Raw genomic sequence first — 57671 nt, forward strand, 5'->3', positions numbered from 1 at the left:
CAATTGGTGGAAAAAACATCTGGTTTGTCTATCCTTTCTATCGTAGGGATGCCGTTGCGTATAGAGAATCGATTAGTAAACGCGGCTGTTGTTTTTCAGCAAGGAAAGATTCTGGGTGTAGTGCCTAAAACATTTATCCCCAATTACAAAGAGTTTCAAGAACAACGCTGGTTTTCTTCCGGAAACGAGATTTATGGAAACGAAATAACGATTGCCGGAGCCCGGTATCCGTTCGGCAAACAGTTGCTGTTTTCTGATAACGACATCACAATCGGAATAGAAATATGCGAAGACTTATGGGTTCCCATTCCGCCCAGTTCCGATCTTTGTATGCATGGAGCGAATCTGATTTTTAATCTTTCGGCAAGCAATGAGTTGATAGGGAAACATCGGTACAGACAATCATTGATAAAACAACAATCGGCCCGTTGTATTGCGGGATATGTATATTCGTCGGCCGGATTTGGAGAGTCGAGCACGGATCTTGTATTTTCGGGCAATGCGATTATCGCGGAAAATGGCACCCTACTCAAATCTTCCGAACGTTTTTGCTTAGAGGAGCAATTAGTGGTTAGTGAGATTGATATTGCCAATCTGCAAAACGACCGCATGGTGGATACAAGCTTTATGAAAGGTCTGCAATGCACCGAAAAAGAAATCCGCCGGATTCCATTCGAAACGAAGCAGCTCCCCTGCCCTATGCAACTTACCCGTTTTGTTGATCCCTACCCTTTTATTCCTTTTGGTGACGAGTTGAAAGAACGTTGTGAGGAAATTCTGAACATACAGGTGCACGGATTAGCGAAACGCTATGATCATACAAAATCAAACTCGGCGGTAATTGGAATATCCGGAGGACTGGATTCTACACTTGCTTTGCTTATTACCGTTATGGCTTTTGATTTACTGCATATTCCACGCAAACGGATTATTGGTATTACAATGCCCGGATTTGGCACTACAGACAGAACATACACCAACGCGGTTGGTTTGATACATTCGCTGGGCGTTACTTTCAGAGAAATATCAATCCAAAAAGCCTGCCTTCAACACTTCGCTGATATCGGTCATGATCCCTCCATACATGACGTAACGTATGAAAACACGCAGGCCCGCGAACGTACACAAATACTAATGAATGTTGCCAATAAGGAAAACGGTTTAGTGATTGGCACAGGCGATTTGTCAGAGTTGGCACTTGGCTGGGCAACCTATAATGGCGACCACATGTCGATGTATGGCGTGAATAACAGTATTCCCAAAACATTAGTGAAGCATCTGGTTGAATGGGTTGCACGTAATAAGATGGATAACGCCTCAAGAGATATTCTGCTCGATATTACCGACACCCCGATTAGTCCGGAGTTGATCCCTGCCGATAGCAACGGAAACATTACACAGATAACGGAAGATCTGGTAGGACCTTACGAACTGCATGACTTTTTCATTTATCATACACTTCGTTTCGGTGCTACACCTGCACGGATATATTATCTGGCTCAAAGCGCGTTTAAAGATAAATACGACAATGCCACATTAAAAAAATGGCTGCATACTTTCTTTCGCCGTTTCTTTGCCCAACAATTTAAACGGAGCTGTTTGCCGGATGGACCAAAGGTGGGTTCCGTTAGTTTTTCTCCACGCGGAGACTGGCGTATGCCAAGTGACGCAAGTGCAGCTATCTGGTTGAAAGAAGTCGAGGAGCTGATAGTTTAGCCTTAACAATAGCTTTTATTTCTATAAAAACATATCGAAATCACCCCGGTCTTGAGCATCGCTCTAAAAGATCAGGGTGATTTTTTATTGTCTTCATGTTGTAATTGCTCCTTATTTACTTTATGCGGAGTGGTACATCCTTTGTTTCTTTTTTAATAACCTTTATTTTCCTTTTTCTATATCTGTGGAAAAACTTTTCTATATCTGTGGTAAAGTTTTTCTATATATATAGAAAAAGGAAAATATCCTTTATAAATATTATAAACTCCTTTATAAAGGAAGATTCATACCTATCTGCCAACCGTGTTTATGCAACCCTTGCTTTAAATCGCTTTTCAAAAAAGAAGAAACTTACAATATTACACCTGAAAAAAACAATACAGTTTTAGATTGTAATAAGGAAAAGGCAGAATAAAACAAATTATCACAACAACTCATTTTATTTAAACAATAAACCACTTTTATTGTTTTATTTATATCAAAACGACATACATTTGCGTCGTCGATAGACAAAAAGATTATAACATTCTGTAAATTCAAACAAAATGACAAAGCTGATTGAGTTCACCAAGATGCATGGAGCCGGAAATGACTATATATATGTAAATACGTCACTCTATCCGCTTGAACATCCTGAAGATTTAGCCATCAAGTGGAGTGCTCCACACATCGGAATCGGAGCGGATGGCCTGGTTTTAATTGACCGGTCGGATATCGCGGATTTCAGTATGCGCATCTTTAACACAGATGGTTCCGAAGCGATGATGTGTGGCAATGCTTCCAGATGTATAGGAAAATATGTATATGAGTATGGGTTGACCAATGAGAAAAACATTACGCTCGAAACATTATCCGGAGTAAAAGAACTGGAATTAAATGTAGAAGGCAATAAAGTAAGCGATGTTACGGTAGATATGGGAAGCCCGGTTATCGAAAAAGAAAACTTAACACTTAGCATTAATAACAAAGAATATAGTGGAACTGTAATTTCAATGGGCAACCCTCACTTTGTAATTTTTGTGGATGATGTGGATAAAGTGGATTTGAAAACGATAGGCTCCTTACTAGAAAAACATCCAGCCTTTCCAGACAGAACAAACGTTGAGTTTGTGCAGGTTCACAGCCCCAATGAAGTTAAGATGCGTGTATGGGAAAGGGGTTCCGGAATCACGCTTGCGTGTGGAACAGGTGCTTGCGCTGCCGCAGTAGCAAGTATCATCAAACAGAAAACGACGAATAAACTAAAAGTATTGATGGATGGCGGAGCCCTTACCATTCAATGGAACAGACTTTTAGCAAACAAAGTATACATGACGGGCGAGGCTGTCACAGTTTTTGAGGGAAGCATTGAGGTTTAAAATCACAACAACAACACAACAACAAAACGAATAAAGAGTATGGCATTGATCAATGAACATTTTCTGAAGTTACCAAACAATTATTTATTCTCGGATATAGCGAAAAAAGTAAACAGTTTTAAGGTTACTCATCCGAAAGAAAAAATAATACGTTTAGGGATTGGTGATGTAACCCAGCCATTGCCACCTGCTGTTGTAGACGCGATGCATAAAGCAGTAGATGAAATGACGAGTAAAAGCACGTTTCATGGATATGGTCCTGAGCAAGGTTACTCTTTTTTAATAGACGCGATTATTAAGAACGATTACGCGCCCAGAGGCATAACGCTGGAGCAGAGTGAAATTTTTATAAGTGACGGTGCCAAGAGTGACACCGGAAATATAGGAGATATTTTAAGACACGATAATAGCATCGGAGTAACCGATCCGGTTTATCCGGTTTACATCGATTCAAATGTAATGAGTGGCCGGGCCGGCGTGTTGGATAGTGGAAAATGGAGCAATGTGGTATACATACCCTGTGTAGCGGAAAACGGATTCATTCCCGATCTTCCGGGTCGAAGAGTAGATATTCTCTATCTCTGTTATCCAAACAACCCAACCGGCACAACATTAAGTAAAGACGAGTTGAAAAAATGGGTAAACTACGCGTTGGCCAATGATGTGCTGATTATGTATGATGCGGCTTACGAAGCATACATCCAAAACCCGGAGATCCCCCACTCCATTTACGAAATCAAAGGTGCCAAAAAAGTGGCGATAGAATTTCGAAGCTTTTCTAAAACCGCCGGATTTACAGGTATGCGGTGCGGATATACCGTAGTTCCTAAAGAGCTGAACGGATTCACATTAGACGGCGAACGGGTTTTGTTGAACAAGCTTTGGAACAGACGACAATGCACCAAGTTTAACGGAGCCAGCTATATCACTCAACGCGGAGCTGAAGCCGTTTATTCGCCGGAAGGAAAAAAGCAAGTGCGGGAGATTATAGACTATTACATGACAAATGCCCGAATTATGAAAGAGGGTATCCTGAAATGTGGGCTGAATGCTTTTGGTGGTGAAGACGCTCCTTATTTATGGATTAAAACACCAAAAGGACTTACCTCCTGGAAGTTTTTTGAAAAGCTACTCTATGAAGTTTATATAGTAGGAACTCCGGGAGTAGGATTTGGTCCCAGCGGTGAAGGTTATTTACGACTCACCGCCTTTGGCAACCGGGACGATACGTTAGAAGCCATGGCCAGATTAAAGAAGTGGATGTTATAACGTGTCTTTACCAACTTACAATAAGCAATCATTAAAAAAAACATTTAAATAACTACAAGTATGGCTTTTATTATTCCACAAGACTATAAGCAAACACTTATGCCTGAAACAACAGAACAGGCTATTCAATTCCTAAAAGCAAGTTTTCAGGAAAAATTATCAAAAACACTTAATCTGCGTCGTGTTACTGCTCCCCTATTCGTTTTAAAAGGAACAGGTATCAATGATGATCTGAACGGTGTTGAACGCGCAGTTACTTTTCCTATCAAATGCATGGGTGATCGTCCGGCGGAAGTGGTTCACTCGTTAGCAAAATGGAAACGTATGAAATTAGGCGCGTACAGAATCCCGGCAGGGTATGGTTTGTACACCGATATGAACGCGATCAGAAGTGATGAAGAGCTGGACAACCTCCATTCTCTTTATGTTGATCAATGGGACTGGGAACGAACAATAAAGTTGGAAAACCAGAATCTGGATTATTTAAAAAAGACTGTTCGTCAAATATACAAGTTGTTGAAAGAAATTGAAGAATCAGTTTATGCACTTTATCCGCACATCACTCCTTCACTTCCGGATGACATCACATTTATCCATTCGGAAGAACTTTACTTAACTTATCCGGATCTGACTCCACGAGAACGTGAGGATAAAGCTGCTGAAAAATTCGGAGCCATCTTTATTATCGGCATCGGTGGTGAATTAAGTCATGGAGAGATACATGACGGGCGCGCTCCCGATTATGATGACTGGAGTAGTGTGAATTCGGATGGTTTCAAAGGTTTAAACGGCGATATCATTTTGTGGAATGAAGTGTTGCAATGTTCGTTCGAAATCTCGTCCATGGGTATTCGAGTAGATAAAGAAGCACTGATTCGGCAGTTAAAAATAAGAGGTTGCGAAGAACGGGCTGAACTGGAATTTCACAAAGCGCTTATCGACGGAAAGCTGCCTCTTTCAATCGGAGGAGGAATCGGACAAAGCCGTTTGTGTATGTTCTTTCTTAAAAAAGCGCACATCGGCGAAGTGCAAGCCTCCGTATGGCCTGTAGAACAGGTTGAACGATGCAAACAGCACAATATTTTTATACTATAAACAGCAACATACAATCATTATGTCAAAGTTAAGATTCAGAGTAGTAGAAACTGCCTTTAAGAAAAAAGCAGTAGAAGTTGCCTTACCTTCCGAACGTCCTTCCGAATATTTTGCATCCAAAGTATTCAACCGTTCTAAAATGTATAAATATTTGCCGGAAAAGGCCTATGCTAAAATAGTAGACGTAATTGATAACGGAGCTACATTGGATCGTACTACCGCGGATACGGTAGCAGAAGCACTAAGAAAATGGGCTTCAGAAATGGGCGCGACACATTACACACATTGGTTTCATCCTTTAACAGACGCAACAGCCGAAAAACACGATGCTTTTGTTGAACATGATGGCAAAGGTGGAATGATTGAAGAGTTTTCCGGCAAATTGCTTGTTCAGCAAGAACCAGATGCCTCCAGTTTTCCGAACGGCGGTATCAGAAACACATTTGAAGCACGTGGATACACTGCTTGGGATCCTTCATCGCCGGCATTTATTATAGGTGACACCTTGTGTATTCCTACAATTTTCATCTCATATACAGGTGAACCTCTTGACTACAAAGCCCCGCTGATAAAGGCATTGGAAGCTATTAACAAAGCGGCTGTAGATGTTTGCCATTATTTTAATAAAGATGTAAAGAAGGTTTACTCGTATCTTGGCTGGGAACAAGAATATTTCCTGATTGACGAAGGTTTGTATGCTGCTCGTCCGGATTTGTTACTTACAGGGCGCACGTTGATGGGACACGAAAGCAGTAAAAACCAACAATTGGAAGATCATTATTTCGGAGCTATCCCCACCCGTGTTCTTGAATTCATGAAGGATCTGGAAATAGAGGCGTTGAAATTAGGTATTCCTTTAAAAACAAGACACAATGAAGTTGCGCCAAATCAGTTCGAGTTAGCCCCGATCTTTGAAGAATGCAACCTGGCAAACGATCATAATCTTTTACTGATGGCACTGATGCGTAAAATCTCACGCAGACATGGTTTCCGCGTTCTTTTACACGAAAAGCCATTCAAGGGAGTTAACGGATCGGGGAAACATAACAACTGGTCATTAGGAACAGATACAGGGGTTTTGTTAATGGCGCCGGGGAAAACACCGGAAGAGAATCTTCGATTTATTACATTTGTTGTCAATGTTTTAAAGGCCGTACACAAACATAATGCTTTGCTTAAGGCGAGTATATCAAGTGCTACCAACGCACATCGTTTAGGAGCAAATGAAGCCCCTCCGGCCATTATTTCAAGTTTCCTTGGTTCTCAGGTTTCAGCGATACTTGAAAAACTGGAAAATAGTTCTTTAGAAGATCTTACAATTTCCGCTAAGCAGGGCGTAAAGTTAAACATCGGGCGTATTCCGGAAATTTTGGTTGACAATACGGATCGTAACCGAACATCAGCTTTTGCCTTCACGGGAAACCGTTTTGAGTTCCGTGCCGTAGGATCACAAGCCAACTGTGCCTCTGCCATGTTAGCGTTGAATGCTGCTGTTGCAGAACAATTACAGGAATTTAAAACAGAAGTAGATGCTAAAATAGCTGAAGGAAAAGACAAGTACACCGCAATTCTCGAAACCCTGCGTAAAGACATTAAAGAATCCAAAGCAATTCATTTTGATGGCAACGGATACTGCGATGAATGGAAAGCAGAAGCACGTCGCCGTGGCTTGGATTGCGAAACAAGTGTACCTGTTATTTTCGATGCCTACCTGAAAGAAAGCACAGTAAAAATGTTTGAAGCAACAGGCGTTATGACGGAAAAAGAACTGGAAGCCCGTAATGAAGTTAAATGGGAAACCTACACCAAGAAAATCCAGATTGAAGCCCGTGTGTTAGGAGATCTGGCGATGAACCATATAGTACCCGTTGCCACAAAATACCAAAGTTCATTGATCGACAATGTTTACAAGATGCGTGATTTATTTCCCACGGAAAAAGCAAAAAATCTATCCGTTAAGAATTTAGAACTAATCGAAGACATTGCCGGACATACGATTTTTATCAAGGAGAAAGTTGACGAAATGGTTAATACCCGCAAACAGCTGAATAGAATAGAATCGGAACGGGAAAAAGCAATCGGATACCACGATAAAATCACTCCGATGCTTGAAGAAATCCGTTACCATATTGATAAGCTGGAGTTGATTGTAGATAATGAACTTTGGACTCTACCTAAATACAGAGAATTATTATTTATCAGATAGTCTTATTCAGACGATCGTTTTTGTTGATTGTTTAGTGTTTACGAGGAGGAGTTACTGTGATAGTAGCTTCTCTTTCTTTATGATATAACAGGAAAAAGATATTAATCAATATTTTATCCCTATATTTGTCGCGCTATTTGCAGAATACATTTTTTAGAACTTTTATTTATCCTTTAGAATTTAGTGTTTTTAAAAAAATATGCCTAAAAAGGTATGAATTTGAACTTTATTTTACTGATTACTACGTTCCTTGTTATTTTCCCTGATCATTCTTCCGGATACAACAAGGAGCAAAATGATGAAATCTTAATTCATCAAAATAAGTACCCGTCTAACAAACCGGCTAATTTGTCTCCAAATGATAACCAATTTCATTTCATACGTCCTTTTGCGTTAAAGACCAATTTGCTTTTTGATTTGGCTACAATTATAAATATTGAAGCCGAAATTCCTGTTGGTTCTCGTTGGTCGGTGGCTGGCGAATGGATATTTCCATGGTGGGTATCGAAAAGCAAACAGCGTGCTTTGCAGGTACTCTCCGGAAATATTGAAGCTCGTTATTGGTTTAAACCAAACTATGGGAAACAAGATGCCTCACTAATCGCTCACAACCCAATGACCGGCTGGTTTACCGGCCTTTTCGGTGGCGGCGGATTGTATGATGTTGAATGGGATAAAAAGGGATATCAGGGCGAATTCTTTATTGCAACCGGTATAACAGCAGGATATGCGGCTCCGTTGTCTCGAAATTTAAATATGGAGTTTTCTTTGGGTGTTGGTTATCTCAAAACACGCTACCGTCATTATAACGCAATTCAGGATGAAAATAAGGAATGGCATCTAATTAAGCAATACCCCGGCAATTATACCTGGATAGGCCCTGTCAGGGCAAAAATATCGTTGGTGTGGTATCCTCACTTTAGGAAAAAGCGAGGCAAATAAAAAATGAAAAAAGGAATGCGCTATATAAGGTTAATGCTACTTATGACAATGGTACTAAACTTTTTGAGTTGTGAACGACGTTTTTTGGAAGAGGAAATAAAAACACCCGATGGAGCTAAAATTCCTGTTACAATATATTGGGAACGGGCCAATATTATACCTCAAAATGTCACCGTATTGGTCTATAAAGAAGATGGTGACTTATTTTTAGAAACTTTTTTCGAAAACGCAGGAGCTTCCGCCTATACGGAAATATACCTGCCGGTCGGTACTTACTCCATAATCAGCTTTAACGAAAAACGCGACCAGATAGATTATGTTCGCATTCGGGGATACGAAAACCTGTCCACATTAGAAGCATACGCTACAACAGCTTCTGCCGTTTATGACACACAGAGCAAATCGGGTGGTGAGTCGATCGTGGAGCAGCCCGGAAGGCTTGCCGTAGCTAAAACAACGGTTACAGTTAATGAAGATGACGTTGAACTGTGGCGCAAGCATGCGATAAATCAAACGCAGGGTATTGGGAAAGCCGCAGATGAAGAGTCTGCTTTGCAGGTTCAATTATGGCCTGTGCTGAAAATAGCTACAGTCAATATAACAGTACATGTTGCCGGTCTGAACAATGCACGTATGCCGGCCTTAACAGAATTAAAACACATGGCTGGTGGTTATCTTTTAGGGATGGACAAGAACACATCGACACCGGTAACCACCCAGTTCATGCTGAATAACAGATCGTATAATAGCGGATCGAAAACGGAAGGTACTATATCGACAGTTATCACCTCATTCGGAATACCGGGAAACCGGAACGAAATTGAAGAAAACGCGGACAAAATACAGCTTGACCTTGCATTTCAGCTTGTGGATAAGGAACGCACAATTGTCAGCTTTTCTTTAGATGTAACAAAAGCATTAAAAATAGCAATAAACGAAAACGGTGTAGTGACAATAGATTTGGATATCAATCAGCTATCATTTCCCGAAGTATGGCTTCCGGACGTAATACCGGAAGGCGGAAATAATAACGAAGGAGGCTCCGGAATAACATCCGACCTTATTGATTGGGATACAATCATTGTTCCTATCCCTTTATAACAAACAATTTAGAATAGAACTTGAATTAATTAACACTTCAAAAATTTCAAAAATGAAAAAAGTAATGTTAGGCTTTGTAGCATGTGCCTTTGTTTTAACAAGCTGCTCACAGAATGATATTTTAGAGAATACAAATGAAGCGAATGCAATCAGCTTCAGCAACCTGAATGACCGGGTAACGAAAGCAGCAAACGACAATACAGATGATTATGCTGTTTATGCTATCCGTTCAAACGCAACAGACGTATGGTTTATGAACAATATCAAGGTTTCAGGAGCAGACGATACATATTCTCCCTTGCAATATTGGCCTACCGGAGGAGCTACCGTTAATTTCTATGCATTTGCCCCATACCCCGGTGGAGCAGTTGTAAGCTCTGCAATCGCAGACTCTTTGGCCTTTACCTATACGGTTCCTACAAATGCTGATGAAGATTTCACAATTGCAACCCCGGTTAGGGGCGCTACATCTGGTGGAGCATCTACACCGGTTGCATTATCCTTCAATCACATGTTAACTAAAATAACAATCGAAGCTGATTTAAAACAAGAGTTGAAAGATGCCGGTTATAGCATTACTTTTGCTTCTGCAACGTTGGGTGTTCCCTATAAAAAAGGAACCGGCAAGCTAACAACTACTCCTATAGTTGATTTGACAGCGGAAAAAGATACCGCTACATATACAGGAGCAAAGACTTATATGTTCATACCTCAAATATCAACCGGAACGACTCTTCAATTAAACAATGTAGTTATTAATCACAATGGCGTAGAATATTGGAGCGGAGACTTGAAGGCATATAGAGTAGTAACAGGCAATATTGCAGCCGATAAATTTAAACGTAATACGCATTATACTATTGTTTTCACAATTGATCAGAATGCTGATAGCCCTACAGATGGCCCTGTATTCGGTGAAGCAATAGAATTCAGTTCCTCAGTGGCAGCAAACTGGGATTCTGCTAACGTACCTGTTGAACAACCCTAATCCCTGAAATCTATTTCGAAAGAGCGTACTATACCAATTACGCTCTTTCGAAAACTCTTGATCTAAAAATATTTTAATTAGTACTTAATTCTTTTATAATAGTACTTAATTTCATTTATATAGTATATTTCTCTTTTTCCATATATATAGAAAAACAGTTTGACAGCTGTGGAAAAACTTTACCACAGTTATAGAAAATATTTTCTACAACTGTAGAAAAAGAAAAAGAAAGGTTATCCGGAAAAAAATATAGGTATAGATTGTTTTAATAAACAATACAAAGAATAATTCAATAGAAATAAGACCAACCAAAGGAATGAAACGTTTATTATTAATAGTATGGACTGCCCTATCCGTCATTTCATGTAACAAGGTATCCAACGAAGGTGATACAAATTCCACTTTACTTAGTTTCGGCGCAAAAGAAGCCGTGTGGACTACTACCCGTGGATTCGATTATACCGGAGATTCAGGCAACCCTATACCGGATATGTTGGTGTATGGCTATTATACCGGAACAAAGAAATGGGCAGCTGAGCGTACTCCTGCATTCCCCTTATTTATGAACGCAACGGTGGTAAACAACTCCTCGGGAACATGGACTTATAGTCCGCCGCACTACTTCCACCCTACCGGATATCACTCCTTCTTTGCCTTTGCACCCTATCTGTTGGTTGCGGCAGACAGTCGTAACGACTTTTATTTTCCGATATCTTCCGAAACACCTGTTTTAAAATACCATTTGCCTGATGACATAAATAATCACGAAGACCTTCTCTTTGGATATAATACGGATATTGAAAATGGAACAAACGTTGTTGATATAGCGTTTAAACACATAACCTCCAAAATAACATTTAGTGCCCGTGTGGCTGCCGGATATACTTCAACGGTAAAGATCAACTCAATTTTACTCAACAATATATATACAGAAGCTACAGCCGGAGTCGAAAACATATCCGGTTCGTTAGACATTGTATGGGGCAACTACAACGATCGGCGTATTGTTGCTGCTACTAAAAATAATCACGGATTAAAAGATATTGTATTGACAACCACTATGCAAACAATATCGGAAAAAGCCATATACATGATTCCACAGGAAATCACAACAGAAACATCGCTTACATTATCTGTTTCTGAAATTTCAGGTGGTACAGAAAGAACTTATTCAAAAACATTTTATCTCGGAGCTACAACCTGGTTGCCGGGAAAGGAACTTAATTTCCAGATCACCTACAATGCTGCCGGAACTGAGATTTTATTATTAGTAGATCCCGGAACGGGCGATCCGGAATCATTAACTCCTATTGCATAATAGGCTTCATTGAAAATGGAAAAGATGATGAAAATACAGAACTTCATACAGAATAGGTTTCAGCTAAACCGAATTATACGTTTACTGCTTATTCCTCTTTTTGGTATAGTGGGGATAACTTCCGTAGCGGGACAGGCTATAAACATAGTAGACTATGTAACCCCCGGATCGTTCACCTATACTGTGCCAAACGGTGTAACCGAACTGGTAGTAGAATGTTGGGGCGGCGGTGGCGGCGGAAGTGCTGCCATCGGTATGCAACTGGAAACGCCTGCTCCGGGAGCCGGTGGTGGCGGCGGTGCTCACTCCCATAGTGTGATAAAAGTTACTCCGGGACAAACCTTATATGTAATAGTGGGTGCCGGAGGTGCCGGGGGTATCAGTCCTTACAACAATGATGGCGGTGAAGGACAGCCGGGACAAAAAACGATTGTTCGGAATGCGAATGGCGAAGAGCTTGTTGTAGCCGATGGAGGACGAGGAGCTACTTTTCGCAGATTGATTCATGGAGGAAGCAGAGGTGGAGACGGAGGTGGTTATATCGGGTCTAAAGGAACTGTAATCCATACAGGCGGAAAAGGAGCTGATGCAGGCACTAACTATTCGGGAGCCGGAGGTGGTGCCGGGGGGCGAACGCATGAAGGCTATAATGCAGATGGTATAAATGCCGGAAGCGCCGGAAGTTGTTATTGTGGAATTCCAGGTGCCGGGGGAGCCGGCCGGAATACGACAGGAACCGGAAATCCCGGTATAAACACAATAAATCCAAACAGAGGAGTTGTTTATTCGGGCGGCGGTGGCGGCGGTGGTTTTGATGAGTTTTGGCACACGGCCATCGGAGGGAAAGGAGCCAATGGACATATACGTATCAAAGAGCAGCAGGTAATGGAAGAAATCAAGGGAACTCCCTACATGGAGGTTGGTGAAACAATCCAGTTGACCCCTCCTTTTTCCGGAGGAGAGTGGAGAAGTTCGCTTGTAGAAATCGCTACGGTAGATTCTACCGGATTAGTGAAAGGACTTTCTGTCGGAGAAACAATTATTACTTATTCAAGAGGAAACTTTCTCAGCAATCAGTCTACGGAATTTCATCTGTTCGTATATCCCAAAGGGCAGAGCATCTCCATCACCGGATTGAGGAGTTATTGTGCTAATGGTACTAACCATATAGACCTGGAGGCATCTAATCATATGGGAGGCGATGTGTTTTGGTATTGGACAGGGCCCAATGGTTTTACATCGGCAACTGCCGGATTTATTCGCCCGGCCACAGAGGCGAACGCCGGAACATATACGGTAACAGCAAGTAGGTTGGCTACAGGCACCGCAGGACAAAATCTGATTATTAATGGTGACTTTGAACGCGGAAACAGTGGGTTTACATCAAATTATCGTGAAACGCCACATTCGCAAAACGGAGAATATTATGTTGGAACAAAACCAATAGTATGGGGATTTTCCGGATGCGACGACCATACATCAGGCATTGGCAACTATATTAGCTTACGTGGAACCCCTAAAACAGGGCGTACCCTGTGGAAACAAACAGTTAATAACCTAAAGCCAAACACGAACTATCAGTTCACTTATTGGATGCAGTCCATGCAATACGCCCAGACCCCTATTCCTCAAAATCTTAAGATACAGGCGCAGATTGCAGGCAAGAATATAGGAGCTGTTTTTTCCAAAGAATCATCAAAAACCTGCCATGGTTGGACCGGATTTGTGTACAACTGGAACTCGGGCACAAATACATCTGCTGAGATTAGTTTGAACCTCCATGAAACAATGAGTGAAGATTTTCAGATCGGATTAGATGATATCTCATTAAGGGAAATTGATTCGGGAGAGTTTGCGGTTATTACAGCCAATGTTGAAGTTCAGATTGGAACTTCATTCGTACCAAAAATTAAACTGATATCAACACCCGAAATCCCTTTAGTCGGTAAAAAGAATACATTTTTAGCTTCAACCGAATTTGCCGGTTTGGATCCTACCTACAAATGGTATGTAAACGGTTTGGTGGTTAGTGCAGATAAAAAACTGATAACGTATACCTCTTCAACCCTAAAAGAAGGTGATAAGGTAATGTGCGAGTTAATACCCGATATAGGCTGTGCAATGCCCGGACCTTTTTATTCTGATATAATCACAGTACAAGGCAGTGATAAAAATTACTGGTTGGGTTATACTTCAAGTCAGTGGTTTGTAATCGACAACTGGACTAAACTAAGAGTGCCATTCCCGATGGAAGACGTTGAATTTGCAACCTTAGAAAACAGTGGAAAAGAAGCTCAAAGAGATTTAGAAACTACCGAGCCTGAAGTAACGATAAAAGATTACATCAATAAAACAGATAAAAAACTAATCATTGCACCGGAAACATCATTAACGATAACCGGAAATATCGACACGAACGATGAAAACAAAATCTTGATTCAAGCGTCTGACGGAATGCCAAACGGATCGTTAATAATACCCAACACCACAGCCCCGTTAGCTACGGTAGAGATGTGGTCGAAAGCATGGATAGAGAATGAGGCTGCTTCGGACAATAAAATGAAATGGCAATATTTCGGTATTCCGGTTACAAACCTAAGTGCCGCTGCTCCGACATTTTCCGGTGCTTATGTTCGCGAATACGACGAAGTAAAGGCAACTACAACCCCCGGTTCTCAGTGGAATGCATTAAATGGAAGTTCCGCTATGGCCCCTTTTGCAGGATACGAAATAACGCAGCCCCAGCCTAAGAAATACAGTATAAGCGGTACATTGGTAAAAGAACGTTTCTCGAAAGTGCTGTCTGTAACAAACAATTCCTACTATAAAGGCCAACATATCTTCTCCAATCCTTATTCCGCCGCGATTGACATAAACAAGATGTCTTTCGGTAGTGCTTTGGATTCAACGATATACCTCTACAATACAGGAAGCTATGCCGAGTGGACAGAAGGCGTACGCAATAGCGGATTAGGAGGAAGCTATACAGCCGTGCCCCAACACCAAGCAACAACCATGGGGATAAATATACCTTCTATGCAAGGTTTTTTAGTGCGCGTACTAAAAGGAGAAGGATCAGAAATCGACAGAACCTTGAGTTTCGACTATTCGGCGGTTGTTAAAAATACAAATTCTTTAAGATCAGCCGTAAATAAAACCTATCTGAAAGCCACACTTGTAAGTAACCATTACACAGATCAGGCTTGGTTATTCGAAGAGTCACATTGCACAACCGGCTTCGATAACGGTTGGGATGGATTTAAACTGTTTTCATCTGCTGTTAACGCGCAATTCTATATAACAGGGAAAGGAGAAAACTATCAGGTGAGCTCTACGGATAGCATTGAAGGTACATGTTTTGGTTTTCATGCAGGAGAAAAAGATACAATCTACAAACTTCTTTTTGAAACAAAAAATTTAAGTCTGCAATATGATTCACTGTTTTTAATTGACCTTGAAACAGGAATAGCAACAGACCTTCTTTTGACCGATAGTGTTACCTACGAATTTACAGCCGTTCCGGGTATAAAAACAACAGAACGCTTTAAGATAACCTCAAATCCGGCTAAAGACACCATAGAAACAACCTTGAATGGTATCTCTGTATATGTAAACAACCAAACAGTTTACGTAAACAACCAAAACACAGAAGCCGGACAATTCATCATTTATGATTTACAAGGACGCATGGTATCACCAGCCCATAAATTCGCAGCCAACACCCTTACAGCAACCCCCGTATCACTAATGCCGGGAATATACATCATCAAACTAACAACCGGAAAAAAAGAAAAAATGACCAAAGTCATCTATCGTTAACCAATCGCAAAACAAGCAACAACCCCTTTTTGGTGTTATTGCTTGTTTGTTTTGTTAATAATTATTCTTAACAAACCTGATTTTCAACACAAAAATACATAAAGGATATTTTCCGAAAAATATCCTTTATTTTTGAAAAAATAAAGGATATGTATAAAAAGATAAAGGATGTATTTTGGGAGAGGCATTGTGTTGTGTAATAAAAACTGCTACAAGTCGCTTTGAGAAACTTTTTTTGCTAATTTTGCGGTTTATTTAAAAATACGGTAGAACTGATCGGGTTGTATCGGACTTTAGAACTCAAAATAACAAAAGATAAACACTATGGGCATGAAAAATGACAATTTGGAAATGGTGGATGATTTTCAACCTGTTCAACAAACGGATTTGATTTATGGTATTGATGATCGTCCGCCATTTAAAGATGCTTTTTTTGCCGCTCTACAACATCTTTTAGCCATTTTTGTGGCTATTATCACTCCTCCTCTTATTATAGCCGGGGCTTTAGGGCTGGATTTGGAAACAACAAGCTTTTTAGTGTCTATGGCTTTGTTTATATCCGGTATCTCTACTTTTATACAGTGTAAGCGTGTTGGCCCGATGGGGTGCGGACTTCTTTGTATTCAGGGAACGAGTTTTTCTTTTATCGGTCCGATTATTACGGCAGGACTTGCCGGTGGGCTTCCTCTAATATTTGGTGTTTGTATTGCTGCTGCTCCATTTGAAATGATTATTAGTCGTACGTTTAAATACATGCGTACTATTATAACACCGTTGGTTTCCGGAATTGTAGTGTTGCTAATCGGGCTTAGTTTGGTTAAGGTTGGTATCGTTTCTTGCGGAGGTGGTTATGGTGCTATGGAAAACGGTACGTTTGGGAGTTTGAAAAATATAGGTATTGCTGCTACTGTTTTATTTAGTGTACTGTTTTTTAACAGGAGTAAAAATAAATATCTGAGAATGAGTTCGATTGTTTTAGGGCTTGTTTTGGGATATGGACTTGCTTTTGCTTTGGGAATGGTGGATATGACAGCTGCTTCATCTCAGAATCTGGGCGGATTTACTGTTCCGGTTCCTTTTAAATATGGACTTGATTTCAGCTTTTCTTCGTTTCTGGCAATTGGATTGGTTTATTTAATCACTGCTATCGAGGCCACCGGTGATGTTACGGCTAATTCGATGATTTCAGGAAAACCTATTGAGGGTGAAACCTATGTTAAACGCGTATCAGGTGGAGTTTTAGCTGATGGTTTTAATTCAATTATTGCAGGTGTCTTTAATTCGTTTCCAACCTCTATTTTTGCACAGAACAATGGAATTATTCAATTAACCGGAGTTGCAAGCCGTTATGTTGGTTATTATATTGCAGGAATGTTAGTGCTGCTGGGCTTATTTCCGGTTGTAGGAGTGGTTTTCTCGATGATGCCGGACCCGGTTTTAGGAGGTGCTACTTTGTTGATGTTTGGAACTGTTGCCGCAGCCGGAATACGCATTATTGCTTCACAGGAAATCAACCGCAAGGCTACATTGGTATTGGCGGTAAGTTTGTCGCTGGGATTAGGAGTTGAATTAATGCCGGGTATTTTGGATACTGCCCCCGAGTTTGTGAAAGGGCTTTTTGCTTCCGGCATTACAACAGGCGGACTGGCTGCTATCCTTGCAAATATTTTTATACAGGTTAAAGAAGATAAAGTAGCATAAAAACACAAATATGGAATTACTTAAACGACGCATTGAGCAAGATGGTAAATGTTATGAAGGCGGAATTCTTAAGGTAGATAGCTTCATTAACCATCAAATGGACCCGCGGCTAATGTACCACATTGCTGAAGAGTTTGTAAAGAGATTCGAAGGTGTAAAGATTAATAAAATAGTAACCATTGAGGCAAGTGGAATAGCTCCTGCTATTTTAGTAGGGTATGTTATGAATCTGCCGGTTGTATTTGTGAAGAAAAAGCAACCTAAAACAATGGAAAATATGCTTACCACTACGATTCATTCTTTCACGAAAGATCGTGATTACACCGTGTGTATAAGTAATAATTTTCTTCAACCGGAAGATCATATTCTTTTTGTTGATGACTTCCTGGCTTATGGCAATGCTGCTCTTGGTATGATAGATCTTGTGCAGCAATCAGGTGCTACTCTTGCCGGTATGGGCTTTATCATCGAAAAAGCGTTTCAGGATGGCGGTAAAATTTTAAGAGAAAAAGGTGTAAGGGTTGAAAGTCTGGCAATCATTGATGATTTATCCGACTGCAAAATCGTTATTCGCTGAACATTGTAACTCTTAAAATAGTATATCTTTAGTATATTTGTATCTTACTTTAAATAAGATACGGATTATGAAAAGAGTACTTATCCTTTCATTTATTGCTTGCCTTTCTCTAACGGCAAGTGCTTTAGACGATCAGACAAAAAACGCTCCTCGTCTGATAGTAAGGGCTGATGATATTGCTTCTTCCCGAGCAGCTAATATTGCATGTATGCAGACTGCTTTGGATGGTATTACTACTTCCATAGAGGTTATGGTGGTTTGTCCTTGGTTTCCCGAAGCTGCCAAATTATTAAATGATAACCCTACGATTGACGTAGGGTTGCATCTCACCATTACAAGTGAATGGGAGAATATTAAGTGGCGTCCGCTAACTAACTGTCCCAGCCTGACCGATGCGAACGGATATTTCTATCCTATGATATCGCCTAACGCTTCTTATCCGGGACAATCTATCACAGAAAACAAATGGGAGCTAAAGGAAATAGAACAAGAATTTCGTGCGCAGATAGAGTTGGCTTTAAAAAACATTCCTCAAATCAGCCATCTCTCCGGCCACATGGGATCCATGTCTTTTGATCCTAAAGTTTCAGAAATGGTTGCGCGTCTTGCTGATGAATATAATCTGACTACGGTAGATCGCAAAGAATCAATGAATCAGTATCAGGTAGAGTTTGTGGGATACACAGGGTCAAATAAAACATACGAAGATAAAGAAAAGAGCTTTCTGGCCACTTTAGAGAAGTTGCAATCAGGGAAAACATACATTTTTATTGATCACCCGGCGTTGGACAATGAAGAAATGCAGACTGTAGGTCATATTGGCTACGAATGGGTAGCCAAAGATCGTCAGGGGGTGACCGATCTGTTTACTTCCGATAAAATTAAAAACACGATTAAAGAAAAAGGCATTCAATTGGTCACTTATAATGAAGTAACAAAGGCTTTGCCAAGAACTACTCCGGAAGCAGAGAAGGTTTCGTTGAAGAATATTCAGAATTATCTGGCTGATGTTAAAAAGCACAAGCAGGATCTGCATAGCTTAATGATCGTTCGTCATGGAAAGGTTGTATACGAGGAATGGTTTGGAGATAACGCGGCTAACAAACCTCATATTCTAAATTCTGTAAGTAAAACATTTACAGCTACAGCTATTGGTTTTGCCGTTCAGGAGAAATTAATAACTGTTGATGACGTTTTGATAGATTACTTCCCGGATTACCTGCCGGCCGAAGTATCCGAAAACATGAAAGCGGTTAAGATCAAAGATCTGCTGACTATGTCTGTCGGACACGATAAAGATCCGACAAGTGCTTTTTTTGAACAAAAAGTATCGGTTGAATGGGAGCGATTTTTCCTTGCTACTCCCGTTGTGCATAAACCGGGAACGAGATTTGTTTATAATAGTATTGCCACCTATATGCTATCTGCTATAATTCAAAAAGTGACAGGTCAGACAGTAGAAGAGTACCTCTACCCTCGCCTTTTCCGCCCTTTAGGTATTGTCGGAACCAAATGGGGAAAGAGCCCTTCAGGTGTAAACTTCGGAGGATGGGGCTTATATATTAAAACAGAAGATATGGCTAAGATGGGGCAATTTATGCTGCAAAAGGGTATGTGGAATGGAAAACAATTGCTTTCTGAAGCCTGGTTTGACGAAGCTACCACAGCTCATATTCAGCAACCTCCTATCTTGACAAAGGAAGGAAAAGAAGTAAAAGATAGTGATTGGACTCAAGGTTATGGTTATCAGATTTGGCGTTGTCGGCATAATGCTTACCGTGCAGATGGGGCCAATGGGCAATTCATCATCGTTATTCCCGAAAAAGATGCTGTTATAGTAGCAACAGCAAATATAGATGATATGCAAGCCGAAATCAATTTAATTTGGAAGCACTTATTGAAAGGGTTTAAATAAAAAAAGAGGGTTTTTCAACCCTCTTTTTTTATTTATAATAGATTATACTGATTAATATACATATTCAGCTTTATTCAAAAAGTCATAACTTTCTTGTACGCTGGCAACAGGATCGTTGTTTGTATATTGTTCTACTTCAACATACCAATCCTTAACGTTGTTAGCCTTCATTTGTTCGAAGATAGGTTGGAAATTCATTTCTCCACTTGCTCCGATTTCTTTTTCGTCTTTAATATGGATTGTTTTGAATTGGCTTGCGCGAGATTTCAAATAAGCAACCGGATCTTGTCCACCTTTCATTACCCAATAAACGTCCATCTGGAAGAATACGTGGTTAGGACTAACATTGTCTAACAAATAATCATAAATCACATGATCTTCAACCTTACGGAATTCGAAGTCGTGATTGTGATATCCGAAAGCAATACTTGCAGCAGCAGTCTTATAACCTACAGTATTGAAATAGTCGCAATACATTTTCAGGTCGTCCAATGTTGTTTGGTCATTAACCGGCATCCATGGTTGAACCATATATTTAACACCTAATTCATTGTGAGCTTCAATAGCCTGATCCCACCATGACATTACTTCCGCCTCTTTTTCTTTCGTAAAGGCCTGTCCTAAGTGAGCACTTGTACATTTCATTCCAAGGTCATTAACTATTTTCTTGAACTCTGCCGGAGCTAAACCATAGATTTTACCATTATCGTATCCTGCGGTTTCAAGGTTTTTATAACCCATTTTAGCTACAGTTTCAAGAACAGCTTGAATACCTGATTCTTTCACCATGTCTCTCAATGAATATAATTGAAGACCAACAAATTTAGCAGATCCTGAGGCATTACCTGCACATGATGATAATAACTGAGGTGCAACAAGTCCACCTGCCAACATAAGAGAAGCACTTTTCAAAAAGTCACGTCTGTTTTGCATAGTATTGTTAAATTAAAAAATTATTCATTCGGGCAAAAATATAACTATATTTTCTGTTTTTCACCTTTTTCAATAGAATTCTTTATAACATACAAATATAGTATCCTTTTCTCACCTATTCAAATCATATTGTCGCTTTCAGACTTCTAATTATCTGATAACGATAAATAATGCAGGCAGAAATAAAGTAAACGCCTGCTTGTATCCATAGCATACGATATTCATCAGCAACTTCATTGAGGCTTGCACCGGAGGTATTGATCCGGATAAAACCTTGTACTCCCGGGGTAGACGGAAAAAAACAACCCAATGCTCTCCAGAATTCGGGGATAGCTTCTTTTGGCCAGGATACACCTGATATAAACAGCAGGATAACGGAAGTAAATACAAATACCAGCATAGGCGATTCACGGGAAGTCATAAAGCCGGAAAGGGTCATCGCAAAAAAGATCGATGCTGCGAGGAAAGGCAAAAGAAATAGCAGAATTACACCCGGGTTACCTATTTGCGGGAAAGCAAACAACCTGGGAACAACGGTAATTACCCAAATACATACAACGGCATACAATACCATGTATGACAATGATTTCCCCAAAACAATTCGTAGCGTACCTTTAAAATGCCTATTCGATGGAACCAACGTGTGTAACTTGTTCTTCTCACGGGCCGTACCTCCCAACATGCCAATTCCCAATAACAGTGTTTGTTGTATCACTAATATTAATATTGCAGGTACCAGAAAACTGGCAAACCCCATCTGACTATTATATAAAGCTATGGATTCATAGGGAACCGGATCAATCTTTATCATTTCTGCTTGTTGTGAAACAGCCGGATGTAGTTCGGATACATACTCTTTCCCCAGATCAAAAGAGACTTCCGTTGCAGCCAGTAGAAATGCCTTATAGAAGAGTAAGCTGCTCATATCGGCAAACAACGAAATTTTGGTTTGTCTACCCGAATTAAGGTCTTTACTAAACGTGGATGGGAAATACAGGATCCCGTATGCTTTTTTTTCGTCCAGCATTTGTTTCGCCTCATTCATATCTTTGCACACACTAACGACGTGTACATCGGGAGTTGCATTTACTCTTCTTGTAAATTCACGACTTAAATAAGTGTCAGAATCATCTACAACAACCATTTTAGCTTCGTGTACCACCTCGTTATTATAGATCAGTGCATACACTAACGGATAGGCAAAAGGAACTAAAAAAAAGAAAACAATCACGCCGCTGTCTTTAAATATATTTTTCAGTTCTTCTTTCCAGATATAGAAAACATCTACTATACCTTCCTTTATCCTATTACTTAAACGATATCCGTTGCCCATTGTCTGTCTTTTTTTAAGGAATGTATTTCATGTAAAGCAATGCTTTTTTGAGCGTCTTTCCGATTAGGAAAGGAAGGATCAGGAAAGCAAGTAACCACAGATATTCACCCAAAGAATAATATAAGTCACGTCCATTCAAAGCCTGATCTATATAAATCAGAAAATAATGCCGTAATGGAAACAAATCGGATAAAGCCTGCAAGCTGGGGTGCATTGCCAGTACCGGAAAGGAAAATCCTACTATTGAGAAGGAGATCATGCCAAAGAGGCTGGCAAAACTAAGTCCTAAACGCAAAGTAGGCAATACACCTATCATAAATATACCAACTGCCTGCGAAGCAATAACCAACAAAAACATGGCTGTCAGCATTGGTAACCAGCCGGATTGGAGGGGAAAGGAATTAAATCCGTACAAAACAGCACACATCATGAATCCCACTATTGTAAATATCACCGTATGAGGCAATAATTTACCTAACAACGATTTAAATAAACATCCTCTACCCATTTGCAACCATTCTACGGCAGTATCGTGCTTTATTTCTATGCCAATACAATAGACTGTCATCAGAAAGATCATCAATTGTAATATGCCGGGCAAAATTGTATTATTTAAATAAACGGAATAGTTCAGCCAAGGGTTTCCTAACGCATGGGTATCTATACTTATCGGTTGTAGCTGTCCCATGATCTGAGCAGTCGGCTTTCCTTGTGCAACTCCGGTCTGTAATCCCACGGAAGCACCTGCAAGAACCGAGATTGTTTTCATATCCCGGAAAAGCAATGAAGCCGCGATCAGATAGGTTCCGTTGGTATAGAAAGACAACTTCGGTTGCTTGCCTGAAGCAGCTTCAACCGAAAATCCTTCGGGAATATAATAAATTCCATATACTTCTCCCCTTTGCATCGCAATTCGAGCCTCAGAAAAAGAATTCAGATGTTGAACAATTTCAGTTTGCGAAAAGGCATCTAACTGACGGGTTAAATTACGTGAGGTAGATGTTCGATCCAGATCAACAACCGCAACAGGTAGATCAGTAGGTAGTCCGCTATGCATTAGTGAAAGAAAAAACACAACACTAATCAGCGGAGCAAGCAGCATGCATACAAGATAAAGTCGATTTGCCAACAGTCGTTTTACTTCTCTTGCAGCAATTGCACGGACACCATATTTCGGTTGCCCGGAATTCATAATAATTTATTTCCTTTTTTCTTCAGAATAACAGACATACCCGGACGAAGTCCTTCTACAGTCTGATTCGGGCGAGCACGCACCTCAAATGTTTTCACATCGTATTGTCCGGTGGTTTTAGTTGCTTTCCAGGCCGCATAGGTTCCCATATCTTTCATATAATAGACCGTCATAGCTACTACCTGATCACCTAATGCCGGAATAAAAGCATTTATTTCGCCGCCTATTTTGATTTCCGGCAACATATCTTCGCGTACGCTAAAAGTTACCCACATGTCATTCATATCTACAATATTCATAATCGGTGCTCCGGAGCCTACCAACTCTCCTACCTCAGGAAAACGTTCTACAACTTCTCCATCAATGGGAGATAACAACACAGATTCACTTACGTAGGCTTCTACTTCAGCTACAGCTCCTTCGGCACGTTCCAGAGTTGCTGCCGCAGCGGCTTTGTCTTCACGTCTGGCACCTTCACGCGCTAATTCATATTGTGACGCAGCAGCTTTGGCTGTAGCTTCGGCGGCTTTATAGTTTGCTTCAGCTTCGTCTTTTTTCTGGGCAGACATAACCCCTTTTTCAAACAAACGAAACACCCGTTCATACGATTTCTTTGCGATATCAAGTCCGGCTTGTGCTTTTTGGCTCATTTCATAAGCAGCCGCTATTTCCTGAGTCCGGGCTCCGGCTAACGCTTTATCTTTTTGGGCGGAAGCCGCGGAGTGCAAAGCTTCTGCCTGACGTAGTTTGGCCTGCACTTCCGGAGTGTCCAGAAAAACCAATGTGTCTCCGTATTTTACCCGATCGCCTTCTGCCGCGCGGTAAGCTGCTATTCGTCCGGCTAATTTACCGGATACCCGCACTTGTGTAGCTTCGGCCTGCCCCATGATCACATCGTCAGACGGTGTTAAAAGAAAAAAGCCGGCAAGTGCTACCAATCCGATTACAACCAGTACAGTAATAAATGCCAGCATCATATTGCTCATCGAAAACTTTTTTGCTTCGCTCATATTCTGTTGCTTTATTTTTTTTACTTTTCTACGTTTAATTTGCCCATTGACTTCATCAGGTATACTTTAGTTAGTTTCACCTCGATTTGCGCGTCTATCAGATCTGATCCGGCCGACATCCATGCGGTTTGCGCTTCCATCAGGTTCAAAGTGGGAATTACTCCTTCATTAAATCCGAGATCGGCATGACGAAGATTTTCATCCGCGCGTTCTTTATTTCTCATTGACGCAGTCAGCTTTTTGTTTGCCTCGTTCAATTTATAAATGGATTGATTAACCTCAAGTTCAATTTTTTCTCTCGCATTTTCCAGTTCTAATCGTTTAATTGTGGTTTCCGCTCTTGCCGCGTTGCGCTTATGCGTTCCTTCCCACCAACCGGATAAGGGAACCTTCAATGCAACTCCTACATTAAACATACCTCCGAACTCATTCTTAAATCCATTAAAAGAATTGGGATTTGTGACCAAATAATTTGCCATCAACGCCACATTCGGCAACATATCGGCCATTACGATAGCCTCTTTCTTTTTGTATATACGAGTGGCGAGGTCTAAGCTTTTTAATTCCAAACGATTCAGAAACGCTTCATTCACATTGCCTTCCTGAAAAGCGTCATTCATAGGCAGATCAACTAATGTTTCATCATTCAAGGCAAGCTGTTCGTGCATAGGTAGTCCACATAGCTGGGCCAACAGCATACGCGACAAGGCAAGTCCGTTGTCTACTTTCGTTTGCGCCATTTCAGCTTCATTCAAACGAACCTTTACCGAAAGCCCGTCTGCCTTCGTAGCCACTCCCTCATTGATCATTTCAGTCACATCCGAATCCATTTTTTGCAGTAAAGTCACGTAAGAATCTGCCAATTTCTTCTTGTTAACTAAAGAAATAACTTGCCAATACGTTTCATCTGTTTTGTAAATTACCTCTTGCAGTTTCAGATTGTTCATGGATTCTGCCAATTCCTCAGCATATTTGGCTATCTGATTATAAGAAACTATTTTTCCACCCATAAAGACCGGCTGTACCAAAGAAACACCGGCAACCCATACATTTTCAATATCCAGACGCGTAGCTTCTTTAACCTGTGGAGGAATTAAGGCGGAGATATCACCTAAATGTGTATAATCTACCAAATTTATATCTTTTTCGTTCCAAAGATAAGTACCCGTGGCAGATAACTGGGGAAAGTATTTGGTGAACGCGGCTTTTTTTTCAGAAGATGAAGTTTTAACACGCTCACCTGCAATTTGTAACTCCTTATTATTTTGAACAGCCAGCCGTCTGCACTCCTCGAGACTAAGCTTTTGTTGCCCACTCAATGAAAAGGCTATCATTGAGATTGATAACAGAAATAGTAATTTCATATTTTATCTCTTTTAAGAAAATTGATAAAAAAGAAGAAGAAAAAGAAACAGAAAAATACGTCTTTATTTATCCAGCGTAAACGATTTTTTACCGATCAAATTACCGTCGGCAAAAATATCCACCCGGTAGGTACCCGGAGATAAAAACTCTTCAATATCCCAATACATTACCACCGGAAGCTCTTCTCCTTCATATTCAATAACTCTTTTTATCGAATAGTTTATTTCTTTTCCTTCAAAACCAAATACATTCGTACGGTTTTTAACTAAAATATCATCATCAGGTTTCATGATACGTACATAGACCGTTTTCTCGCCAACCGGAGCCGTAATGTTTTTCGTGATTGTAAATTTGATCACAAATTGCTCCATCCTTTTAATCCGATCTACCGTTTTTCCTCTTGAATTCACGGGAGTAACCGATATAGCGGCAGCATCTAATTTGCTGGCTAATGTAACCCGTTCCGTCAGTTTTTCCTTGTCTTTTGTCAATCGAGCCGCAGTAGATGATGCTTGTTGGAATTTCTTCACAACCTCCTTGTTTTCCTGCTTAAGTTGCTCATTTGCAGCGTTTAATGAATCGATTTGCATTACATAATTACGCATTATACTACGTAACGTAGCTAACTCTTTTTTCAGTTCATTGATTCTTTTGGAATTGCTTGCCTTTACCGTACGAAGCTCTTCGAGCAATCTCTGTACTTTGGCCTGTTCAGTAGAAAGCAGAGCGACTAAAGAGTCGTTTCCGACCTCAAACTTATAGCCTTCATATTGCAATGACAGTTCGTTATATTCATCTTCAAGCATTTCCTTATCCAGGTCAAAAGCCTGTGTAATGTCATTTATCTGTTCTTTCTGATGATATATATAATAGCCCCCTCCCGCAATAATCAGGATCAATACAACGATTGCTACAATAAGCATCGAAAGCTTCTTTACTTCCTTTCCCTCATTCTTTTCTGCGTTCATACGGTGAATCTTCTGTTTTTTTTTCTGATGCAAAGGTAAACTTAATCGAACGATTAAGAAAGTCTATAACTTTTATTTACAATTTTTTATTGCAAAAATAATAATCTAAGACAACTTGCCGTATTTCCACACGCCGGATAAAATAATAAAGGATATCTTTTTTGCATATAGAACAGGAAGGAGATGCCTATATTTGCAGTCAAAACGAATATACATGAACAATTATACAATTCTTATCATTATAGCCGTCTATTTCTGTATTCTTCTCTTGATATCTTACTTTACAGGACGTAGAAACTCAGACAATGATGCTTTTTTTCGGGGAAACCGGCAATCTCCGTGGTATGTTGTTTCAATAGCAATGGTGGGCGCTTCGCTTTCCGGTGTTACGTTTGTGTCTGTTCCCGGAATGGTGCGGAGTATCGATATGACTTATATGCAAACCGTGTTCGGGTTCTTCTTCGGCTACATTGTCGTGGCTAAAGTGTTGCTTCCACTTTACTACCGACTTGAACTTACCTCTATATATACCTATCTGAGAGACCGGATTGGGGTAAGAAGTTATAAAACAGGAGCATCGTTTTTTCTGTTATCCAAAATTATCGGAGCTGCCGCCAGACTCTACCTTGTCGTCTTAATTCTGCAAACCTATGTGTTTGATGCCTGGAATATACCATTTGCAGTAACTACCACCATCAGCATCTTTCTTGTCTGGCTTTACACCTACCGAAGCGGAGTAAAAACCATTATCTGGACAGACATGATACAGGCATTGGCACTTGTTGCCATGTTGATTGTTGTTATCTGGCAGGTAGCAGCCAAAATGGAACTGAATATGATTGGTATGGTGCAGACCATAACAGCAAGTCCGCACTTCCGCATCTTTGAATTTGATGATTGGAGCAGTACACAACATTTTGTAAAACAATTCTTCAGCGGCATATTTATCGTTATCGTGATGACCGGGTTGGATCAGGATATGATGCAAAAGAATCTGACCTGCAAAAACCTTCGTGAAGCGCAAAAGAATATGTACACCTATGGCTTCGCTTTCACTCCGGTAAACTTCCTGTTTCTATCACTCGGTATACTGTTAATTACACTGGCAGCACAAGAAAACATCACCCTCCCACAATTAAATGATGAAATAGTACCCTTGTTTTGCACATCGGGCATATTGGGCAGTTCGATTCTTATTTTTTTTACGATTGGAATTATCGCGGCGGCATTCAGCAGTGCCGACTCTGCGCTAACGGCGTTAACTACTTCATTTTGTGTAGATATTCTGGGAATAGAAAAAGCAGACGCTGAAAAAGCAAAAAAAACCCGTATGCGGGTACATGTACTAATCGCAATACTTTTTGCGTTGATTATTCTCGTGTTCAAATCAGTGAACAACAGAAGTATCATCGACGCTATATACATGATAGCTTCCTACACATACGGTCCACTGTTAGGGCTGTTTGCCTTCGGACTCTTCACCAAGCGTAAACCCAAAGACAAATACATCCCCTATATCTGCATCGCCTCACCCATATTTTGTTTTGCCCTCTATCACTACACTTTACAAACAACCGGTTATGCTTTTGGCTATGAAATATTAATGCTAAACGGTGCATTAACTTTCATCGGTATATGGGTGCTATCCATGAAGCCAAACCTAAGTAAATAAGTTTTCTTATTTTCCGGAAGTACGGCTTTGTTCAGATACAAAGAAGCCTCCGGAAAACAATATTCCGAAGGCTATCCTCCTGTTTATTTTGTTGAATATGATTTTTTAATAATTACCTTTCCATCTAAATCAATCACTTCCAAATTCATTTTATCCCCTTCAGCTTTAACCGAGACAACACTATTATTTGAATTGACTAATACAGGAAACTGAATCTTTGAACTTGATTCTTCATAAACGTTACGATGAAGATGCCCACAAAGCATCAAATCAACCCCTATCTCGTTTAAAATAGGAACAAATTTATTTAAAACCTCCTTTTGTCCATGCCAAATGCCCGGAGAATTTAACGGTGGCATGTGCGCAATAACAACTCTGAATTTTGCCTGTTTAAAATCTTCATTCTTATGTAATTCTTTCATCCATTCCACCTGATCAGTTCTATAACCATCATAATCAGTAATATTACTATACTCTATGTCCGAATCGGGCTTATCTTCACCCGTATCCAACAAAATAAAGCAAACAGGACCCTGTCTGAAAATATAATATAGAAACGGTTCTTTAGGCGAAAAATAATTTTGGAAAGACGTTGCAAACTCCCCACGGGTTTCATGATTTCCGCGTGCATAATACATCGGTTTTTCAGCGGCAAACAAATCAATACTTTCTTTCATAAAACCATCAAAAATTGTTTCCCGGTCTTTGAATACCGAAACCATATCCCCATTAAAAAGGATTAAGTCTTTGTCCTTATAATTAGCCGCGTTTAATAACTTCGTAATTACATTTTCACGTCCATGGATATCGTTTACCATTAAAAATGACGTTTCATTTTTATTCGGATCACAAGTTGTAAAAACCAAAGGCTTCTTATTATAAACATCAGACGCGGCCACCTTACCGTAAATCACGGAAATACCTTCGTGCGAAAGCACTTCTTGAGAATAAATTCGATACCGGTAGGCAGTACCCGGAGCCAGATTCTTTACCTTAACAGCATGAAGCAAAGAAGTATTCTTAACGCCATTAGTAGTATCGAAAACTTTCGCTCTTTCCTCACTGTAAAAATGAGACCCATCATTGGGCGCTAACTCAACCCAACCAACAGACGGCTTGTCAGACTCCCAAACAATTGTAGCCTCCGTATCCTTTACATTTTGCAGATAAGGACCATAAAGAATCTTTATCTGAGCACATAGTAACTGAGACGTAACCGCAAGAACAAAAGTGTAAATTGCTATTTTCAACAAACGCATTGTAATTGTATTTTTAAATTAATAACCATCATTTTGAACCAATTTAGGATTCGCATCCATCTCAGCCTGCGGAATCGGTAAATGAAATTGTTTTTTATCGAAGTAACGAACCTCTACTAAACGATCCTCACGTGCTGCATTAAGATTAATAACAGTTCTACGATCCGGATCTGGTTCATTATAATTTACTGTTCCGCACAAACGAAGCAAATCACCCGGCATAACAGTTTCTGCTACTTTTTTACCTGTTTTTGCACCGTTCGAATCATATTCATCCCAACGAACTATATCTTCATATCTAAAACCTTCACCAGCCAGTTCTATTGTACGCTCCCTCCTTACCAACTCACGAATCTTTGCTTGTGTATTATATTTAGTTCTATCTACTACAATATGGCCACCACGAAGACGAATAAGATCAATAATATCAATCGCTTCAGATAAATTCTGATTTAATTCCACCAAACACTCAGCCTTTGTCAATAAAACCTCTGCATAGCGGAATATTATTGGACATAGGGCATCGTCATTCATAGAAGTCGAGTACTGAGCTTGATTTGGATACAAATACTTGGCCCATAACATACCCGTATGAGAAGCATTATTCGCTGCAATATAATAATCATTATTTAATGCACCATTAGGTAACGTTTTATCCAACGTATTAAATATACGCGGAACATTATTACGACCTATCCAATCCTGACCGGAATAAATAACTGTATTTTTTAAACGAGGATCACGATTATAAAACGGATGAATAGGGTCATAACCGGACTCTTCTTCTGTAATGGTTTTTCCATTTGACATTTCAAACATATCAACTAAATTCTGCGTTGGAACAAAGCTTGCCCAGCCCCCATCAGCATTATTATAAAAACGTATTACATCTGTATATTTAAATGTAGTTTTCAGATGCTGATAAGAATAAATAATTTCCTTTGAATTCTGGCCATACATAGAAAATAGATTAATAAAGTCTTTATCCAATTCATACTGACCTAATGCAATTACTTTATTAGCTGCATCTAATGATTCTGAATAGTTACCCCACAATAAATTAAATCTGGCAATTATAGACAGAACCGCACCTTTAGCAATACGACCTTTCTTTGATGGCTTTTCTGCAATATTTTCTGCACACCAATTTAATTCGTTCATGGCAAATTCTTTCACTTTTGCTTCCGGCTCCCTCGGAAGTTGTGCTTCAACTGCTGATTGAGGAATAAAATCCATTATAACAGCATCTCCATACCAAGTAGCTAAATACGCATGGTGATAAGCACGAATTGTACGAACCTGAGCCAAATACTCTTTTTTTGTCTCATCAGAAAGTTCAGATGCCGGAATCTTATCAATATTATCAATTACAAAATTACAACGACGAATATTTTCATACTGATAATAATTTGGCGTTGAAAAAGGAGATATTGCACCATTACCAGCCATTTTAAAACTTGAGGCATTGGTGTAATTAAATCCTATATCGGACATACAATCTTCGTAGAAAATAAATTTTGATCCTAAAAGATTATTTACCCACCATTCATAAGCAGCTGTTACAGCTGCATCCGCATCACTTGCCGTTTTCCAAAACGTTGAAGGAGTTAATTGATCTTTAGGGTATAGATCAAAAAAATCATCACAAGAAGTGAAGTATACTGTTCCAATCAAGCAAAATGCAAGACTTAATATTTTTTTTAGTTTCATAGATAGACTAATTTAAAATGTTACGTTAATACCGAATGAATGACTTTTACTTATAGGATAAACATTCAGATTTCCTGATTCCACCTCAGGATCTACATTGAATGGTAAATCATCAAATGTAAATAGGTTTTCACCTGTATAATATATTTTCGCATTGGCTATACCGAGTTTACTTATTAAAGATTTTGGTAAAGTATAGCTGAAATTTATATTCTTGATTCGCAAGTAATTCGTATTCATACACCAAAAGCTGGTTCTTGCCTTATTGGGGGCACTTACTGATCTGTCATCTAAAAATATTCGTGGCCAATCCGTATTTGTGTTTTCCGGACTCCAGGCGTTTAACCAATTTGTACTTGGATGAGAGGTTTCTCCTTCAAATAAACCCGGAACAGTATAGTCAAAGTAACGATTTGTACCTGTTATTCCTTGCATAAAAACAGATAAATCAAAACCTTTCCAGCCTCCTGCAAGTGTTAAGCCATATGTTCCTTTAGGCTGTTGAGAACCTTTTACAACCCGATCATCCTCTGTTAGTTTTCCATCACCATTTACATCTTTTATTCGCAAATCGCCTCCTTTAAAAGGTAGTGACCACGGGTTACCATATTTAGATTCATAAGAAGCAGCCTCTTCATCACTTTGAAACAGTCCATCTGTAACATATACATAAAACGATTGATAAGGTTGACCAACACGATTTATCAAATAACCATCGATAGTTTCATCAACACCTCCTAAGTCTAACAATTCATTTTTATTATAGGCAAAATTCGCATTAACTCCAAATCTCCAATCCTTATTGAAATTATGATTCCAAGTAACGCTAAATTCTATTCCGGAATTACGCAAAGCACCAACATTATCTTGATAAGCACTTGTTGTTCCAAAAGTTTTTGGAACAGGAACATTCATTATTATCCCTGTTGTCTTACGATTATAATACTCAGCGCTTAAAGTGAATTCATCTAAAAAATTGGCATCAAACCCAACGCCCCAGTTTGTTGCTTTCTCCCAAGAAATGCTAGATATCTTATGAGCAGTTTGAGTAATTCCTTGAAATAGTACATTATCAAATGGGAAGTTTTTACCAATATAAAGAGTTGTCAATGAAGGGTAATAATCTGATAATGCCTCCTGATTACCCAACTGCCCCCAAGAAGCTCTTATTTTTAAGGATTGTAACCATTCTTTTGTTTTTTCCATAAACCCTTCTTCCGATATACGCCAACCTGCAGAAAACGCCGGGAAATATCCCCAACGGTATCCTTTAGCAAAACGAGAAGAAGCATCAGCCCGAAAATCAGCTTCCAACAAATACTTTCCCTGATAATCGTAGTTAATACGACCAAAATATGACATCATTGCCAATTCTCGGGAATAGCCACTATTTGTTTGAGTAGAAGCATCCCCTGCATTTAAATCAGTCAAAGAACTATTTGGAAAACTTTTACGGAACGCTTTAAGTTCTCGAGAGTCATATTTTTCAATTTTATAACCACCCATTACTTTCAAGTTGTGATCTTGATTAAAAGTTTTTGCATAATTCAACAAAGCGTCAAGTGTATAACGACTCCACCTATTTACTTTCTCTTCCAACTGATCGGGACCATGATAATTTACTTCATCATACCAACATTCTTTACGAAAATCTTTGGTTTCCTTGATATCTGTAACATAAGCACCTTGCAGTGTAAAAGTTAAGCCCTCCAAAATAGTATAATCAAACGCCAAAGCTCCGGAGAAGTTCTGTTGTAAATAATTTCTTCTACTATCTATATCAATCCACGCTGCCGGATTTCCGTCAGAAATGGAACCGTATGAACCATCCTCTCGCTTGTATGGAATCCATGGAGCAATTCTATCCGCCTGCCATATAAATCCTGCGTATCCCCCCCCATAAGAAGCATTTGGGTCTGAATATTTATTATTGATAAAAGCCATATTTGTACGCATATTGAATTTATCAGAAAGTTTGATATCTAAATTTGTGCGTAAATTAAACTGTTGTCTATCTGAATTTCTTAAAGTACCTTCTTGTCCTAAATATCCGGCAGATGCCATATATTTAACATCCTCAGATCCTCCGCTTACATTGAGGTTATGCTTATGCATAAAGCCAGTACGATAAATGTAATCCGTCCAAACTGTATTGGGGTGATTGTAGGGATCAGATCCATCTTTAAATAATCGAAGATCTTCATCTGTAAAACGAGGGGCGGAACCATCCTGCATTAATGCATAATTATATAACCGGGCATGATCATAAGAATTTAATCGATCTATTAAAGTAGCTACATTAGAAATACTCACATTTCCGCTATACGACACTGTTGGTTTTCCAATTTTACCTCTTTTTGTAGTTATTAAGATTACACCATTAGCCGCTTTTGAACCATAAATAGCAGCTGAAGCAGCATCCTTCAGGATAGACATTGACTCAATATCATTAGGGTCAATTTGATTAATAGTCCCTGTCTCAATTCCATCCACTAAAATGTAAGGATCAGAAGTGTTTAATGTTCCAACACCACGAATACGGATAGTAGAGCCGTCTTGACCGGGACGTCCGGTTCCTGATGTTACAGTTACACCAGGAGTTAATCCCTGAATAGCGGAAGAAACATTTGTCACAGGACGGTCTAGCAAATCATCTTTGGCTATTGTGCCTACTGCACCTGTTAAATTAACTTTTGTTTGTGTTCCATATCCAACAACAACAACTTCACTTAATGTTTTCATATCTTCAACAAGTTTAATAACCAATGATGTCTGGTTTTCAACTCGTATTTCCTGCATATTATATCCTATATAGGAAATTTGAATAATTGCATCCGAAGATACATCCAAAGTAAATTTACCATCAAAGTCTGTAACAAGGCCATTTGTTGTTCCCTTTTCAACTATATTTGCTCCAATAATTGGCTCACCAAATATATCAGTAACAACTCCATTAATTTTCTTTTTTTGCTGAGACTCTACAAGGCTATTATTATCTGTAATGGTTTTTTTGGATAAAACAATGTATTTCCCGTCTTTATGATAACTCAACCCAAAGTTACGAGATAAATTTTCCAAGACTTCATCTACAGACTTACTCACCATTTCTATAGAACTCATTTTACTTACATTGACCTCAGTGTCATATATAAAAAGATATTCTGTTTGTTCCTCAATAGTATTCAAACAGTTTTTCAATGTTATATTATCACCTCGTAACGTTATTTTTTGAGACATTGCATTTTCCGAGTGTGAATAAAACACAACAGCAAATAATAAAAGATTTGTAATTTTCAAAATCCGAAACAAATGCTTGCATCGAAATTTAAAAACACGGCTAAAACCGAATAAAGTTTTTTCATTCATAATTTCATTAAATTTAAGTTTAGACATTAATTAGTATTTAAGGTGACAAATTATCATATTCGTTGTCATTTTTATTATAGTTCTTATAAATCTATCTCATAGGCATATTGTTTTTAAGGGTCAATCAATATATATATAAGTGTTATCATCATTTCGGGTAAATGAGAATGACCTGTTCCTTTGTAAAAGTTTTAAAATATAATCAATTCCATCAGCAACACGGCATTTACCACTACATTTATAATCTTTAAGGATTGGATTTTGTACAACAATTTTTATATCATATATCTGTTCAAATCGAAGCATTAAATCAGTAAACAGAATATTGTCAAAACAAATCAATCCTTCTATCCATCGAAAACGATCAAACTCTTGAATAGAATCCACAAGAAATTTTCCATCTTTAAATTCAGCTTTTTGCATTGGCAATAACATTAACTCGGAATCCTCTTCTATTTTATTGGTTAGCTTTATGGCTCCTTCAAATAAAGCTACATCAAAATCACAATTAGCGTAGTCAGTGCGTACATTGAACTTTGTTCCCAAAACATTTATGTTACAATTAGTTGTCTGTACAACAAACGGTTGTTTTTCATTTTTAGCGATATCAAAAAAAGCCTCTCCTTTAAGGGATACTATTCGTGAATCCTGCGAAAAAGAAGTCGGGTATATCAGTTCACTACAAGCGTTAAGCCAAATATTACTACCATCAGACAATATGATATTTACCCGTTGCCCAGGGGGAACAATAATTTTGTTCTCCATAATCTCATTATTTGTTTTTGCAATATCCTTATATATAGATAAGGCAGCAACACACAACAAGCAAATTACTGCGGCAGTAGTGAGAAAATCCTTGATATATGATTTAAGATTAGTCTTATGAAAAAATCTTTTATTATTATCTGATAACGAAGACTGAAACAATATCAAATCAAATTGTTTTCGTTCTTTTATAAAAATCTCTTTATTTCGATTGGAAAGATCAACCCAATTACATACAGCCTCTTCTTCCTCAAAAGAAGCTTTTCCGGAAAAAAAGCGATATAATATATTTTTATTCATATATAATAAGCACTTGAGAAAAGAATCCCCCTAAAGTTTAAATGTATTTTATTAGACAACCACTGTTTATAAAATCAAAAAACACGATTGGTGTTTATGTTGATTTAAATAAATTAACAATTCAAATTTATTCTTAAAAATACACATTACTATATAAATAAAAAGATAACCTTTATTTTTCAGAAAATATCCTTTATTTTTAAAAAAATAACCTTTATGTTTTTAGTCATACATATTGCACTGATAATCAATAAATTAAAAGCACTAAAATAACAGAAGGCAAGTCTTGTTTTTAAGCTAAAAAAAAGCATTTATTAACATTTGAATATTCTATTTGACCCTGTTTATGGTTAAATACAATGTCCTCTACTAATTATTCTTTTAATAAAAGCCAATCACTCAGAAAAAAATTAAGATATATCGAACCTATATTATAAAAAACAATAAAGTCACTATATAATCTTTCAGCTTTAACCTCATAATTTTCAACGCTTTTGAGATGTGATATTCAACACTTTTTTCTGAAAGTTCAAAACATTCAGCTATTTCAGAATATGTTTTATTTTCAAACCGGCTCATTATAAATATCTGTCTTGTTTTATCTGACATTAATTTTAAAGCTTCATTTATCAATTGTTGGGCTTCAATACTAAATAATTCCTCGGGATCACAAGCTTCAAGTGTAGCAATACGTAAGTTATTTACTCGATGATGATGTTCGCGAATATTTTGCTCAACATCTTCGCGAATACGGATATGTCGTAGATAATTTAAACATTTATGCTTAATCACTTCAAGAATATAAGCAGGTATGTTTGAGTCGGAAGTTAATTTGTCCTTATTTTCCCAATAATACATAATACCTTCTATGACAATATCTTCCGATACATCTTTATCGTTTATGTATGTATTAGCAAATCGAACAAACAAACCCTGATAGTCTGCAAACAGTTTATTAAAGGCTTTGATCTCCGAGGTCGTTCTCATGATTTTTATTAATTACAACAAAAAAACAAATCAAAACTAAAGTTAAATTCCCTACTTATTATATTTCAAATATACAGAATCAGCCACTCAAAAACAACATTAAATAAAAAAAGCAGGAACTATCTCTTTTATGAGACAATTCCTGCTTTTTTGAGCCTGTTTTTTTATTTCTTATTCCAGATAAGTATAGCCATACAGTCCGGATCGATAGTTTGACAAGAACTCCCTACCCTCTTCTACCGAAATAACTCCGGCTTTCATGGAAGAGGTTACCCAGGATTCTACTGTTCTTACCAGTTTCTTGGGATTGTATTGTACGTAATCTAATACGTCGGCGATGGTTTCGCCATCAATTACTTGTTCGATCTTGTAATTTTCTTCGTTCACAGCTATGTGGACAGCATTTGTGTCTCCGAAAAGGTTATGCAGGTCTCCTAATATTTCCTGATATGCTCCGACTAAGAATACTCCCATATAGTAGGGTTCTTTGCTTTTTAATGGGTGTACAGGCAGATGGTATGCATAGTTTCGGGAATTAATGAAGTTGTCGATCTTTCCATCCGAGTCGCATGTTATGTCTTGTAATGTAGCTGTGGTAGACGGTTTTTCGTCCAAGCGACTGATTGGCATGATCGGGAATACCTGATCTATCGCCCATGAGTCCGGCAAAGACTGGAAAAGGGAAAAGTTACAGAAATATTTATCGGGCAACATTTTTGAAATTTTCCGCAGCTCTTCCGGTGCATGTTTCATTTCGGAAGCTATTTTAAATACTTCGCGGGCTATTGACCAATACAAACGCTCTACTTGCGCTCTTGTAATCAGGTCTAACATCCCAAGACTGAATAAATCCAACGCTTCTTCTCTGATTTGTTGTGCATCATGCCAGGTTTCAATCAGTCGGGGTTGATTCATTTCGTCCCATAATTTGTACATCTCACAAACCAATTCGTGCGCGTTTTCAGGTAAATCCAGGTCTTCACTCCATTCGGGCAAAGTGGCTGTTTCCAATACTTCAAATATAAGTACTGAGTGATGTGCAGTAAGTGATCTTCCTGATTCAGTGATGATATTGGGTTGGGGTATTTCGTTCTTTACACAAGCGTCTACCAATGTTGAGATGGAATCGTTCACATATTCCTGTATGGAATAGTTCATGCTGCTTTCACTGCCGGACGAACGTGTACCGTCATAATCTACTCCTAAGCCGCCGCCTATATCTACAAATTCAACGTTATATCCCATGGTTCGAAGTTGAACATAGAATTGCGAAGCTTCACGTAGCGCGTTTTTTATACGACGTATCTTAGTGACCTGACTACCTATATGAAAATGGATCAGGCTCAGGCAGTCTTCCATTTTATTTTTCTGAAGGAAGTCTAAGGCTTCCAACAATTCACTGGATGAAAGACCGAACTTACTTACGTCACCTCCGGACTCTTCCCATTTTCCGCTACCGGAGCTGGCAAGTTTAATACGGATACCGATGTTGGGTCTTATCTTCAGTTTCTTGGATAGTTCGGCAACGAGTTTAAGCTCGTTCATTTTTTCCACTACTATGAAAATACGTTTACCCATCTTCTGCGCGAGAAGTGCTAACTGAATATACGCCTCATCTTTATATCCGTTACAGATAATTAATGAGTCACTACTTGTGTTGATCGCTAAAACCGCATGTAACTCCGGTTTAGAACCGGCTTCAAGACCGATATTAAACTTTTTGCCATGACTTACGATTTCTTCCACCACCTGGCGCATCTGATTAACTTTAATCGGATAGATTATAAAATTCTGAGCCGAATAGTTATATTCCTTTGCAGCCACTTTAAAACAATTCGAAATTTTCTCAATTCTGTTATCCAGAATGTCGGAAAAACGAACAAGAAGAGGAGCAGATACATCACGTAAAGTAAGTTCGTCCATTAACTCTTTTAAATCAACAGGAGCTAAACCTTTCTTTGGGGTAACAATAATATGTCCCTTCTCATTAATAGAAAAATAATCCAATCCCCAGCCGTTAATATTATACAACTCGGCTGAGTCTTCAATTCGCCATTTTCTCATTATCTTAAACTGTAAACTAATTATAAATTAGTGCGAAATTAATAATAAACCTAATAACTTTATTCGCTATTCTTCCTTTTGAAAAATAAAATGCAAAGATCGAAGAATATTTTCATCTTACAGTACTAAAATGTTTATTTATTACGGAGTTAGCCATAGATTGTTTTATTCTCTCTATTTTTGTGCTTTCTCTATTTCCAAACTACAATCAAATTATGTCTACAACAAACACAAATAGTTTATCAATCAACAAAATAATCCCCACAAAAACCAGAATTCGTTTATTGGCCGCCTGGAGCGTGGTTCTTTTATTTTCTGTATGGGGAGATTCCATTTTAGGTGATTCTATCCAAACAATGTCTGCTGTTTTTGCTTTTGTCATTCTTTTAGTCACAATTATCGCGGCGGCTTTTGGAGTGGTAAGAGAAGCAGATGAGCTGGCTCATAAGTTGGGAGAACCGTATGGAACGCTGATTCTTACCTTATCGATTGTCGCCATTGAGGTTATTCTTATCGCGGCAGTAATGTTAGGGCCGGGAGAATCTCCTACTATTGGTAAGGATTCTATTTTTTCGGTCATGATGATTATTATGAATCTTGTAATTGGATTGTGTATTCTGATTGGAGGGCTTAAATATGGCGAACAGGAGTATAATGCGCAGGGTACAATGTCTTACATTGCCATGATCATTATGCTGGGCGGACTTTCCATGCTACTGCCTAATTTTATTGAAGGTTCGGGAAACGGAATATTCAGCACTATGCAAACAATAACACTTGCCATGTTAATCACTTTGCTTTATGCGTTATTTCTATTCTTTCAGATGAAAGCCTACAGTCACTTATACGTACAACCACCTAAAGGGAAGATGAATATTCTTTTTGAAGAAAAACAGATTGTCGCTTTGTCTCATAAAACAGAAAACGGACAACAAACTACTGATACAAGAGAAATCACAATTCGATCTGTGATACTTATCGCGATGATATTGCCGATTGTGTTGCTTTCTCATAGTATGGCGATAGTCGTTGATTTTGGAATTAACGCGGCTAACCTCCCTTCTTCCTTAGGTGGGGTTTTAATTGCGATCATTGTATTTACGCCGGAATCTATGACTGCAATTAAAGCGGCTTTCAATAATGAATTCCAACGCGTAGTTAATTTGTGCCACGGAGCTTTTGTTTCTACAGTCGGGCTGACAGTTCCGGCTGTACTAACCATTGGTCTGATAACAAACAAGACCGTTCAGTTCGGACTTACGCCAAGCGAAACGATCTTGTTCATTATTACCTTATTATTAAGTCTTATCACTTTCTTGGGCAAACGCACCACTCCTATGACGGGAATAATGCATTTGGCTCTGTTCATTATATTCGTTATGCTTGTATTTAACCCTTGATAAAGACAAACACTACACTTTATTCCGTCTTTATACTATTCACCGGATTTTCATTTGCTGCACGCCAGCTTTGGAAAGAAACTGTTGCGATGGTAATCAAACAAACTACAACAAAAGCCATCAGGAAAACCCACCAGTATACAGGAACTTTATAAGCAAAGCCGGCCAACCAACTAACCACTCCCAAATAAGCGACAGGAACAGCTATTACAAAACAAATTCCGACAATATACAAGTAGTTTTTATTAAACATATACAACAATTCCGAAGCAGTTGCCCCCATAATCTTACGTATTCCAATCTCTTTGCGGCGGTATCCGGCTTCAAACATAACCAGTCCGAATACACCAACAACAGACAATAGAATAGCCAGAATACTGAAATAAGTAATCATCTTACTAACAGCAAGCTCTTTTTTATACAGTTGGTTGTAAATCGTACTGTAAAACTCAAAAATAATTACTTGAACGCCAGTTCTGCCTATCCACTTCCGGGTCAATTGCCATATAAATAGAGTTGTTCAACTGTGAATTAGCGGGAAAGTCTATATAAACAGCTCCAATGGTAAAATCTGAATGGCTGACAGTCCAGATTCTTTCTTCCGCATGAAGTGTTTGTCCAACAGCACTATTTTCACCAAACATTTTTTTAGCCATACTTTCAGGTATCGCTATCTTGCCCGGCTCATGCAAACAATTGCCACTTCCTTCCAAAATCTGAAATCCAAAAACTCTGGTCATATCAGCATGAACAGGTACAACCGATTCAACAAAACCTTTCTTCTTCTCATGCTCATTCGTTGTAAAGTAAATCTTTCCAACAAAAGAATTTAGAAGTGTACCAGCTTCTATATGAGGAGACGACTGAATCACGGCTTCAACAAAAGCTCGGGGAAGAACAAAGGCAAAATCACCTTTATTATTAAACGTTACCCGATATAAACGCTCCGAAGTTGCGTAACCACGATCATAATTACGTTCATAACTTACCTGCATCATTATTACAATAAAGGCAGCAAAGGCAACGGACAGTCCGGCCAGATTAAGGACTGTTGCCATCCTGAAGCGTTTCAGAACATTGAGGAAGTTTCGTATTATTGTTTTCATATTTTTATTGAAATCAACACTTCCGGTCTTCACAGATGGTAAGCGTTTTAGTTGACTTTAAATTTTGCTGACATCAGTTGAGAAATTACACGAATTCACTTACTGATGATACAACCTGTCCGTCAAACAAATTAATAACACGGTGAGCAAAACTTGCGTCGTGCTTTGAGTGTGTAACCATGATGATGGTTGTTCCTTCTTTATTCAGTTCTGTAAGTAAGTCCATTACTTCAGCACCGTTCTTGCTATCTAAGTTACCGGTCGGCTCATCGGCAAGGATAATCTTCGGACCGGAAACTACCGCACGAGCAATTGCTACACGTTGTTGCTGACCTCCGGACAATTGCTGAGGGAAATGTTTTGAACGATGGCTTATGTTCATCCGCTTCAAAATATCAGTTACCATTTTTTTACGTTCTGCCGGCTTGATATTCAGATAAGTCAGAGGAAGCTCCACATTCTCAAATACGTTTAGTTCATCTATCAGGTTAAAGCTTTGGAACACGAATCCGATATTTCCTTTGCGAACGTTTGTACGTTCTTTTTCTTTCAGGTGTCCTACTTCATGTTCTGCCAGATAATAATTACCTTCTGTTGGGTTATCCAACAAACCAAGAATATTCAAAAGTGTTGATTTACCACAACCTGAAGGCCCCATTACAGCTACAAACTCTCCATTTTTAACTTCCAGTGATACTTTATTCAACGCGATAGTTTCCACTTCTTCTGTACGGAAAAACTTGCTTAAACTTTCAATCTTAATCATGACTTTCTAATTTTATATTGTTTTATTTAATTTCTTATTTTGCTATTCTCTTATTCAGCCTTCAATCGTTTCACCGGATTTTCATTAGCGGCATAGTAGCTTTGCACGAAAACCGCGGCAAATGAAATAACTAAGCAGAACAGACCAGCTGCTACATAAATCAGCGGACTAAGTTCTATTCTGTAAGTATAGTCAGACAACCATTTTGTCATTGCGTACCAAATAACGGGCACAGAAAGAACAAAGGCAATCAGTACATAATTCAGGAAGTTGAACACCAAACGAAGCAACACCTGCACATTTGTAGAACCAAATACTTTGCGCACAGCAATTTCACGAGAACGCTGCATAATAAAGTAAGTCGACATTGCTATAAGTCCCAACAATGAAATAACAATAGCAATAACAGCAAAGATGGATACGATTTTAGATGTACGTTCTTGCGCCTCGAAAGACTGTTGGATCTGTGTGTCAAAGTATTCACCATCAAATTCAAGTCCGGAAAACTTTTCATACACTGCCTTTATCTCGCGGTATGCAACAAAAGGATCACCTTGCACTTCTACAATCAAATCCCAAGGATAGAAGTCTTCAATTTTTTTAATTTGATAAATGATCGGACTTTGTCCGTTTGTAATATTATAAAGTTGGAAATCTTTCAGAATGCCACGAATAGGTCGCTGATCATCATAATAGCGGAATGTTTCAGAGTCTTCACTGATCTCCAGTTCACGAATCGCTTGTTCGGTCAGATAACAGGCATCCATTCCTCTATTGTTATCTCTAATGATCTCCAAACCAAGCATATCAAAAAAGGTTTGATCGCTTACAATAGTCTGAAAGCTAATGCTTTTATTCTTCTCTTTATACTCCATCGTGTTATTATTCCCTCGTGAAAAAGGTGTTCCCTGAGAGTAGGCTACTCTTTTCACTACAGACAATTGTCCAATTTCATTTCCTAAAGTGATTAGTTTTTCTTTTCCATCCAAAGCTTCAATATTCATCAGGTTAGTTGAATTGTAGCCCAAGGGTGCGTTTATCAGATGATGAACCTGCATAATCATGGTGATAGAAGCTGCGATCATTACAATGGTAATCACATTTTGAAATGTAATAAATACCTTGCTAAACCGCATCTTTGTTTTCTGACGAAACTCTCCACGAACCACTTCTATTGGTTTTGAGTTGGATATGATGGATGCCGGTAATACACCGGAAAGAATGCCTATCAATAAAATTAAACCGAATGTGATAGACAGACTTGCCAAGGTAACACTGTCTCCTATATCAATCCGGGTCTGCAATAAATCATTCGCAAAAGGAACTACAGCCATTACAAGCAGCAATGCGATTAGGAAAGAAATAAAAGTAATCATCGTCGATTCCATAATCAGCCGCATAAACAATTCCCCTCGCGAAGAACCGTGCAAACGGCGTGTTGCCATTTCTTTCGCTCTGAATCCGGCCTGTGCTACTGTTAGATTAATATAATTGATAATGGCAAAAACAAGTATCAGGATACTGACAGATAGAAGTATTAATACAAATCGCTCATCTCCTTTTTCTAATCCGGGAGAATGGTATTTTGAGAAATAAAACTCCTTAAGCGGTATAAAATTCACCTTATCCTGATGTCCATTTTTATATATCCAGAAAATCTCTTTAAAGAAAGCAGCCATATCATCTGCTTTAGCATTAAGGTTCGAACCTGGTCTTTCCTTGATAAATACGACACAACTACCGGCATTATTAAAATGCTCACTATCCATTGACCAGTTAAAGTATTTAATATTATCTATACGGATCAGGATATCGGCATAAGTAATTGTAGAGTTTTTGATATCCTTCATTATTCCATCAACCGACACGATAACGGAATCATTCAAAGTTATCATTTTCCCCATCGGATCAACTCCGGGAAAAGCTTTTCTGGCAAAAGTTTCTGATATAACGGCAGAATTACGACTTTGAAACACCGACTCTTTAGTACCCTCTACTAATGTAAATGAGAACATATCAAAAAAAGTAGTATCAACAAACATGTGACCTGCATTTAACTTTGTATCACCAATACTAATCGCTCTTTTTTCCCAAGTAGGCACTAAAGGACAAACTTTCTCGATCTCCGGATAACGCTCCTGAATCCGGTAGGCCAGGCGATAAGCTGTGCCGACACCGTCTTCATTGCCGAGCAAATAGATCTGATCTCCTTTTTCATGAAACTTATCAATGCTTAGTTCTTGTTTTACATAAACAGCAATAAGAATTACAAACATCAACGACAAGGAAAGTCCAAATACATTAATAAATGTATAGGCTTTATTCCTTCCGAGAAATTTGAAAAATGTTTTTAAATTCAGCAAATTATTCATTTCAACAATATTTTATTGATTCTTTAAACTCTCTACCGGATTCTGATTAGCTACCCGGTAACTGTTTATGCATACTAAAGATAAAATAATCGTTACTACGGCAACTCCGCAACCAACAAAGAGAAAGATTGTAAGCGTACTTTTTTCCGCAAATTGTTCCTGCCATTTAATAGCGGTAAAATAAGCAGCAATACAGCCGAATATGATTGACGGTATCGCGATCTTCAGTATGTCTGCCAAGAAAAGTCGTAGTATATCATTCAATGTTGCACCATTTATTCTTCGAATCGCGATTTCCGCACGACGACGATTAATTTCATCATTCGTATAGCCGATCAACCCAATTAGCGAGATGACCAATGTAACTATTCCACCTATCATAACTGAATCCCGAAACACGCGTGAGTCTTTGTACATATTGATCATTTCCTCATTATAGGGAGTAACTACAATATGTTTATCCGGCATGGTATTTTCCAATACGGATGTTACCTGTTTAATTGTTGCTGAATTCATCTGATGCAGACGAACGGTAATAATCGTTTGATGTTCTTTTGCAAAAAGCAATAAACTTGGACGTTCATCCATATTCGCTATAGAAGAAACACGCACATCTCCATATACGCCCACAATACGACGTAACCCCCATTGGCTCAGTCGGACTTCCTTGCCCACTACTCCATCGGTCCAACCGCACATAATTGCCATTTTATCCTCAAAAGATTTACTTACCACAATATCTCCTTCCGATGAATTTTCATCAAAACCTTTTCCGGACACAATGGGTATCTGCAGCAGATTCAAATAATCAGCATCAGCGGCTTCCATATCCGCGAAATTAAATAGCTCTTCATCCTTTCCGGGAAGAGAAACATTATTTCCGGACATTCCTTGAAATGGTAACGTATTCGAAGTAGCCACGAGTTCTACACCCGGAATACGCTCCAGTTCATTAATTGCTTGTTGGCGTCTTTCCTTATTCGCTCCCCATGTTTCGCAGTAAAGCACATGTTCATAGTTATAACCGGGATTATCATTGACCATTAGCGTATATTGACGACCAATTATCACAAGCAAAGTGACCAGAAAAGCACAGGCAATAAACTGTATGAACAACAAACCTAACTTCCAATTACGGCGAGATTCACGGTAGTTGCGAAAAGCCACAGCAACAGGAATGCGGGAAAATAATTGCGCGGGAATCAATCCTGCCACTAAATAAACAAGCACACATACACCAAGAAGTAACAAACAAGCCTGCCAGGAAAGCAGCGCGATCAGAGAAGTTCCCAATAACTCTTTTACAACAGACTGACAAGCGGCTACTAATAAGACCGCGCTTATAATAGAAATCAGCAGATGCACCGTAGTCTCGGCCAGCATCAGTGCAGTAATATTCTTGCCTGAAGCACCATAACATTTATAAACCGCCACTTCTTTAGAACGTCCTACTAATGTAGAAATCACAATCAGGATATAGTTCATTACCGCTGTAAACAACAGGGCAAAGGAAAGCAATCCCAATAAAAAAGACATCCGTTTCACATTCAAATCCGCAGAATGGATTGTCAACAAAGGGTTTAATGTATAAAATATATCCACACCCATTTCCTTTAGTTTTTCCATTGGCTGATGACGGGTTTGCATATCACGCATTGAGCCGGCTATTGATTCGGGTGTTACGCCTTTTGCCAATCGCACATAGGCCATATATCGGTCGTTGCCTAACCAATTCATTGAACCGTCCCACATAAAGTTAGCTATTGAAGACATTGAAACCGCTACATCGTACCTGTAATGTGAATTCTCCGGTATATCTTCAAATACCGCGCCTATAGTCATTACCTTTCCGGGATAAGTATCCATCTCAATTGTTCTGCCAATCACGTCACCACCTATTTTATCTGCAATTGTTTTCGAAATAATTGCGTACATCGGGCGAGATAATGTTTCTTTTACATCACCTGCAAGAACCGGACGAGGAAGTATATCGAACAAACAGGAATCTGCAAGTATAAAATTACCGGAATACATACGTTTGTCTTCTGTAGTATAAAAAACAGCGTCAGCCAAACCAAATCCGGTATAACGCGTACCTGCTTCTACTTCCGGAATCTCTTCGCGCATGCCAACCACCACTCCACCACTAACACGGCTATTCCAGCCGGGTTCTTCATCATCTGCCTGCGTGAAATTTTCGCTCAAATGATATATCCGGTCTCCATCCGGATAGAAATTATCAAAAGTTTGTTCAAAATAAACCTTAGCAATCAACACCAATCCCATGGCTAAGCCTACTGCCAGAGACAGCATCTTAATATGATTATTACGTCCTTTTTTAAACAAGGATCGAAAAGCAAGTACTAATTCTTTATTCATAATCGTATTATTGAAGGATTAACACTTCATTGTCTTTGTAGTTTTCATAATTTGAGATAACAACGCGTTCGCCCGGTTCAAGGCCGTCAAGCACTTCGTAGAATTGGGGGTTCTGACGACCGATCTTTATTTTACGACGGGTGGCTTTTTTACCGTCTTTGTCAACTACGAATATCCAGCTTCCTCCTGTGGTCTGGAAGAAGGTTCCGCGAGGTATCATGATGCTTTCGGTAGGCAAACCTAATTGCAGACTGATATAATAGGTCTGTCCGCTGCGGATATTATCCGGACGTTCGCCGGCAAAGATCAGTTCGGTACGGAATTTTCCGTCACGCACTTCGGGAAATACCTTACGAACTGTCAATGCGTATTTTTTATCCTGACGTTCGAAAGCCGCATCCAACCCCTGTTTTACACGGTCTATATAATGCTCATCTATCAAAGCTTCCACCTTATAGTCCGACAAGTCATTGATCTGACCGATCTTTTGTCCGGTAGAAACATTTTGTCCTAACACAACATCCAAAAGCCCCAATTCGCCATCTATCTGCGAGCGGATATTCAGGTGTTCTTTGCGTTCGCGAATCAATAATACATTCTGACGCATATTAGCCAGGTTTTCTTCCATCTGATCAACCTGAATAGAACGGTAGATCGAATCCTGACGTAGGCGTTCGATAATCAGCGCATGTTTTTGTTTGGCCAGATCGTAATCTTCTTTGGCTTGTAAATATTCCTCTTTGGCAATCAAACTCTCATTATACAATTGCTCTTGTTGCTTAAAGGCGCGCAGTTTGCGTTGGATATCCAAGTCTAATTGCAGCTTTTCCGTTTGGTTGTTCAACTTATCCTGCTCCATAGTCACCTGTGTATTACGAAGGAAGTTTTGCTTTTCAGCCAGATCGGCTTCCGCATTCAGTATTTGCAGATCCAATCCGGAATTACTCAGCCGAACAATTATGTCTCCTTTTTTCACCTGCGTACCTTCTTCAATCACTTTATCTTGTACAATACCGCCTTCTTCCGGACTAAGCTGAACTACAGTAATTGGCTGTACCTGTCCATCAACACGTACAAAGTCGTTAAATTCCGCTTTTGTTACATTGCCGATATTCACACTACGCGAATCAACTTTCAAGGTTGAAGAATGATCGCCGAAAATAATCCAGCCTACCAAGATCAGAAATACTGCTCCCCCAACTACGTAAGGAATATGTTTTTTCTGAAGACCTTTCTTTTTTTCTAATTGTATATCCATGATTGTATCTATTTTTATATTATTCGTAAAGTTTGTTATTTCTGTATTAATTCACCGCCCTTGTAGTAGTCCACCTGACGGATCTTCACAAGATAAAGAAGACGTCTTTGCAAAAGATTTACTTTCGACTGTATAAGCAGGTTAGCGCTGGTTTGCAAATCGAGCGAGCTCATCAGTCCTTCTTCAAACTTTCTTAATGTAAGTTGATAAGCCAATTGATTCGATTTCACTTGCTTTTGCATCTGTATCACTTCTTTAAGATAGCCATCGCGGTCGGCCACGGCTTTCTCAATTGTGATTTGTAATTGTCTGAGTGTTTCAGTTTGCTGTTCTGCGGCGATACGCATATTGTTGCGTGCCCGGCGAACAATTGTTCGGTTGTTGAACCCGTCAAACAGCGGGATACTGACATTTAAACTTACATATTCCCCCCGGTTATTCTTAAACTGATTTTTGAAAGCCTCCGGAACAACAGCACCGGAAGAAAGATTTTCAAAATAGTTTGTGGAAATTCCGGCAGACAAAGAAATGGTAGGAAATAAGCGCCCTTTGGCTATCAGATGTTGTAATTTATTATTCTTCAAAGTAAGCGCGGCCTGTTGTGCTATGGGGTTGTTGTCCGCGGCAAAAGAATAAATATCAGCAGCCGATTCGGGTTGTATTCTGATTTCTTCGACAGTCATCGTGGTGTCTAACGCCAAAGGAGTAGCAGCATCCAGATTCATGTATTCTTTCAGCGTCAGCAAAGCTGTGTTATGCATATTTTCCTGATGGGTCAGGTCGTAATCGTCGGCAGCCACCTGTGCTTCTATCTGTGCAACGTCTGCTTTCCCTTTTAATCCAAGCTCTTCCTGACGCTGGGTTTTGTAAAGCAAACGACTACTTTCTTCTAACTTCTCTGCCGCATATTTAGCAGTTCCCAGATAAAACACCACATCAATATAAGCTTGCATAGTATTAATCGCCAACTCGTCTTCCGCCTGACGCACATTTTGTTTTCCTAACAAACGGTTTACTTTAGCCAACTTCCATTCATTTATTAAACGTCCGCCATGAAACACGGGTAAAGAAGCATACAAAGAATAACCGTTATTAAATGTAGAGGTATTATTATAGGTATTGGTTCCGGGGTCAATAGAACGACCATAATTTAATCGTGCCCCTACTTCTGCGGTAAGCGAAGGAAGAAAATTGCCGAATGCCGAAAGTTGCTCTGCCTTGTAGGTATCACTTGTATGTAACTGCTTCTTCACCTTCGGACTGTTTTCGACCGCGTAATTCATACATTCATCTAATGTCCAAACCTTATCCTGAGCAAACGAGGAGCCTCCCATGCCCATTAACACCATTACTATGTAGATTGTCTTTTTCATATACTTATGCTTTTACACGTTATTTAATTCAAACCCCGTGCCAAAAGCATAAATAGGCTGACTATCAAATGTATATAGATTTAGGTAAAATTAAAAAGTGTCCAAATTTTTGACACTGGTGTAAAAATATTGGACAAATTAAAACTGAAGTGAGGCATGAAACCCGAAATGTTCCGGACTTGCGGCCGGCGAAATACTTAAGTTGTATTTTTCGGCAAAAGGTTTAGTAAATATATAAGCACTTACAACGCCCATTGTTGCTCCGGCAGCCACATCCCACCAATCGTGTTTTTTACCATGCACCCTGCTCCAACCCACAAATCCGGCCGCGGCATAAGCAGGTATACCCCATTTCCAGCCGTACCTTTTCTGAATGAAGGCCGCGCCGGTAAAAGAAACAGCGGAATGCATAGAGGGAAAAGATTTATAATCGCTTTTGTCCGGACGCTCTTTCTCGATCACCTCCTTTAATATAAAGGTAAGACCAACCGATGACACGCCTGCCAGCGCACCTTGTTTCAGTCCCTCCCAATCGTGCAACGCAACTGTAGAAATGAGGCAGGCAGCCGGAATAGCAACCGCAAAGACATCTCCGGTAGTTCGAATCGTTTTACGGCTTCCACCTATTTCTGTTGTTTGAGCAGGTAATGACAGTGCAAAAAAAGATACGGTTAAAAGCAACAAAAAACTATTCATCGATCTGTTAGCTAAACAAGAGCTTCTCATATTCATTATTTTTCTTTTCAAATCCTTTATTTCTATTTCAACATCCTTTATTTTTCTATTTCTATAACTGTAGTAAAGTTTTTCTACAACTGTGGTAAAGTTTTTCCACAGTTGTCAAACTGTTTTTCTATATATATGGAAAAAGGAAAATATACTATATAAACAAAAAAACATTCCTATCTGAAGATTATTTTAAAGTATGCGCGCATGAACATTTATACTAAAGCCGCAATCTTAGGAAAGAAAATGATTCCGCCAATAATAGCAGCACTGATAGCCGCTATCAGCACAGCACCTGCCGCCAGATCTTTTACTCTTCCGATAGTTTTGTGGTGTTCGGGCGATACAAAATCACACATAGCCTCCAACGCTGAATTAACCGCCTCCATTGAAAAAACAAAACCAATTGCAAAAAACACCGCTACCCATTCGATAGCAGACAAGTTTAGTAAAAAACCACCTACAACAACCAAAATAGCCGCGAAGCAATGTATCCGGGCATTGTGTTCACCTGAGACAAGATAGCCGATTCCTCTGAACGCATAACGGAAACTTCTCAGTCTGTCTGCAAATGAAAATTTCTTTGTATTCATATATTTTCTTATGAGTCTATGCAAATATACTGAATGTTGCGAAAAGATTACACTTGTTTTAAAATCACTATTTACAATAAGGATATTACGATATATTCATGTACATTTGCATATAATATTAGTGTAGGACAAAAATCTGAAAAGCTTATGAAAACGAATATATTTAAAAGTCTTACTGCCTTAGCCATTGTCAGCTTGTTTCTTTACGGATGCAAAACAAATTCAAGAAGTTCGGTTGAAAATGACATCTCTTTTGATTCTATTATTGTAGATAAAGTTTATCACTTGTTGGAAAATCCCGAAAATCCCAGTTGCTCATTTCAATTAAAATTTTCATACCCAGTCGGGATGAAAGACAAAAAGATTTTAAGCCTTGTGCAGGAGCAATTTATCAATGATTATTTCGGAGATAACTATACGGATTTATCTCCTAAAGAAGCGGTGTCTCACTATACGGAAGATTACATAGCATCGTATAAAGAGCTGGAAGATGATTTCAAATTAGAGATAGAGCGTAGCAATGGTAAACCGGTAGCTGCCTGGTTTTCGTACTACGAAATGTCAAACAATGAAATAGAATACAATCAGAACAATATCCTTTCTTATTCGATCAGTTTCAATAATTATACGGGAGGAGCGCACGGAGCGCATTCAACGCTTCATCATGTGATCGATCTGAAAACCGGTAAACAGATTACCGAAGAAGATATTTTTATTGAAAACTTTCAGGAACAACTTGCGCAAATACTTGTTGATAAGATAGCGACACTTAATGAAGTACAAGACGTGAAAGAACTGGAAAATATCGGTTTCTTCAGTGTGGATGAGATTTTTCCTAACAATAATTTCATGATTGACGACACGGGTATTACCTATGCGTTTAACGAGTACGAAATTGCCGCGTATGTTGTGGGGCTGGTTGAAGTGCATATACCTTATAAAGAGATTGAGTATCTGATTCGGAAAGACAGCCCGATCGCTCATCTTGCATTTTAAAAATTATTATGCTGATTATACAAAAATATTTTACAGAATTATCAGAGAAACAAACAAGTCAGTTTGCCGCTCTGGACGAATTATACAAAGACTGGAACGCCAAGATCAATGTAATTTCCCGCAAGGATATAGAGAATCTGTATCCACATCATGTTCTTCATTCGCTGGGCATCGCTAAAATGCTTCGCTTTAAAGCCGGTTCGTCTGTTTTAGACATCGGCACGGGAGGTGGTTTTCCTGGCATTCCGCTTGCGATACTCTTTCCCGACGTTGAGTTTTTACTGATAGACAGTATCGGTAAAAAAATTAAAGTAGCTCAGGCGGTAGCGGAAGGTATTGGTTTGGAGAATATTCGTTTTCGCCACTGTCGGGGTGAGGAAGAAAAAGGAAAGTTTGATTTTGTAGTCAGCAGGGCAGTAATGCCCTTGGCGGATTTAGTAAAAATAGTCAGTAAAAACATTGCGAAGGAACAGAAAAACGCACTCCCCAATGGCTTGATTTGTTTAAAAGGAGGAGAATTGCAGCATGAAATACTACCATTCAAAAACAAAGCTGTAACGATCGACTTAAAATCGCATTTTAAAGAAGAATTTTTTATTACTAAAAAAGTAGTGTACGTACCATTATGATTACAATTAAAGCGTTTGAATTTAATTACTTTTCAGAGAATTGCTATTTGCTTCATGATGAAACCAACGAAGCGGTGCTAATCGATTGCGGTGCTTGTAGAAAAGAAGAGGAAGATGAATTGTCAACGTATGTCGCACAAAACGGATTGACCATTAAGCGTCTGCTGTGCACTCACCTGCATCTGGATCATGTTTTTGGAAACGACTTCGTTTTTAAAACATACGGTTTGCGCCCCGAAGTACACAAATCGGAAATAGAAAAACTCCCTTCGCCGGCAGAACAAAGTCAATTATTTGGGATTAAAACGCCTATAGAAGCTGTACAGGCAGCCAGATACATTGTAGGTAACGAGGTAATAAAGTTTGGCAAGTCCGAATTGATCGCTTTACTTGTTCCGGGACACTCACCCGGCAGTCTGGCTTTCTATAACGCAAAGGAAAAATTCGTTATATCGGGCGATGCGTTATTTAGTGGAAGCATTGGGCGTACCGACCTTTGGGGTGGAAACCAGGAAGTGTTGGTAGCCGCTATAAAGGACAAGCTTCTCTCCTTGCCGGACGAAACGGTTGTTTATCCGGGACATGGACCAACAACCAGCATAATAGAAGAAAAATACAATAATCCATTTTTATAACTAAATTGAATATGGACACAAATAAGTTTGTTAATCGCCACGTCGGAATATCTTCCGATGACATCCAAGAAATGTTAAAAACAGTTGGGACATCATCTCTTGACGAATTAATCGAGCAGACAATTCCTGCGAATATTCGCATAAAGAGCCCGTTAAATCTTCCCGAAGCAATGACCGAAAGGGAACTGGCTGAACATCTTGCCGAACTTGCTTCAAAGAATGAGGTTTTCACCTCATACATAGGTATGGGATGGTATGATACGGTTTGTCCTGCTCCCATTCAAAGAAATGTGTTTGAAAACCCGGTTTGGTATACTTCATATACTCCGTATCAAGCGGAAATTTCACAGGGACGCCTGGAGGCTTTACTGAATTTCCAGACTATGGTTTGCGAGTTGACCGGTTTACCATTAACCAACTGTTCGCTTTTAGACGAAGCAAGCGCAGGGGCTGAAGCAGCCACTATGCTATATGCAACAAGAAGTCGCGCGCAGGTTAAGGAAGAAGCCAACGTATTATTTGTTGATGAAAACGTATTTGCGTCTACCCTCGCCGTTATCAACACAAGAATGAAACCACAAGGAATAGAAGTGGTTACGGGAAACTATAAAACATTCAATTTTACCGAAAAGATATTTGCCGCTATTGTACAGTTCCCTAATGGAAATGGTTCAATTGAAGATTATACCTCTTTTACAGCTGAAGCAAATGCAAAAGGCATCCGTGTGGCAGTAGCTGCCGATCTGCTCAGTCTGGTACTGCTTACTCCTCCGGGTGAATGGGGAGCAGATGTTGTATTCGGTACTACACAACGCTTCGGTATTCCGATGTTCTATGGCGGCCCTTCTGCTGCGTTTTTCGCAACAAAAGAGGACTACAAAAGAAATCTACCGGGACGTGTTATCGGTATATCAAAAGATGCTTATGGGCATCAGGCATTCCGACTGGCACTGCAAACACGCGAACAACATATCAAGCGCGAAAAAGCAACATCAAATATATGTACAGCACAGGCTTTATTGGCAACAATGGCCGGGTTCTATGCCGTTTATCACGGAGCTGAAGGCTTACGGAATATTGCCGGTCGCGTTCATTCGTACACCGGATTTCTTGCAGCAGAACTTCAAAAACTCGGTTATAAGCAACTAAATAAAGACTTCTTCGATACATTAACAATTGAACTTCCGCAAAATGTATCAATTGATGCCCTGCGCGAAATAGCACTCGAATGCAAAGTAAACCTGCGTTATTATGACAGCGAACTGGTTGGTTTAAGCTTGGATGAAACCACATTGCCGACAGATATCGGTGTGCTTTTGTATATCTTCTCGGGTGCAGTAGGAAAAGATTATGTATTGGATAAAGAGATTGAGGAAAAAACTTATTTTGATCCAAAATTCGCACGCCAATCAGAGATTCTGCAAGCGGATGTCTTTAAGAAATACCGTACGGAAACGGAACTTATGCGCTACATAACCCGTCTCGGACGCCGGGATATTTCTTTAGCTCATTCAATGATTTCGTTAGGCTCCTGTACTATGAAATTAAATTCTGCTTCATCGCTATTCGCGCTAAGTAACGGTCAGTTCCAGAACATACACCCCTATGCTCCGGAAGATCAGGTAGAGGGCTACACAGAATTAATTGAAAATCTGACAACTTATCTAAAAGAAATCACCGGATTTGCAGGATATAGTCTGCAACCTAATTCCGGCGCATCAGGTGAATATGCAGGACTGCGCGTGATTCGTTCTTATTTGGAAAGTATCGGTCAAGGACACAGAGATATCGTATTACTTCCGTCATCTGCACACGGTACTAATCCGGCCAGCGCTATTCAGTGTGGTTATTCTACCGTTACTGTTAAATGTGATGATAACGGGAACATAGACCTGGAAGACTTCCGTTTAAAAGCCGAAGAAAACAAAGATCGTCTGGCTGCGACAATGATCACCTATCCATCTACGCATGGAATTTTTGAAGCAGACATCAAAGAAATGTGCGATATCATTCACGCTTGTGGTGGTCAGGTTTATATGGATGGTGCGAATATGAATGCGCAGGTGGGGCTTACTAATCCGGGAACTATCGGAGCCGACGTATGTCATCTCAATCTGCATAAAACATTTGCTATTCCTCATGGTGGAGGTGGTCCCGGTGTAGGACCGATAGGCGTTGGTGCTCATCTTATTCCATTCCTGCCATCGCATCCTGAAGTATGGGGTGATGCCACAAATACAGTTTCTGCCGCTCCATTCGGTAGCGCGGGAGTTTTGCCAATCACATACGCATACATACGTATGCTGGGAACAGAAGGATTGACAACGGCAACTAAGATCGCAATCTTAAACGCGAACTATCTGGCAGGTAAATTGAAAGATACCTACGGCATTGTATATACCGGTGCGACAGGACGTGTAGGCCATGAATTGATCCTCGAATGTCGTAAGTTAAAAGAAACGTCGGGCATTGACGAAGGAGATATAGCCAAACGATTGATGGACTTCGGATACCATGCTCCTACCCTTTCATTTCCGGTACACGGCACATTAATGATTGAGCCGACCGAAAGCGAAAGCAAAGCCGAATTAGATCGTTTCCTTGAAGTATTAGACTGCATCTGGAAAGAGATCAAGGAAGTGGAAGAAGGCAAAGCAGATAAAACAGACAATGTATTAAAGAACGCGCCGCATCCCGAATATGAAGTGACAGCAGATGAATGGAATCACTCCTACCCGAGAAGCAAAGCCGCGTTCCCATTGGAATGGTTGCACGATTGTAAGTTTTGGTTGAATGTAGCCCGAGTAGATAACGCCTATGGAGATAGAAATTTGATTCCTACTCTTTGTGCCTGTCAATAATTCTGTATTATGAATAAAATTAAAATAAGTATTCTTGCCGTAGTAAGCTGTCTCGTGATGGCCTGCGGCAAGACTCCGCAAACAAAGATCCCGGCATACGGCTGGCAAGGTGAAGGTGGAAACACTACCGAACAAACATTGCAGGCTGATTTTAGCAAGTGGAAATCTCATGGATTAGACGGCATTTGCTATAATGCCGGACATGATGTTGAAAAGCATCAGCGGGCTGCCAAAGTTGCCAAAGCGAACGGAATGGAATACCATGCCTGGATACCGGCTATGTTGCACGGAGGTATGGATTCTACAATCTATGCGGTAAACAGATTAGGACAGTCGGCCTATCACACGCAAGCCTATGTTTCTTACTATAAATTTCTCTGTCCAAACAGGGAAGAAGTATATCAATTCCTCACTTCATTGTACGGAAAAGTAGCCGATATCCCTGAAGTAGATTACGTTCATTTTGATTACATACGCTTTGTGGATGTGATTCTTGCTCGTGGTTTGTGGGATAAATACGGCTTGGTTATGAATGAAGAATATCCTGTGGCTGATTATTGCTACTGCGACAAATGCGTTTCTGATTTTAAAACCGCGACCGGAATAGATATCAAATCATTCGACGATCCTTCCTCTTGCGCGGAATGGGCACAGTTTCGTTGTGACCTGATTACCCGTTTGGTAAATCGAATCACAGACGATATTCATGCAAAAGGGAAAAAAGTCAGTGCGGCAGTTTTCCCCGGTCCCGACTCGTATGCTAAAAAAATGGTCAGACAGGAATGGAACAAATGGAATATTGACGCTTACTTCCCGATGAACTATAACGATTTCTATTTAGAAGGACCGGAATGGGTAGGTCGTGTAACGAAAGAAGGAGTAACTGCCCTAAACGGTAAAGCTCCCGTTTACAGTGGCTTATTTATTTGTCATGATTGGCAAAACAAATCGAGCATCGAAGACCCAGAAGGACACGGATTAATCCCCTCGGAGATAGAAACAGCCGTTCGTGCCTCAATGGAAAACGGAGCCGCAGGCGTATGCCTCTTTACTCCACACAGCATGACAGACGATCATTGGGCTACTTTCGAAAAAGCGATCCACCAATCTTATGTAAGCAACTAATTCATTAAACCGAATAACACAGGACGGACATCCCAAAATAAACGCAGCTCTTATTTTCTCGCCTGCGTTTATTTTTTTGTCCATACCGGAATGTTATTCCTTCATTATTAAATTTTTAATTATATGAGTACTACAACAAAAGAGAAAATTAAATTCAGTAAAGCCTTCTGGGTCGCGAATGTCGTTGAGCTTTTTGAGCGAGCGGCTTATTACGGTGTATTTATTGTCATTACCCTGTATTTAAGTCGTATTCTTGGCTTTAATGACATTCAGGCCGCAACTATAGCCGGCATTTTTTCCGCTTGCCTTTATCTTCTTCCTACATTCGCCGGTGCATTGGCCGATAAAATCGGATTTCGTAATTCTATGTTACTGGCATTCTCTTTACTTACCCTTGGTTACACGGGATTGGGCTTGTTTCCCACCTGGCTGGAATCAAGCGGGTTGGTTCAGTATGGTATGACCACTACTTTCACCGGTCTGGTAGAAAGTAATATCAGATACGGCATTCTTCCCATTATGG

The 57671-nt window shown here is 39.4% G+C and carries 41 protein-coding genes and 1 pseudogene (2 of these 42 only partly in view); 21 read left to right on the forward strand and 21 right to left on the reverse strand.

Features of this window, described 5'->3' with window-relative positions; translation table 11 throughout:
• The 13 genes from B9Y81_RS06360 to B9Y81_RS06420 form a co-directional block, all read left to right on the forward strand.
• On the forward strand, nt 1–1716 hold the 3' portion of the coding sequence (locus B9Y81_RS06360) for an NAD(+) synthase (protein WP_085536546.1). Its footprint begins 216 nt before the window's first position; 1716 of the gene's 1932 nt are visible here — the last part of the coding sequence; the start codon falls outside the window, past its left edge; the stop codon is at nt 1714–1716.
• A gap of 545 nt (nt 1717–2261) precedes the next feature.
• A complete protein-coding gene (dapF, locus tag B9Y81_RS06365; protein WP_085536167.1) occupies nt 2262–3074 on the forward strand; it encodes a diaminopimelate epimerase in 813 nt (270 codons plus the stop codon).
• Nucleotides 3075–3113: 39 nt separating this feature from the next.
• Nucleotides 3114–4343: an LL-diaminopimelate aminotransferase gene (locus B9Y81_RS06370; protein WP_085536168.1), complete on the forward strand. Its 1230-nt coding sequence runs from the start codon at nt 3114–3116 to the stop codon at nt 4341–4343.
• A 60-nt stretch (nt 4344–4403) separates the two neighbouring features.
• Nucleotides 4404–5438, forward strand: coding sequence for an aspartate--ammonia ligase (gene asnA / locus B9Y81_RS06375; protein WP_085536169.1), 1035 nt, complete (start codon nt 4404–4406; stop codon nt 5436–5438).
• A gap of 19 nt (nt 5439–5457) precedes the next feature.
• Nucleotides 5458–7644 carry a glutamine synthetase III family protein gene (locus B9Y81_RS06380; protein WP_085536170.1) on the forward strand — a complete coding sequence of 729 codons (2187 nt, stop codon included), beginning with the start codon at nt 5458–5460 and terminating at the stop codon, nt 7642–7644.
• Between the two features lie 213 nt (nt 7645–7857).
• A complete protein-coding gene (locus B9Y81_RS06385) occupies nt 7858–8586 on the forward strand; it encodes a DUF3575 domain-containing protein (protein WP_085536171.1) in 729 nt (242 codons plus the stop codon).
• 3 nt (nt 8587–8589) lie between these two features.
• Nucleotides 8590–9687 carry a DUF5119 domain-containing protein gene (locus tag B9Y81_RS06390; protein WP_085536172.1) on the forward strand — a complete coding sequence of 366 codons (1098 nt, stop codon included), beginning with the start codon at nt 8590–8592 and terminating at the stop codon, nt 9685–9687.
• Between the two features lie 52 nt (nt 9688–9739).
• On the forward strand, nt 9740–10675 hold the full coding sequence (locus B9Y81_RS06395; RefSeq protein WP_085536173.1) for a fimbrillin family protein: 936 nt from the start codon (nt 9740–9742) through the stop codon (nt 10673–10675).
• Between the two features lie 316 nt (nt 10676–10991).
• Nucleotides 10992–11993, forward strand: coding sequence for a fimbrillin family protein (locus B9Y81_RS06400; RefSeq protein WP_085536174.1), 1002 nt, complete (start codon nt 10992–10994; stop codon nt 11991–11993).
• A gap of 24 nt (nt 11994–12017) precedes the next feature.
• Nucleotides 12018–15812: a glycine-rich domain-containing protein gene (locus B9Y81_RS06405; RefSeq protein ID WP_139822899.1), complete on the forward strand. Its 3795-nt coding sequence runs from the start codon at nt 12018–12020 to the stop codon at nt 15810–15812.
• A 330-nt stretch (nt 15813–16142) separates the two neighbouring features.
• Nucleotides 16143–17513 (forward strand): nucleobase:cation symporter-2 family protein, encoded by a 1371-nt coding sequence (locus B9Y81_RS06410; protein WP_085536547.1) that lies wholly within the window; start codon nt 16143–16145, stop codon nt 17511–17513.
• Nucleotides 17514–17523: 10 nt separating this feature from the next.
• Nucleotides 17524–18090 (forward strand): xanthine phosphoribosyltransferase, encoded by a 567-nt coding sequence (xpt, locus tag B9Y81_RS06415; RefSeq protein ID WP_085536176.1) that lies wholly within the window; start codon nt 17524–17526, stop codon nt 18088–18090.
• Between the two features lie 67 nt (nt 18091–18157).
• Nucleotides 18158–20005 (forward strand): serine hydrolase domain-containing protein, encoded by a 1848-nt coding sequence (locus tag B9Y81_RS06420; protein ID WP_085536177.1) that lies wholly within the window; start codon nt 18158–18160, stop codon nt 20003–20005.
• A 51-nt stretch (nt 20006–20056) separates the two neighbouring features.
• On the opposite strand, the gene B9Y81_RS06425 is transcribed toward B9Y81_RS06420, so the two are convergent.
• From B9Y81_RS06425 to B9Y81_RS06450, 6 genes are all read right to left on the reverse strand, one after another.
• Complete coding sequence (locus B9Y81_RS06425) at nt 20057–20938, reverse strand: sugar phosphate isomerase/epimerase family protein (RefSeq protein ID WP_085536178.1); 882 nt, start codon at nt 20936–20938, stop codon at nt 20057–20059.
• A 124-nt stretch (nt 20939–21062) separates the two neighbouring features.
• Complete coding sequence (locus tag B9Y81_RS06430; protein WP_085536179.1) at nt 21063–22271, reverse strand: ABC transporter permease; 1209 nt, start codon at nt 22269–22271, stop codon at nt 21063–21065.
• 13 nt (nt 22272–22284) lie between these two features.
• The gene (locus tag B9Y81_RS06435) at nt 22285–23463 is read right to left on the reverse strand and encodes an ABC transporter permease (RefSeq protein WP_085536180.1); all 1179 of its coding nucleotides are present in this window, start codon (nt 23461–23463) and stop codon (nt 22285–22287) included.
• The gene (locus B9Y81_RS06440) at nt 23460–24473 is read right to left on the reverse strand and encodes an HlyD family secretion protein (protein WP_085536181.1); all 1014 of its coding nucleotides are present in this window, start codon (nt 24471–24473) and stop codon (nt 23460–23462) included. Before B9Y81_RS06440 ends, B9Y81_RS06435 begins: the two co-directional genes overlap by 4 nt.
• A 20-nt stretch (nt 24474–24493) precedes the next feature.
• Entirely contained in the window at nt 24494–25837 is a 1344-nt protein-coding gene (locus B9Y81_RS06445) for a TolC family protein (RefSeq protein ID WP_085536182.1), read from the reverse strand.
• A 63-nt stretch (nt 25838–25900) separates the two neighbouring features.
• On the reverse strand, nt 25901–26806 hold the full coding sequence (locus B9Y81_RS06450; protein ID WP_085536183.1) for a GumC domain-containing protein: 906 nt from the start codon (nt 26804–26806) through the stop codon (nt 25901–25903).
• Nucleotides 26807–27020: 214 nt separating this feature from the next.
• Here B9Y81_RS06450 and B9Y81_RS06455 point away from each other — a divergent pair, with 214 nt between their 5' ends.
• Nucleotides 27021–28478: a sodium:solute symporter gene (locus B9Y81_RS06455; RefSeq protein WP_085536184.1), complete on the forward strand. Its 1458-nt coding sequence runs from the start codon at nt 27021–27023 to the stop codon at nt 28476–28478.
• Between the two features lie 83 nt (nt 28479–28561).
• On the opposite strand, the gene B9Y81_RS06460 is transcribed toward B9Y81_RS06455, so the two are convergent.
• The 6 genes from B9Y81_RS06460 to speA form a co-directional block, all read right to left on the reverse strand.
• Entirely contained in the window at nt 28562–29737 is a 1176-nt protein-coding gene (locus B9Y81_RS06460) for a purple acid phosphatase family protein (protein ID WP_085536185.1), read from the reverse strand.
• A gap of 18 nt (nt 29738–29755) precedes the next feature.
• Nucleotides 29756–31447, reverse strand: coding sequence for a RagB/SusD family nutrient uptake outer membrane protein (locus B9Y81_RS06465; protein WP_085536186.1), 1692 nt, complete (start codon nt 31445–31447; stop codon nt 29756–29758).
• Nucleotides 31448–31459: 12 nt separating this feature from the next.
• Nucleotides 31460–34840, reverse strand: a complete 3381-nt coding sequence (locus B9Y81_RS06470) for a SusC/RagA family TonB-linked outer membrane protein (RefSeq protein WP_245832413.1) — start codon at nt 34838–34840, stop codon at nt 31460–31462.
• Nucleotides 34841–34933: 93 nt separating this feature from the next.
• The gene (locus B9Y81_RS06475; RefSeq protein WP_085536187.1) at nt 34934–35878 is read right to left on the reverse strand and encodes a FecR family protein; all 945 of its coding nucleotides are present in this window, start codon (nt 35876–35878) and stop codon (nt 34934–34936) included.
• A 426-nt stretch (nt 35879–36304) separates the two neighbouring features.
• Entirely contained in the window at nt 36305–36865 is a 561-nt protein-coding gene (locus tag B9Y81_RS06480; protein ID WP_085536188.1) for an RNA polymerase sigma-70 factor, read from the reverse strand.
• Between the two features lie 171 nt (nt 36866–37036).
• A complete protein-coding gene (speA, locus tag B9Y81_RS06485; protein WP_085536189.1) occupies nt 37037–38929 on the reverse strand; it encodes a biosynthetic arginine decarboxylase in 1893 nt (630 codons plus the stop codon).
• Between the two features lie 215 nt (nt 38930–39144).
• Between speA and B9Y81_RS06490 the strand changes: the two genes are divergently transcribed.
• Entirely contained in the window at nt 39145–40329 is a 1185-nt protein-coding gene (locus B9Y81_RS06490; protein WP_085536190.1) for a calcium:cation antiporter, read from the forward strand.
• Nucleotides 40330–40348: 19 nt separating this feature from the next.
• Here the strand turns inward: B9Y81_RS06490 and B9Y81_RS15485 are convergent.
• The 9 genes and pseudogenes from B9Y81_RS15485 to B9Y81_RS06530 form a co-directional block, all read right to left on the reverse strand.
• A pseudogene (locus B9Y81_RS15485) lies at nt 40349–40780 on the reverse strand (ABC transporter permease); the annotation flags it as partial.
• Nucleotides 40779–41435 (reverse strand): ABC transporter permease, encoded by a 657-nt coding sequence (locus tag B9Y81_RS15490; protein ID WP_394335431.1) that lies wholly within the window; start codon nt 41433–41435, stop codon nt 40779–40781. The pseudogene B9Y81_RS15485 and the gene B9Y81_RS15490, both read right to left, overlap by 2 nt.
• Nucleotides 41436–41520: 85 nt before the next feature.
• Nucleotides 41521–42201 carry an ABC transporter ATP-binding protein gene (locus tag B9Y81_RS06500; RefSeq protein ID WP_085536191.1) on the reverse strand — a complete coding sequence of 227 codons (681 nt, stop codon included), beginning with the start codon at nt 42199–42201 and terminating at the stop codon, nt 41521–41523.
• A 50-nt stretch (nt 42202–42251) separates the two neighbouring features.
• Nucleotides 42252–44573: an ABC transporter permease gene (locus B9Y81_RS06505; RefSeq protein WP_085536192.1), complete on the reverse strand. Its 2322-nt coding sequence runs from the start codon at nt 44571–44573 to the stop codon at nt 42252–42254.
• A gap of 12 nt (nt 44574–44585) precedes the next feature.
• Nucleotides 44586–46952 carry an ABC transporter permease gene (locus B9Y81_RS06510; RefSeq protein ID WP_085536193.1) on the reverse strand — a complete coding sequence of 789 codons (2367 nt, stop codon included), beginning with the start codon at nt 46950–46952 and terminating at the stop codon, nt 44586–44588.
• Nucleotides 46953–46959: 7 nt separating this feature from the next.
• Entirely contained in the window at nt 46960–48210 is a 1251-nt protein-coding gene (locus B9Y81_RS06515; RefSeq protein ID WP_085536194.1) for an efflux RND transporter periplasmic adaptor subunit, read from the reverse strand.
• Between the two features lie 35 nt (nt 48211–48245).
• Entirely contained in the window at nt 48246–49583 is a 1338-nt protein-coding gene (locus B9Y81_RS06520) for a TolC family protein (RefSeq protein WP_085536195.1), read from the reverse strand.
• Between the two features lie 138 nt (nt 49584–49721).
• A complete protein-coding gene (locus tag B9Y81_RS06525) occupies nt 49722–50279 on the reverse strand; it encodes a phosphatase PAP2 family protein (RefSeq protein WP_085536549.1) in 558 nt (185 codons plus the stop codon).
• 245 nt (nt 50280–50524) lie between these two features.
• Nucleotides 50525–50902, reverse strand: a complete 378-nt coding sequence (locus B9Y81_RS06530; RefSeq protein WP_085536196.1) for a diacylglycerol kinase family protein — start codon at nt 50900–50902, stop codon at nt 50525–50527.
• A gap of 147 nt (nt 50903–51049) precedes the next feature.
• Here B9Y81_RS06530 and B9Y81_RS06535 point away from each other — a divergent pair, with 147 nt between their 5' ends.
• From B9Y81_RS06535 to B9Y81_RS06560, 6 genes are all read left to right on the forward strand, one after another.
• Nucleotides 51050–51898 (forward strand): DUF3298 and DUF4163 domain-containing protein, encoded by an 849-nt coding sequence (locus B9Y81_RS06535; RefSeq protein ID WP_085536550.1) that lies wholly within the window; start codon nt 51050–51052, stop codon nt 51896–51898.
• Nucleotides 51899–51906: 8 nt separating this feature from the next.
• Entirely contained in the window at nt 51907–52527 is a 621-nt protein-coding gene (gene rsmG / locus B9Y81_RS06540) for a 16S rRNA (guanine(527)-N(7))-methyltransferase RsmG (protein WP_085536197.1), read from the forward strand.
• A complete protein-coding gene (locus B9Y81_RS06545) occupies nt 52524–53162 on the forward strand; it encodes an MBL fold metallo-hydrolase (protein ID WP_085536198.1) in 639 nt (212 codons plus the stop codon). Before rsmG ends, B9Y81_RS06545 begins: the two co-directional genes overlap by 4 nt.
• 11 nt (nt 53163–53173) lie before the next feature.
• The gene (gene gcvP, locus B9Y81_RS06550; RefSeq protein ID WP_085536199.1) at nt 53174–56023 is read left to right on the forward strand and encodes an aminomethyl-transferring glycine dehydrogenase; all 2850 of its coding nucleotides are present in this window, start codon (nt 53174–53176) and stop codon (nt 56021–56023) included.
• A 57-nt stretch (nt 56024–56080) separates the two neighbouring features.
• Nucleotides 56081–57148 carry a glycoside hydrolase family protein gene (locus B9Y81_RS06555; RefSeq protein ID WP_394335433.1) on the forward strand — a complete coding sequence of 356 codons (1068 nt, stop codon included), beginning with the start codon at nt 56081–56083 and terminating at the stop codon, nt 57146–57148.
• Between the two features lie 123 nt (nt 57149–57271).
• On the forward strand, nt 57272–57671 hold the beginning of the coding sequence (locus tag B9Y81_RS06560; protein WP_085536201.1) for an MFS transporter. 986 nt of this gene lie beyond the right edge of the window; 400 of the gene's 1386 nt are visible here — the first part of the coding sequence; the start codon lies at nt 57272–57274; the stop codon falls past the right edge of the window.

Source organism: Massilibacteroides vaginae, assembly GCF_900178525.1.
Taxonomy (GTDB): Bacteria; Bacteroidota; Bacteroidia; order Bacteroidales; family Tannerellaceae; genus Massilibacteroides; species Massilibacteroides vaginae.

What these genes read in the sequence shown, in the direction of transcription:
- dapF (WP_085536167.1), top strand. Translation starts at nt 2,262, where the DNA reads ATGACAAAGCTGATTGAGTTCACCAAGATGCATGGAGCCGGAAATGAC.
- B9Y81_RS06370 (WP_085536168.1), top strand. Translation starts at nt 3,114, where the DNA reads ATGGCATTGATCAATGAACATTTTCTGAAGTTACCAAACAATTATTTA.
- asnA (WP_085536169.1), top strand. Translation starts at nt 4,404, where the DNA reads ATGGCTTTTATTATTCCACAAGACTATAAGCAAACACTTATGCCTGAA.
- B9Y81_RS06380 (WP_085536170.1), top strand. Translation starts at nt 5,458, where the DNA reads ATGTCAAAGTTAAGATTCAGAGTAGTAGAAACTGCCTTTAAGAAAAAA.
- B9Y81_RS06385 (WP_085536171.1), top strand. Translation starts at nt 7,858, where the DNA reads ATGAATTTGAACTTTATTTTACTGATTACTACGTTCCTTGTTATTTTC.
- B9Y81_RS06390 (WP_085536172.1), top strand. Translation starts at nt 8,590, where the DNA reads ATGAAAAAAGGAATGCGCTATATAAGGTTAATGCTACTTATGACAATG.
- B9Y81_RS06395 (WP_085536173.1), top strand. Translation starts at nt 9,740, where the DNA reads ATGAAAAAAGTAATGTTAGGCTTTGTAGCATGTGCCTTTGTTTTAACA.
- B9Y81_RS06400 (WP_085536174.1), top strand. Translation starts at nt 10,992, where the DNA reads ATGAAACGTTTATTATTAATAGTATGGACTGCCCTATCCGTCATTTCA.
- B9Y81_RS06405 (WP_139822899.1), top strand. Translation starts at nt 12,018, where the DNA reads ATGATGAAAATACAGAACTTCATACAGAATAGGTTTCAGCTAAACCGA.
- B9Y81_RS06410 (WP_085536547.1), top strand. Translation starts at nt 16,143, where the DNA reads ATGAAAAATGACAATTTGGAAATGGTGGATGATTTTCAACCTGTTCAA.
- xpt (WP_085536176.1), top strand. Translation starts at nt 17,524, where the DNA reads ATGGAATTACTTAAACGACGCATTGAGCAAGATGGTAAATGTTATGAA.
- B9Y81_RS06420 (WP_085536177.1), top strand. Translation starts at nt 18,158, where the DNA reads ATGAAAAGAGTACTTATCCTTTCATTTATTGCTTGCCTTTCTCTAACG.
- B9Y81_RS06425 (WP_085536178.1), bottom strand. Translation starts at nt 20,938, where the DNA reads ATGCAAAACAGACGTGACTTTTTGAAAAGTGCTTCTCTTATGTTGGCA.
- B9Y81_RS06430 (WP_085536179.1), bottom strand. Translation starts at nt 22,271, where the DNA reads ATGGGCAACGGATATCGTTTAAGTAATAGGATAAAGGAAGGTATAGTA.
- B9Y81_RS06435 (WP_085536180.1), bottom strand. Translation starts at nt 23,463, where the DNA reads ATGAATTCCGGGCAACCGAAATATGGTGTCCGTGCAATTGCTGCAAGA.
- B9Y81_RS06440 (WP_085536181.1), bottom strand. Translation starts at nt 24,473, where the DNA reads ATGAGCGAAGCAAAAAAGTTTTCGATGAGCAATATGATGCTGGCATTT.
- B9Y81_RS06445 (WP_085536182.1), bottom strand. Translation starts at nt 25,837, where the DNA reads ATGAAATTACTATTTCTGTTATCAATCTCAATGATAGCCTTTTCATTG.
- B9Y81_RS06450 (WP_085536183.1), bottom strand. Translation starts at nt 26,806, where the DNA reads ATGAACGCAGAAAAGAATGAGGGAAAGGAAGTAAAGAAGCTTTCGATG.
- B9Y81_RS06455 (WP_085536184.1), top strand. Translation starts at nt 27,021, where the DNA reads ATGAACAATTATACAATTCTTATCATTATAGCCGTCTATTTCTGTATT.
- B9Y81_RS06460 (WP_085536185.1), bottom strand. Translation starts at nt 29,737, where the DNA reads ATGCGTTTGTTGAAAATAGCAATTTACACTTTTGTTCTTGCGGTTACG.
- B9Y81_RS06465 (WP_085536186.1), bottom strand. Translation starts at nt 31,447, where the DNA reads ATGAAACTAAAAAAAATATTAAGTCTTGCATTTTGCTTGATTGGAACA.
- B9Y81_RS06470 (WP_245832413.1), bottom strand. Translation starts at nt 34,840, where the DNA reads ATGTCTAAACTTAAATTTAATGAAATTATGAATGAAAAAACTTTATTC.
- B9Y81_RS06475 (WP_085536187.1), bottom strand. Translation starts at nt 35,878, where the DNA reads ATGAATAAAAATATATTATATCGCTTTTTTTCCGGAAAAGCTTCTTTT.
- B9Y81_RS06480 (WP_085536188.1), bottom strand. Translation starts at nt 36,865, where the DNA reads ATGAGAACGACCTCGGAGATCAAAGCCTTTAATAAACTGTTTGCAGAC.
- speA (WP_085536189.1), bottom strand. Translation starts at nt 38,929, where the DNA reads ATGAGAAAATGGCGAATTGAAGACTCAGCCGAGTTGTATAATATTAAC.
- B9Y81_RS06490 (WP_085536190.1), top strand. Translation starts at nt 39,145, where the DNA reads ATGTCTACAACAAACACAAATAGTTTATCAATCAACAAAATAATCCCC.
- B9Y81_RS15490 (WP_394335431.1), bottom strand. Translation starts at nt 41,435, where the DNA reads ATGAAAACAATAATACGAAACTTCCTCAATGTTCTGAAACGCTTCAGG.
- B9Y81_RS06500 (WP_085536191.1), bottom strand. Translation starts at nt 42,201, where the DNA reads ATGATTAAGATTGAAAGTTTAAGCAAGTTTTTCCGTACAGAAGAAGTG.
- B9Y81_RS06505 (WP_085536192.1), bottom strand. Translation starts at nt 44,573, where the DNA reads ATGAATAATTTGCTGAATTTAAAAACATTTTTCAAATTTCTCGGAAGG.
- B9Y81_RS06510 (WP_085536193.1), bottom strand. Translation starts at nt 46,952, where the DNA reads ATGAATAAAGAATTAGTACTTGCTTTTCGATCCTTGTTTAAAAAAGGA.
- B9Y81_RS06515 (WP_085536194.1), bottom strand. Translation starts at nt 48,210, where the DNA reads ATGGATATACAATTAGAAAAAAAGAAAGGTCTTCAGAAAAAACATATT.
- B9Y81_RS06520 (WP_085536195.1), bottom strand. Translation starts at nt 49,583, where the DNA reads ATGAAAAAGACAATCTACATAGTAATGGTGTTAATGGGCATGGGAGGC.
- B9Y81_RS06525 (WP_085536549.1), bottom strand. Translation starts at nt 50,279, where the DNA reads ATGAATAGTTTTTTGTTGCTTTTAACCGTATCTTTTTTTGCACTGTCA.
- B9Y81_RS06530 (WP_085536196.1), bottom strand. Translation starts at nt 50,902, where the DNA reads ATGAATACAAAGAAATTTTCATTTGCAGACAGACTGAGAAGTTTCCGT.
- B9Y81_RS06535 (WP_085536550.1), top strand. Translation starts at nt 51,050, where the DNA reads ATGAAAACGAATATATTTAAAAGTCTTACTGCCTTAGCCATTGTCAGC.
- rsmG (WP_085536197.1), top strand. Translation starts at nt 51,907, where the DNA reads ATGCTGATTATACAAAAATATTTTACAGAATTATCAGAGAAACAAACA.
- B9Y81_RS06545 (WP_085536198.1), top strand. Translation starts at nt 52,524, where the DNA reads ATGATTACAATTAAAGCGTTTGAATTTAATTACTTTTCAGAGAATTGC.
- gcvP (WP_085536199.1), top strand. Translation starts at nt 53,174, where the DNA reads ATGGACACAAATAAGTTTGTTAATCGCCACGTCGGAATATCTTCCGAT.
- B9Y81_RS06555 (WP_394335433.1), top strand. Translation starts at nt 56,081, where the DNA reads ATGGCCTGCGGCAAGACTCCGCAAACAAAGATCCCGGCATACGGCTGG.